This is a genomic window from Myxococcus sp. MH1 (assembly GCF_059738865.1).
Window position 1 is genome coordinate 3,878,518 of the sequence record NZ_AP026947.1, and the last position, 55,673, is coordinate 3,934,190.

The window sequence follows — 55,673 nt, forward strand, 5'->3', positions numbered from 1 at the left end:
AGCTCGCGTCCAATGCGCTGGAGTCCGCGTCCAAGCCCCTGCGCCGCGCGGCGGAGCTGTACCGTCAGATCGGCTTCGACGGCTCGCTGGGGCGCACGCTGGACGAGCAGCTCGCGTCGGCGGCGCTGGCGGCGGGGCAGGCGGCGCTGAAGAAGGGCGACCTGGCGGCGGCGGGCAGCAACTTCCGCGAGGCCCTGCGCCTCAACCCGGGAGATCGTCGGGCGCGGGATGGCCTGGACGACCTGAGCAAGAAGGTGGAGGAGCTGTACATGCGCGCGTATATCGAGCGCGACCGGGACCCTCGCTCCGCCGCGGAGAAGTTCAAGGTCGTCATCGAGACGGCGGCCGAGGGTTCGGATACGAAGCGCAAGGCCGAGATGTACCTGAGCGAGATACAGCCGTGAGGCGCTCGCCAACAACGTTCGTACGTGGGGAGATGGGATGAGCGAGTCGTCGCTGCGTGAGCTCGGGATGGACCTCATCGAGGAGCGCCAGTTCGAGCGCGCCCTCGCCGTGTTCGCGGAGGCGGTGCGCCGGGTTCCCGCCGACCACCGCTCCCGGATGATGGCGTCCCGGTGTCTGGCCGAGCTGGGTGAGCGCGAGCGCGCCGTCACGTCGTACCACGCGACGGCCGAGGGCCTCTTGCGTCGTGACTACCTGCTGTCCGCGATGGCCGCGTGCAAGCTGGGGTTGGACCTGGCGCCCAACGAGCGACGGTTGAAGGAGACGCTGATCCGCGTCCACTCGCGCGCGGTGCGCAGCGCGCCGGGTCGCGCCGTGGTGCCGCCGCCCCTGCCGCCCGAGACGCTGTATGACGGGAAGGTGGAGACGGACCTGATGGGGCTGGCTGGAGAGGAGCTCTCCAACCGCGCCATCGAGGTGCTGGCCGCTCCGGATCCGGGTGGCTCCGCGGACCCGAACAGCCGTCCTCCGCTGCCGTTGTTCGCGGACCTGGACCGGGACGCGTTCATCGACCTGGTGGGCCGCATGGCGTGGCGCCGGGTGCGTCCCGAGGAGGTGGTGAGTCGCGAGGGCGAGCCCGCCGACCACCTCTACGTGCTCGTCGCCGGCAAGGCGGAGGTGACGCGGCAGATGGAGGGTGAGGCGCGCACGCTGGGCTTCCTCGGCGGCGGCTCCATCTTCGGGGAGATTGCTCTTTTGACGGGCGCGCCACCGACGGCGACGGTGTCCGCGGTGTCCGACACGGAGGTCTTCGAGATCCGCCGCGAGCACCTCAACGCGGTGGCCAAGAGCCACCCGGCGGTGCCTCAGGTTCTGGCGGACTTCGCGCAGCAGCGCATGGCGCGGAACCTGATGGCCACCTCGCCCATGTTCCAGACGCTGCCGGAGTCGGAGCGGGGCGCGCTGCTGCAGCGCTTCACCTTCCGCGCGCTGCAGGGACACGAGAAGGTGCTGGTGGAGGGCGAGCACTCGCCGGGGCTGTTCCTGGTGCTGGCCGGTGAGCTGGTGGTGCAGAAGGAGGACCCGGCGGGCGGCACGGTGACGCTGGGCGTGCTGCGCGAGGGTGATGTGGCGGGGGAGATTTCGCTGCTGACGGGGCTGCGCGCCTCGGCGACGGTGGTGGCCACGCGCAAGACGGCGGCGGCGTTCCTGGAGCGCAACGCGTTCCATGCGCTGGTGCAGGCCTTCCCGCACATCCGGACGTACCTGGAGCAGCTCTCGGACCGGCGGCTGAAGCAGATTGGCGAGGCGCTGCGGCCCGCCGAGATCATCGACGCGGACGAGCTGGTGCTCGAGCCCGAGGCGGCGTGAGGAGCACATGGTGACGTTGTCGCGTTCGCGGGTGGTGGGCGTGGCGCTGGCGTTGGTGGCGGCCGGAGCGGTGCTCTATTTCTGGCCGCGCCACGAGCCCGGTGTCCCGGAGGCCGTCACGCGTCAGGTCATCACGATGACGCGGGCCGCGGAGGCCAAGGACATCAGCAAGGTGATGGAGGGCGTGTCCGAGCGCTTCAAGACGGACGGCGGCATGGACTCGCGGCAGGTGCGCGGCATCCTCACCGGGCAGGTGCTGCGCGGTCAGTGGGTCCGCATCTTCACCACGAACCTGGAGGTCCACGAGGTCTCGCCCACGCAGGGTGACTTCCAGGCGCGCTTCATCTTCGGCCGCTCGCAGGCGGAGAGCGTCAAGGACCTGGCGGCCGACAGCGTGCTGAACGCGTACCTCATCGAGGGGACGTTCGAGAAGGAAGCCGACGGCGAGTGGCGCGTGGTGCGCGCGAAGTACCGGCCGCTCGAGGCGACGGAGTTGCTGTAGCCGCTCGCGGCGGGCGCCTCACTGGAGCAGGGCGCCCGTCTCGTTCAACCAGGCCTTGGCCATGGCGCCCTGGCCCGCGGACTCCAGGCCCTTCTTCACCGTGTCGATGCGCGAGGCCAGCTCCTCGCGAGGCATGCCCTGCGCCCGCGCGCGCACCAGCCCGAAGTAGTAGTGCTGGCAGCCCGCCGCGTACGCGCTCTGCGCGAAGAGCAGGTCGCCCATGGCGGTGTATGCCTCCGGCAGTGAGCCCGCGCCCGTGTCCGGCGCGATCACCGCGAGCAGCGCCTTGGCGCCCTCGTAGTCCTTGCGCCGCACCAGCAGCGCGCCCTTGGCGTACTGCGCCTTTGCCAGCCCCACGCCCTTGGCGGCGATGGCCTTGTCGTAGGCGACGAGCGCGTCGTCCTGCCGCTCCGCCGCCTCCAGCAGCCCGCCGCGCGCCAGCCAGTAGCGGCCGTCCTGCTCCAGCAGCGGGACCTTCTTCCCGTCCGCGGACGCCACCTGGATGGCCCCGAACGCGCCCTCATACGCATCCAGCAGCGCCAGCGCGCCCGTGGTGTCACCCGAGGCCTGCAAGCTGCGAGCGCCGTCCAGGTAGAGCAGGGGCGCCGTCTTGCGCTTCGCCACCGCGGCCTCGAACGCCCCCCGCGCCTCGGGCACCTTGCGCGCGGCCAGCGCTCGCGCACGTGCGAAGAGGGCATGCACGTCATCCGGCACGGCCTTCAGCGCCGAGTCGGCCTCCTGGAGCGCCTGGTCCGCGGCGCCACGCGACAGCGCGAGCTCCGCCTTCAGCGCCCCAGCGCGTGACGTCAGCGCGGGCGTCAGCTCCGCCTGCTTCTCCTGCGCCGTGGCGAGCGCGCGCTCGGCCTCCTCCAGCTTCTTGCCCTGATACGCGTGCGCCAGCCCCATGCCCAGCCGCGCCATCAGGTGGTCCGGGTTCACGCTCGTCGCCTTCTCGAACGCCTCCACCGCCTGGGCGGGCTGTCCCTCGTCCAGCAGCGCCTCCCCGTACGCCGTGGTGAAGCGCGGATCCCGATACGCGTTCTCCGCCGCGCGGGCGAAGGCCTGACGCGCGCCGGGCAGGTCCCCCTTCGCCTGCAGCGTGAACGCCTGCGCCAGCGTGAGCCGGGGGCTGTTGGCCCCTTGCGCCTGCAGGTCCGCCAGGTACTTCTCCGCCTCGGCCGTCTTGCCCTCCGCGAGCAGATGCAGCGCGCGGGCGCCATGCCGTTCACCGGAGCGCGAGTCGAGCGCCTCGGCCCGGGCCAGATACTCACGGGCCCGCGCATCCGCGCCGGGCTGATGGTGCTCCAGCCACAGCACCGTCTGGATGTCGGCGGCCAGCGCCTGCGCGTCGCGGGCGTCGGAGTCCAACTGGAAGAGCTTCTCCAGCTCCGCCATGGCGCGCGTCAAGTCGGACGGATTGCCTCGCAGCGCGGCGGCGCGGGCCGCGCGCAGGTGCTCCTCCGTCTCCTTTCGCACCGTTCCCCGGTGGACGAAGTAGGCCACGGCGCCCGCGAGCACCACCGCCACCACCGCCACCTGCGCCAGCGCGCTCTTCCAACTCTCGCGTCGCTTCCAGTCGCCGTGACCTTCGGTGCTCATGGACCTGTCTCCCCGCGCTGGAGTTGGATGCTATTAGGTACGCCCCTCGCGGGTGTCAATGGACGGAGCCCGGAGCACGGGAGGAGTGAGCAATGGCGGTCCACACGGTGCTGTCCCCCGACGTCTTCACGCGCATCGCAGAGACCTTCGGGCTGGGAAACGTGCTCGGCGTGACGCCCATCCCCCAGGGCTCCATCAACACCAACCACCGGTTGGAGACCGACACCGGCCGCTACTTCGTCCGCCACACGACGGTGCGCTCCTCGGACGACCTGCGCTTCGAGTCCGCCCTGCTCGCGCACCTGGCCGCGCACCACTTCCCCTCGCCCGTGCAGCTCACCACGCGCGAGGGCGCCACCTTCGTCGAGCTCGCGGGCGGCCGCGTGAGCGTCTTCCGCTGGCTCCCCGGTGAGGAGAAGCGCCACCCGGGCCTCACCGCCGAGCACCTGGAGCGGCTGGGCACCGAGCTGGGCAAGCTGCACCGCGACACCCAGTCCTTCGGCGGCAGCCGCGAGAACCCGTACTCTCCCCAGGTGGTGCGCGGGTGGCTGGTGGAGCTGGCGCGCCACCCGGACCCGACGCTGTCATCGCTCTCAGGGGAGCTGGAGGGGATGCTCACCCACGCGGAGTCACGGCGACAGGGCCTGGAGCCGCTCGGCGTCATCCACGCGGACCTCTTCACCGACAACGTGAAGTGGCTGGGCGACAGCGTGGGCGCCTTCTTCGACTTCGAGATGGCCTGCCGCGAGGCCTATGGCCTGGACCTGGTCATCACGTTGAACGCGTGGTGCTTCGACGGCGGGCAGTACCTGCCGGAGCTGTGTCGCGCGCTGGTGCGCGGCTACCAGGATGTCCGCCCGCTGGCCCCGGTGGAGCGCGAGAGCCTCTTCGGCCACGCGCTCTTCGGGGCGGTGCGCTTCACCGCGAGCCGCATCCGGGACTACCACCTGTCCGCGCTGCCCGCGGACAAGCTGGTGCGCAAGGACTACCGCACCTACCTGACCCGGGCCCGCGCGCTCACGGCCATGGGCCCCCAGGGCTACGCGGCGCTCCTGGGGCTGTGAGGCCTCAGATGCCGGTGAGGATCTTCCACTGGTTGCCCTCGAGCCGGAACACCATCTGCTCCAGCTCCGCCTCCTTCTGCGGGCGCGAGGTGAGGCCGGGCATCCGGAAGTTCAGCTTCCAGTAGTAGATGGCCGTGGCGATGTCCTTGCCCACCTGGACCTTGCGCACCTCCATCTCCACCTTGGGCGACTGGAGCTGCGGGAAGAGCGTCTCCAGGTACGGGCCCAGGTTCGCCGCGGTGAGGTCGTCCTCGGGATCACTCGGCGTGCCGGCGTCCTCGCGGAAGTCCTTCGACACCAGCGCCTGGATGGCGTGGGCGTCGCGTGCCTCGATGGCAGACCGATAGGCCTCCATCACTGCCAAAATGGCGCGGGTCTCGTCGGTGTCGTCGATTTCAGTGCCGGGGATGCGCTTCGGAGCGCAGGCGGCCAGGAGGGTCAGGGCGCAGATGGCGAGGAAGCGGTAGAGCATGGCGGGGCCTTACGAAGACAATGCGGAGGAAGTCAACCCATTCCCCACGGCCCCGCCTGCACTTCGCGTGCCTCAGCCCTTGCGGATGACCTCGGAGATGAAGCGGTTGAGGACGGGAATCTCGTTGTCGAGGATCTTCAGGCCCTCGCCCTGGATGACCTTCTCGCCGATGAGCGCCAGGGGCTTCATCAGGAAGGGCAGCTTGAGGGAGATTTCACCGTCCAGCGAGCGCTCCGTCTGGCCCGCGCCCAAATCACGGAAGCGCAGCGTGCCCGTGTTCACCAGCATCTTGGAGATGGTGTGGGACGTGGGCACGTTGGTGAACGTGAGCTCCTTGCGGCGCTTGTCGTAGGTGGACGACTCGATGAAGGCGAACCACTCGGGGGGCACGCGCTTGGGGCCGATGCTCTCGATGACGGGCTTGGGGCGGTAGCGCACCCGGCGGCGGACCACGTCACCCTCGGCCTTCACCTCGAGCGGCTGGAGCTCCAGCAGCACGCCATGGTGCTTGAGCAGGAACTCGAAGTACCGCTCGTCGAGGAGCGCGCGCTCCACCTCGTCCACCGTCCCCTGGATTCGCTGCCTCGTCTCGAACCGCATCGCTTCCCTCCTGATGACCTGGCTCGTCGCCGCTGTGTGGGCTGCCTGCCTAGCGGAAAGCGCGGCTAGCGGAAAGCCTGTCGTGGCACGAGCACGCCCCGGAAGGTCTTCTCCTCGAAATCACACCGCTCCACCCACTCCAGGGCGGTGGCCTTGAAGGCCGTGCCGAAGTCCGGGAGGACACCCACCTCGTGGCGCACCGCGCCGCAGTCGCCCGAGAGATAGGAAGCCTCCACCTTCAGGCGCAAGGCCTCGCGGCGCAGGGGCAGGGGCAGCGAATCGTCCGACAGCGCACGTTGCAGCGACTCGCCGGCCAGGACGGGGGAGCCCACCTGCTGCAGCCTGCGGCCCAGCAGGTAGTTGAGGTACGGGTCCGAGGGCAGGGCCTGCAGGGCGCGCGACAGGAGCAGGAGCCGCAGCTCCTCCTTGGGCGCCAGGAAGTACGCGTCGATGCCGGCGCGGCGCGCCGTGGACTCCAGCGCGGCGAGCTTCACCTGGGCGGTGCGCGTCAAATCGGGCGTGGCGTCCAGGGTCAGCACCGTGTCCAGGTGGGCGCGGGCCTGCTCGGGACGCTCGCGCCGGGTCTCCACGTCGGCCAGCGCCATGGCCACCTCGGCCTCGGAGACCGTCTGGCCCTTCACCTTGCCCGCGAGCGTGGTGAGCACGGTGGTGGCCTCGTCGTAGCGCTCCAGCGCGGAGAGGGCGGCGGCCTCGCCCAGGCGGTAGGCGGGCTCATCGGGCTGGAGGGTGGCGGCGCGGGTGTAGCGCTCCAGCGCATCCGACGGGTCCGTCACGAGCGAGGCGCGGGCGGGCTCGGTGAGGCGGGCCACCTCGCGCGCACAGGCGCGGCTGAAGAGGCTGCCAGCGCGGAAGCGCGCGAAGGCGCGGGCCACGGCGGCGTCGTCCAGGGGCAGGGCGTCGACATGTCGCTCCCACTCGCCGACGAGCTCGTCGAGGGGCCGCCCATAGGCCTCCTGGAAGTCCGCGTGCGCGTAGAGCGCGCGCAGCCTGTCGGAGCCGTAGGTGTCAGCGAGGTACAGGAGGAAGGAGCCCGCGACGGTGTACGCGCGCGCGGGGGCGGATTGGTAGAAGCCCTCCGGCCCCATCAGCTTGCGCATGTCGGGCGCCAGCTTCTGACGGCGCATGCCCGCGGCCCACTGGTGCAGCGTGAGGTCCCCCTGCGCGGGGCCGTCCGCGGCGACGGCGAACCCCTCGATGACGCCCATGAGGGGCCACAGGCCCAGGCGCGTGGTGACGCGGAAGGGACCGCTGCCAGCGGGCGCGGCCATGACGTGGGCCAGCTCGTGGTGCAGCGTGGAGTGGGGGAAGGGCTTGTCCTGGATGTGCAGCTCGTGGCGCCAGGGCTTCGCGTACTGCGTGCGGCCGGCGCCCACCAGCCGCTGCTTCTCCTCCTCGTTGCGATACAGCCACACGCGGATGCGCTCGGTGGGGGCCACGCCCAGGAAGCGCTGGACCTGCGTCCAGCGGAACTCCATGTCGCGGGCCATCCGGTCCACGTCCTCGCGCGACTTGCCCCGGGGGTAGTGCAGCCGGAAGTGCTCCGTGTCGCGCACGCCGCCCAGCGTCTCGGCCAGGTACGCGTCCGTCATCCGGGTGCGCAGCTGGGGCCCCTTCACCTCCAGGAAGCCGATGGCCACGGCGGGCAGCAGCAGCCCCACCAGGACGCCCACGCGCGGGGCGGCTCTCGACAGGTGCCCCGAGTCCACCTGGAGGAACGCGGCGGCGAGGCCCGCGAGGACCCAGGCCCACAGGAGCGTCTCCAGCCGGAACCAGCCGAGCGCGGGCGTCATCACCAGCGCCTCGTCGTAGAGGGGGCCGGGGAGATGTCCCAGGTAGTGGTTGAAGGCGAAGACCTGGGGCCCGGCGACGATGGGCCACACCGTGGGCGCCAACGACAGCAGGACCAGGAGCACATGCAGGCCCACGCCCCGCGAGGGACGGCGGGCCCCCAGGCCACACAGCACCCCCGAGGCCGAGGCCAGCACGGCCGAGGGGAGGGTGAGCATGGGATAGAAACCCACCAGCTCGAATGGATCACACGCGGTGCGCAGCCATGCGAAGACGGTGGAGGTGAGGAAGGGGGGCACCAGCGCCGCCACGTTGAGGACCAGGGCCGCACCCAGGGCGCGGGTCACGGCGGTGCCGGGGGCGTCCGGGCGGAGGGCGCCGGGGGGGCGGGGCTCCTGGCCGAGGAGGATCCGACGCTCCTGGGCGGCGGCGGCCACGCCCGTCCCCCCGCCGAGCAGCCCCACGGCGATGGCCAGGGCCAGGCCCAGCTCGAAGCCGGGGACGCCGAAGAGGGGGAGGAAGACGAGCGCCGAGCCTCCGCCCGCCAGGAGGAGCAGGGGGGCCAGGACGGCCGGGCGACGCATCAAGGCGCGGGCACGGGTGAGGACTTGCTCCATGGCCTCCCCTATACTCCCGGGCCGCATGTCCGAACAGAAGACAGGTCCCGAGCACCGCCAGCACGGGCGCGCGCCCATCGAGCTGAAGGTCGACTACAAGAAGCTCAACTCGTTCTTCGCGGACTACACGAAGAACATCAGCAAGGGCGGCACGTTCATCAAGACGAAGAAGCCGCTGCCCATCGGCACGCGCTTCCTCTTCAAGTTGACGGTGCCCCACCGGGAGGCGCCGTTCGAGTTGCTGGGCGAGGTCGTCTGGTCCAAGGCGGACGGCGACGAGCCGGGCATGGGCATCCGGTTCATCTACAGCAGCGACACGCAGCGGGTGGAGTTCGAGACCGTGGTGGAGCGGCTGATGTCCGACAGCCTGGGGCCCGAGCTGACCGAGAAGCTGCTCAACAAGCCGCTGCACCCCCAGCACCCATGAAGACCTCCCGTCGGCTCGGCCTGGTCCTCCTGTCGCTCGCGCTCTGCGCCTGTCAGCAGGAGGCGCAGGGCCGGCAGCCCTCGTCCACGCCTCCCGCGCCCGTGAAGCCTCCCGTCACCGACGTCACCGCGAAGGACTACGTGGGCCCCACGCTGCCGCGCGCGCACGTGCGGCTCAAGGACGCCTTCGGTGGGGTGCATCGGGTGGAGGTGGAGGTGGCCGCCACGCGCGACTCGCGAGAGCGCGGGATGATGTGGCGCACGGAGTTCGCCGAGGGCAAGGGGATGCTGTTCCTGTTCCCCCAGGAGTCGATGCAGGGCTTCTGGATGCGCAACACGCTCATCCCGCTGGACATCATCTTCATCACCGCGGACCTGCGCATCGCGGGCATCGTGTCGCGCGCGGTGCCCAGGTCGATGGAGACGCGCTCGGTGGGCGCGCCCAGCCAGTACGTGCTGGAGGTGCCGGGCGGCTGGGCGGAGAAGGTCGGCTTGCGCAAGGGCTCGCCGGTGGAGTTCGAGGGCGTGTCCAACCTCCGCATCGACCCGTGACGCGCGCGACGTTGGTCGCGCGTGACGTCATGGGGCCGTGACGTGATGAAGAAGTGACGCACTGAACAAGCCGTCGCCACACAGCCTCCTCAGGATGCGCTCGCGTCCGTTCGCCCGCATGCGAGCGCGACGCGAACCCCTGGAGGAAGTGGCTCATGTCTTCTCGTCTGTTGCGGCTCGCGACCGGTGCGGTGCTTCTGGGCAGCTCGTTGTCCTTCGTCGCCTGTGAGGGGGACACGGGCCCCGCTGGCGCGAACGGGCAGGATGGTCAGGATGGCGCGCCCGGCGAGGATGGAGCCCCGGGGGGTGACGGTGGACCGCAACGCGTGGCCGATTCGATGGCCGCTTGGCTGTAAACCCGCTACCAACTCTCCCTCGTCGAGACAGGCGGCTGAGGCGGAGTGTTGGCGCTCCCCGGCAATGGGACTCACGGGCTGAAGATTCATCAACTTCGGGCGATGTTCTTCAACCGCTTCGCATGGTCGCTCGGCGAAATTGCATTCCGATGCAGCGGGTCCCCGTGCCACAGCGGAGTCGGCAACTCTCGCCGGGGCGACGGAGATGGTCGGTTGTCAACGGCCCCACCCATTCGGTATCCCATACGAAAGGCGCTGACAAATGTACGGGCAGAATCGTATGCGAGCCGACCGATACCGTACGCGATCAAGATGCCGGTGGTAGCGGTGAGAGCAACAACGCCGAAAGCGATGGCTTCGATGAGCCCCCATGGGTCGTTACCGCTCACCCGATACGCTGCGACAAAGCCAGCCGCAATTGATGGCAGACCAACGAGTACCCACCGCATGGCGACATGGTGAGTGCTCCATCCCACTGGAGTCAAGATGGTGGGCATGCGGCTGTCTATCGTGGACACCGATGACTTCGGTGCGCCCTTGCCCGAGGGCTTGGTGTTGGGCACGCACTCCAACGACTCGGGTGGACAGACGCCATGGGTCACCATCTTCACGGGCGAGAAGGACGTGCAGGGTGTCTACGGCGACCCCTGAGGGATTGTGGACGTCGAAGAACAACTGGGTCCCCACCGTGCCCGGCATGCAGGCCGGTGCGCCGCGTGCGCTCGACTTCGCGTCGCCCGCGCCCGGCGACATGGTCAGCTTGGACACGCGCTCCACGCACCACAAGGATGGCCACGGCTTCTTCCTCCCGGACGCGTTCCGTCGTGATGCGGGAGGACAGCCGTCGCGCGAGGTGTATCGGCTCAACCTTGCCATCCTGGAGGCGGCGATGACGGTGGACCCGGCGCTGCTGGACGCGGCGAAGTCACGACGCCGGGTGGAGCCGGTGGACGAGCGCGCGGGTGGGGTGGACCTGGATGGAGATGGAGTGCTGGCCCGGGGTGTGGAGGTGGTGCGCGGACTGCCGACCCACTACGCGGGGGCCGCTGCGAAAGTGAAGGTGCGGCGCGACTTCTACCCGCGCGGTGTCGAGTTCCTGCACACCGTGCGGTACGTGGACCCGGATGCGCCCGCGCTGTTGTCCACGCGGATGAAGGAGGTCCGCTACTCGCGCAAGGACGAGGAGTACGCCGGCGACCAGGTGATGGCGTTCTACGGCGCGGAGCAGGAGAAGAAGATGCGCAACCGGTTGCCCGCGTTCCCGGGCACGCCGGAGCTGGGGCTCATCAACGAGTTCGGCTGGAGACTGCAGGGCTTCATCGAGGATGCGAGGGGGCGGCTGCGCGTGCAGACGATGGAGGAGCACGTGTTCTGCATGGGCTGTCACACGAACCTGGGGGTGACGGTGGACCAGACCTTCGGCTTCCCGCGCAAGGTGCCGGGGAGGGAAGGCTGGCGGCACCAGGACCTGCGTGGCATCGCGGACGTGCCGCAGGCGGGGCACGCGAAGCCGGAGGTGCTCACGTACTTCGAACGGGTGAAGGGCGGCGACGAGTTCCGGGCGAACGAGGAGCTGCTCGCGCGCTTCTTCGCGGACGGGAAGGTGGATGAGACCTCCGTGCGTCGGGCCTCGGTGGGAGGGGACAAGGACCTGGCGTGGCTGCTGACGCCGTCGCGTGAGCGGGCGCTGGCGCTGGGGCGGGCGTACATGGCGCTGGTTCGCGAGCAGGGCTTCACGAAGGGGCGCGACACGTTGCTGTCGCCGCCGACGAACGTGCTGCCCTCGGTGGAGAACGGCTCCACGGGGCTCGAGGACGCGGGCCTCATCTTCGAGGACGGCCGGCTGCACCTCGCGTGGGAGTAAGTCGGGGGGCTCGTGGCCTCACGCGTGAGCGTCATCGGCGAAGGCGGGTGACGCTCACGCGGACGGAGGTCCTTCACCTCGGAGGAGCGTAGGGGCTCCATCGAGTTCGTGACCGCTGAACTCCGAAGACGCGCCGAGGCGCGAACACGCGCCGGTGCTGCCGAGGGTCGAGCATCTGGTTTCAGGTGGTGACGCCTCGCGAGCGGCGTCGCCTTGTCGCGCTGCGACGCGCGGTCGCGGCTTTGGCGCGTCGGTCTCCGTGTGTCCGCGCAGTCCCGCTGCTACTTCGCGGCGGGGCGCTCGGCGAGCTCCGTAGCGCGCAGCAGCAACTGCTTCATCGTCACGGTGCCCAGGAACTGTCCCTGCGCATCCGTGACGACCACCGGCTCGTAGACTGCCTCCGGAGGCCGCGCCATCGCGAGCCCCACGAGCGCCGTCACCGCGACCTGGTCCTCGATGATGAGCGAGGGCGCATGCACCGCACTGCCGGGAACCCATGACGCGAGGTTGCGCCGCGTCACCAGCGCGCGGGGCCGTGCACCCTCGAGCACCACCACGTGGTCCGCCTGCGGCGCGTCGCGGAACACGTCGTTCACCGTGTCCACTGTCGCGGACACATCCACCGTCGCGCGGCGGATGACCAGCCCTCCGACCGTCGTGTCATCCGCGCGCTCACGCAGGAGCAGGGCGCGCATCGCCTCGCGCCGCCGCGACTCGAACGCCTCGGCCGGACGCATGGGGCTCGGCGTCGGACGCGCGAGCAGGTAGCCCTGCGCGTGACGGATGCCCAGCCGCAGCAGCACCGTCATCTCCTCCCACGTCTCCACGCCCTCGGCGATGAGGATGGCGTCCACGCTCGACGAGAAGTCCACCAGCGACTTCACCAGGTGCTGCCGGTACGCGTGCAGATGGATGTCGCGCACCAGCGCCTGGTCCAGCTTGATGAAGCGCGGGACGCAGTGCACCAGCGTCACCAGCCCCGAGTGCCCCGCGCCGAAGTCATCCAGCGCGAGCCCGAAGCCCTGCGCCGCGCACTCCCGCGTCAGCCGCTGCAACAGCGCGCCATCCTCGATGACCGCCTTCTCGGTGATCTCCAGCACCAGATGCCGAGGCCCCAACCCATGCCGCTCCAACAGCGCCAGCGTCGAGCCATCCCCGAAGCGCGGGTCGCTCAACACATCCGGGCTCACGTTGAAGAAGAACGGCGCGCGCCGCTGGTCCTCCGGCAGCTTCGAGATGCAGCGCAGCGCCGACGTCCAGCACGCGCGCTCCAGCTCCCACGTGTAGCCGGAGACCCGCGCGTGCGTGAACAGCTCGTGCGGTGACTCGAGCGAGCCCTGTCCGCGCGACAGCACCTCGTACCCGATGACCTCTCCCGTGCGCAGATCCACGATGGGCTGGAACGCGGAGGTCACCCCAGGCTCGGTGCCGTTCCACAACCAGAGGGGAATCAGACCGGGCTGTCGGACGAGGGGGTGGGTCATGACGGGGCAAATGTTACCTGACGCTACCCACGTCTACAGTTCATGCCTGCGAACCACCACCACAACCACCACTCAGCGTGCGAGACAGCGCCCGTTCCCCCCTCTACCCGTGTCCGATATCCGGGAATTCCTCGCTCAGGACGTACGAATCCGAGCGGTTTGGGCCTCCGAAGGAGCCTCCTCCCCGACGGGTTGGACGGGTTCGGGGACATGCGCGAGGGTGGCCTGCGAGGCCACGGCGTCCAGTCCCTGCCCCTCTTCCCACTGCACGGAGGACAGCGCGCGGAAGCGTCGCGCGAGGGATGACAGCTCCGCGGCCTTGAGCTGCGCCTGTCCGCTGCGCAGCGACAACAGCGCCACGCGCGCGCGCTCCAGCAACGCCACTTCGGAGCGCAGCCTCGCGAGGATTCGCTCACGCCGCACCTTCAGCTCCCCCAGCCGCTCCACCTCCTCCGCGAGCGACGCGGCGGCCGCCTCCAGCTGCCTGCGGGCCACCGCGTCCGTGGTGGCGCGCGCGGCGCGCTCCAGCTCCTCACGCTCGGCCCGCAGCTCCGCCTGCGCGCGCTCCTCGAGCTGGGACTCCACGCCCGCCCACTCGGAGGCCAGCTCCACCGCGTCGCGGGTGATGCGCGCCAGCGTGCGGGCCAGCTCCTCTCGCGCGGGCTCTCGCGGCAACAGCGCGAGCGACTGCCCGCACTGGCGATACAGCGCGAGCGCCCGCTCGCACTGCGTCCGGAAGTCCCCCGCGAGCCGAGGAATCAGCTCCTCCGCGCGCGCCTCCACCGGGTCCGCCGTGAGCGCCAGGTGCGCGGCCACCGAGCTCAGTCCCACGAAGAGCCCCAGGATGGCGCCCGTCGCCCCCGCCGCGAGCAGCGCGGGCGTGGCCAGGTCCGCCAGCCGCGCGGAGAACACCCGGGCAATCTCCGAGCCGGCGAGCGTGAGCCCCGCGCCCAACAGCGCCCCCAGGCCCAGGTGTACGAGGGTGGGGCGCGCCTCCGCCACCTGTCCCTCCACGCCCTTCTCGCTCAGCCGCGCACGCACCAGCAGCGAGCCCGCCGCCGCCGCGCTGCAGGCCACCGTCCACGCGGGCGCCATCCCCAGCGCATACGGCACCGACGTCAGCAACACGCCCAGTCCTCCCAACAGCACGCGGTCCCACTTGTCGCCCTGCGCGCACGCCAGCACCACGGCCGCCGGCACCAGCCACGCCAACGGCAACGGCACCCCCAGCCTCGCCGTGACGAGCTGCACCAGCCCCGCGCCCGCGCCCGCGGCCAGCGCCCTCGTCACGGTCCGCTCGAAGGCTTCGCGGTGGTGCAACTGCAAAATGGTGGCGTTCATCGACACTCCGAGCGTGGGGGCAGGGCAAGGGGCTCCCCCTTTCACGCACGGCCGAATTAAAAGGTCTGCCGCAATGAGAACCCCCCCGGTCCCCGTGGCGATGCGCGCGCTGGTCCTCCACGCCTATGACGGGCGCCCCGAGTCCCTCCAGGTGCAGACGCGCGCCGTGCCGCGTCCCACCGCGGGGCAGGTGCTGGTGCGCATGGCCGCCTCGCCCATCAACCCCGCGGACCTCCAGTTCGTGCGGGGCCAGTACGGCGTGCGCAACGCGCTGCCCGTGGTGCCGGGCTTCGAGGGCAGCGGCACCGTGGTGTCCGCGGGGAGCCTCGCGGGGCAGCTGCTGGTGGGGCGCCGCGTGGCGTGCGTGGCCCCGGTGGGCGGGGATGGCCTGTGGGCCGAGTACGCCGTGGTTCCGTTGCAGCAGTGCATCCCGCTGCGCGCCCACATCTCCGTGGAGCAGGGCGCCAGCCTCTTCGTCAACCCCTTCACCGCGTGGGTGCTGATGGAGCGCGCGAAGGAGGGCGGCCACGTGGCGCTCGCGCAGACGGGCGCGGCGAGCAGCGTGGGTCGGATGCTGGGCTCGCTGGCCCGTCGTCGGAACGTGGCCATGGTGCACGTGGTGCGGCGAAAGGAGCAGGTGGAGCTCCTTCGCGGCCTGGGCGTCGAGCACGTGCTGAGCAGCGACGAGCCCGAGTTCCAGGAGCGACTGCGGCTCATGTGTCACGAGCTCAAGGTGACGCTCGCCTTCGACGCGGTGGCGGGGCGACTGACGGGGCAACTGCTGAGCGCGTTGCCCGAGGGCGGGCACGTCACGGTGTACGGCGCGCTGTCGGAGCAGGAGTGCCGGTTCGACCCGGGCGACGTCATCTTCGGACGCAAGACGGTGGACGGCTTCGCGCTGTCGGAGTGGGCGCGCCGGGGCTTCGGCCGCGAGCAGCTCAAGGCGCTGATGGGCGTGCCCGCGCTGGTGGGCCGCGAGCTGGAGACGCCCGTGCGCGCGCGGCTGCCGCTCGAGTCCGCGGGCGAGGCGGTGAAGATTGCCTCCGCGGACATGACATCCGGCAAGGTGCTCTTCATGCCCGCGCAGGGCTCGCTGACCTGACGAAGGCCCGCGCTCAGGCCTTGTCGCGCGAGATGGGGCCGACCTTGCCCTTGGTCACGCGCAGGTAGTCGGCCGGGGCCAGCACGAGCTGCGTGCCTCGCACGCCCGCGGAGACGGCCACCTCGTCGAACAGCTCCAGCGTCTCGTCGACGAAGACCGGGTAGTCCTTCTTGCCGCCGATGGCCGTACAGCCGCCGCGCACGTAGCCGGTGAGCGGCTGCAGCTCCTTGAGCGGCACCGTGTCCACCTTGCGGTCCCCGCTCAGCCGGGCCAGCGCCTTCAGGTCCAGCTCCGCGTTGCCGGGCACCACCGCCATCAACACGCCGGTGCGGTCTCCTCTCGCGACGAGCGTCTTGAAGACCTGCTCGGCGGGCATGCCCACCTTGGCGGCCACGGTCTCCGCGGAGAGGTCCTCCGGGTCGACCTCGTAGTCGCGCAGCGAGTACTTCACGCCCAGCGAGTCGAGCAGCCGGGCGGCGTTCGTCTTCATCGCGTCACACCCCGAGAACGGCGGCCGCGGCCTTCACCCGCGCGAGGGCATCCTCGGGCGTGGTGCCCACCGCGGACAGGTGCCCCATCTTGCGTCCCTTGCGCGCCTCGCGCTTGCCATACAGGTGCAGCCGCACGCCGGGCAGCGCCAGCGCGTCCTCGAAGCGCGGCCCGCCCTCGCGCAGCCACAGGTCGCCCAGCAGGTTGACGATGGCCGCCGGGCGCACCACCTCCACCGAGCCCAGGGGCAGGTTGCACGCCGCGCGCACCGCCTGCTCGAACTGCGAGGTGAGGCAGGCGACCTCCGTGGAGTGGAAGCTGTTGTGCGGACGGGGCGCCAGCTCGTTGACGAGCACCGTGCCGTCGCGCAGCAGGAACAGCTCCAGCACCAACAGGCCCTCCACCTGCAGCGCGTCGGTGATGGCGCGCGCCAGCTCCGTGGCCTTCGCGGAGACCTTCTCCGGCAGGGGGCCCGGCAGCAGCGACCACGCGAGGATGCGCTCCTCGTGGTGGTTGAAGGCCGGCGGGTACACCGCGAGCTCGCCCTTGGGGCTGCGCGCCACCAGCACGGACAGCTCCGACTCCAAATCCAACGCGGCCTCGACGACGACGGAGCGCTCACCCAGCTCACGCCACGCGGAGGCGGCCTCACCCGCGGTCTTCACCTCCACCTGCCCGCGCCCGTCGTAGCCGCCCTCGCTGGACTTCACGAAGCACCGCCCGCCCAGCGCCTGGATGGCCTGGGCCAGCTCTTCGGCGGAGTGCGCCTCGCGCCACGGCCCCACGGGGAAGCCGCCCCTGGCGAGCCAGCCCTTCTGCCGGCCGCGGTGCTGGATGATGTTCAGCACGGACGCGCCCGGCCGCATGGGCGCATGGCGCGCCACCGCCTCCAGCGTGGCGAGCGGCACCTTCTCGATTTCGAGCGTCACCGTGTCGCAGCCCTTCGCCAGCTCCTCCGCGGCGGCGATGTCCCCGAAGGACGCGGTGAGGCAGCGGTCCACCACGGAGCGCGAGGGGCACGTCGGGTCCGGGTCCAACGCCTGCACCTGGAAGCCGAGCGTGCGCGCGGCCAGCGCCATCATCCGCCCCAGCTGCCCTCCGCCGAGGATGCCAATCGTCCCACCAGGGAGCACCACTCGCGGGCTCATGACAGCTCCCGGTGCGCGAGCACCTCGTCGGTGCGCGCCTTGCGCCACGCGGCCAGCCGCTCGCGCAGCTCCGGGTACTTCAGCGCCAGGATGGACGCGGCGTGCAGCGCGGCGTTGGCGGCGCCCGGCTTGCCGATGGCCTGCGTCCCCACCGGCACGCCCTTGGGCATCTGCACGATGGAGAGCAGCGCGTCGATGCCGTTGAGCAGCGTGGTGGGCATGGGCACGCCGATGACCGGCAGGAGCGTCTTCGCGGACACCATGCCCGGCAGGTGCGCCGCGCCCCCCGCGGCGGCGATGATGAGCGACAGCCCGCGTGACTCGGCCGTGGACGCGTACTCCATCATCCAGTCCGGCGTGCGGTGCGCGGAGACCACCCGCACCTCGTGGGGGATGCCCAGCTCCTTCAACACGTCGATGCCCGGCTGCAGGTACTCCAGGTCGCTCTTGCCGCCCATGATGACCCCGACCCAGGGGGTGTTGCCGCTCGCCATTCGGTCCACGCCTCCATGCGCTCTCCGGCCGAAGGCTGGAGGAACGCGGAGATAGGGCCGGGCGATTCCGACGGTCAACCTGGAACTGACCCGGCCACGCCCGTGCGCACGGTGGGTGCGCTCGCTCGCTTCGTTCCGTCCCAAGTCTCCGACTGGCCACCTGTAATACAGGCATGTCAGATTATTCTGATGAAAAGAGCCTTGCATCGCGTGCTGGTTCATCGAGCGTTCGCTCTCGGACTTCTCTGTGTCTGGTTGGGCCCGGGGTGTCAGGCGGGGCGTGGAGAACCCGAGCCGTCGGCGCCCGCAGAGCGCTCGGTGGGCTCGCCCCTGACCTCCGGGTTCACGAGCTTCCACGGCGTGGTCTTCAGCGCGAGTGGCCCCATCGCCGGGATGCACTGCCTGCGCATCGCCGCGACCTTCGACCCGCACGGCTGGGACGACAACTACCTGTGCTCTCCGACGGACCTCGGGTTCTTCTGGTACGACGGGGACACGACGTTCCCCTGGCCGGACCTGCGTTGCATCGAGATGACCGAGCGAGGGGACCCCGCTCTTTGGTTCGACAAGCGCCTGTGCGTCCCCCACGACTCGCCGCTCACCATGACCTGGTCGAGCACGGGGCCGCTGCCGGGCAAGGAGTGCATCCGCTTCCACGAGCCCGAGGACCCCTACGGGTGGAGCGACAACTACCTCTGCCTGGAGGCGCCGCTGGTGATGGCGTTCAGCGCGTCGGGCCCCATCGCGGGGATGAGCTGCACGTCGATGAACGAGCCGGCCGACGCCGCGGGAGGATGGACGGACAACCACCTGTGCACGAACAAGGACATCGGCCTGCGCTGGAGCATCAACGGCGAGCTGCCCGGCATGCGCTGCACCCAGATCCACGAGTCCGCGGAGCCGGCGTACAACGCGTGGCACGACAACTACCTGTGCGTGCCCCCGGAGGCGGAAGCGATGTTCTCCTATTCGTCGGCGGGCCCGCTGCCGGGGCGCCTGTGCACCCAGCTGCTGGAGGCGGACGACCCCTATACCTGGGACGACAACTACCTCTGCTACCACGAGGTGCCGGTGAACCTGGAGTTCTCCTCCGCGGGGCAGATGCCGGGGAAGGTCTGCACGGCGCTCACGGAGACGTCCGACGTGGCGGGCACGTGGCTCGACAACTACCTGTGCGCCCAGCGCGACGTCGGGATTCGCTGGAGCCTGGGCGGGCCCATCTCGGGCATGCGCTGCACGCGCATCTGGATGAACGGGGAGGGCGTGGCGACGGGGTGGAACGACAACTACCTCTGCCTGCCGCCGACCTCCGCCCTGAACTTCGTCTGGTCGCCGATGGGCCGCTGCGCCAACAAGATCTCCGTGCCCTTCGACGAGAGCGCGGACCCGCACGCCCACTGGATGGACTCGTACCTCTGCTACTGAGTCCATCGCCCTGAAGCGACGCACCCCGCCTCGCCACGTGCGCGCGGCGGGACGGGGTGGGGTGCTTGCCCGGGTGGCGATGCGTGGGCCCTTCAGTACGTGGAGCCCACCTTGCCGAAGCCCTTCAGGGCCTTCACCTTGGACTTCTTCACCGCCGAGCGCAGCTCCTCCTCGCTGCCGGCGCTGCTGTACTCGTCCAGCGTGGCCTGCTGCTCGGCCAGGTCCGCGGCCACCGCGGCGGGGCTGGCCACCGCGCCGGCCTCCTGCAGCATCACCTGGTTCTGCTGGATGTAGCCCTTGGCCTCCTCGCGGCGGCCGTCACGCAGGGCCTCGGCGGCCTTCTGGAGGTTCGCCGCGCTGCGTGCCCGCACCGCGTACACCGTGGCGTCCTTGTCCTGGCGCGCGAGGACCTCCTCCTGCCGGTCCGTCACCACCGCGGACAGCGCGGCGTTGTCCTCCACCGGCGCCTGGCGGATGAGGTCCGAGTAGCTCAGGGACACGTCCGTCACGCGCACGGTGCTGCCCACGGCCTGGCCCGTCGTCACCAGCCTGACGACGACACGCTCCAGCTGGCCGGCGGAGAAGTCCGGCAGCGACACCGTCACCTGGTTGCCGGACTGCCGCGCGTTGTAGCCCATCACCTCGCCCAGCGACGTGCCGGACGGCAGCGTGAAGGTGAGCGTCACGCCGCGCGCCACCGTCGTGGAGGCCTGCTGCAAATCCTTCTGGAAGAGGGCGGCCAGCTGGCTTGCGTCCTCGAGGAAGCCGTACGCGCCCGCGCCGTACTCGGCGAAGGCCTGCATCAGGTCCTCGTTGAAGTCGGTGCCCACGCCGATGGCGCTCACCGTGATTCCGGACGCGCGCAGCTCCTGCACCTGGCGCTCGAGGCCCTCGTCGTCGGTGATTCCCTCCGTGGGCTGCCCGTCGCTCATCAGGATGAGGCGGTTGACGCGGAACGAGGACTGCGCGGTGGACAACTGGAAGCGGCCCGCGGACAGGCCCGCGGCGATGTTGGTGCCGCCGTCATCCCAGATGCCGTCCACGTACTGGAGCATCCGCTCGCGCTGCGCGGGCGTGGCGAGCGCCGCCGGCAGGCTCTTCACGTCCGAGCCGTAGTGGACGATGGCCAGCCGGTCCTCCTCCCGCATCAGCCCGATGAGGTGCCGCGCGGCCTGCTTCGCCTGCGCCAGCTTGTAGCCGCTCATGGAGCCCGACCGGTCGATGACCAGCGCCAGGTTCACCGGGCTGCGCTTCGCCCCCGGCACCTCCGCGCCCATCAGGTCCACCGTGGCGAACAGCTCCGAGCTGCCCGCGGGGACGTACGGGTGCGACAGGCGGCTGGTCATCGTCAGCGAGCCGGGCGCGCCCGTCAGGGGAGGGGGCCTGGGCGGCGGCTCCACCACCACCACGGGCTGCGTCTTCGGAGCGCCCACCTGGGGGAGGCCCAACACCAGCGCGGTGAGGGCCAGGACTCCGGCCAGGGAGAGGAAGAGGACCGTTCGATTCATGTGGCAGGGCTCCTGGGCGTGAGGACGCGGGCCCTGCCTTTACGAACCAGCGCGGGGAAAAGGTCTATCCCCCGCGCCGGAAAGTGTCACCCACCCTGCGAGGTGCCCAGGCGCCCGGCGCAGAAGAAGGGCGAGTTGTTCTCGCCGAAGGTGTTCCGATAGAAGTCCTCGTCCGCGGAGCGAAGCGCCTCCAGCGTCTCCTGGTCCAGCAGCAGCGAGCGGCACGTCATGCGCTTGGGGAGGTTGGGCTCCACGTCCGTGGTGTCCTTCACCTCACACGCGCTGGCGCTCGCCCCGTCGATGCAGGGCTTGCTGCAGTAGCCGCGCGCCGGCGCCGTCAGGTTCACTTCACCTTCCTCCGTGCGGGCTCGCGGGTACTCCTGATCCCGCACGCAGATGAGGTCCTCGCACTCCACGGAGCCGAAGGAGATGAAGTCCTGGCGATCCGCCACCTCGCTCTCCAGGACCGGCACCGCACCCGTCGGATACTCGGCCTCCTCCTGCGGCGTGGCCGCCTTGCGCACCAGGGTGCAGGGCTTGCCGATTTCGCTGCTGACCTTGCATCCCGCCAGCACGAACACGGTGGTCGCGAGGAACGCGGCTCGGACGGACATCTTCATGAGACCTCTTCAAAAGGGGGGAGGGGCGTGGAGGGGCCACGCTCAGCGCTCCCCAGGGTAGCACAGCACCTCCCCGTGCCAACGACCCTCGAGTCGCACTGTCCGCCCTGGAATTGTGCAGGAATACCGGAGAGATACAGGGCAGACAGGCATCACAAGGGCGGTTGCCGCTCGGGAATACGACCGATAGGATGGCGAAGCAGAAAGAGTCGCGCTGAACCCCCCGGTGGAGTCTTTCCCCCCCTCCCCCACGGAGCCCCCGGTTTGAATCGCCACACGTTGCTGCTCGCGCTGTGCCTGGTGCCTGGTCTGGCATCCGCGCAGAGCCAGGAGGGCATGGGACTCGACCTCACGGAAGAGACCCAGCCCAAGTCGGAAGAGTCCACCACGCCACCGCCGGCGGAGGAGGCCGCGCCCGCGAGCACGGCCACGCGCCCCGTCGAGGAGGAGGCTCCGCCTCCCGAGGCCTTGATGCCGCTGACGGACATCACCCAGGAGGACCGGGTGAAGAGCGTCCAGCGCAAGGTGTACCGGAAGAAGGGCCGGTTCGAGCTGACGCCGCTCATCAGCATCTCCGTCAACGATCCGTTCTATTCGAAGGTGGGCGCGTCGGTGCGAGGCGCGTACTACCTGGCGGACACGCTGGCCATCTCCGCGCGCGGCTCGGTGATGCAGGTGGTGCCGTCCGACGACGTGCGCACCGCCAAGCGCACCTTCAACAGCAAGATCTACAACTCGGTGCCCCAGTGGTCCGCCATGGGCGACGTGGAGTGGAGCCCGCTGTACGGCAAGGTGGCGTTCCTCAACTCCATCCTCCACTTCGACGGCTACCTGCTGGCGGGCGCGGGCGTGGTGAACACGGAGACCTCGTCCCTGCCGGGCCGCGGGCTCAACCCGGCCGCGGACCTGGGCCTGGGCATGCGCTTCGTCGCCCAGGACTGGATCGCGGTGAACGTGGCGCTCATCAACACCTCCTACGTGGATCAGCCCCTGGGTAGCGCCAAGGGCGCCGTGCAGAACGTCATGACCCTCAACGCCGGCATCTCGCTGTTCCTGCCCTTCCGTTCGACGGGGAGGGACGCGGAATGAAGCCCGTCTTCCGTTGGCTGCTCGCGCTGTGTCTGACGGCGCCGGTGCTCGCGCACGCGCAGGCCTCCGAGGAGGAGGAGGCCGGCGACGTGTCGGAAGTGGACAAGGACCGCCTGGGGCCCCTGCGTGAGCGGGTGCGTCCGGTGTCCGGTCACGTGTTCCTGAAGAAGGGGCGCTTCGAGTTCAGCCCGTCCGCGACGGTGTCGCTGCGCGACGCCTTCTTCACCAAGTACATCTTCGGCGGCACGCTCACCTACCACCCCATGGAGACGCTCGGCGTCAGCCTGCGGCTGGGCTACGCGTTGACGTCGGTGGCGGGCGCGGCGCAGATCTGCACCTTCTCCGACGGCACGGACGGCTCCACGCGGGGCTGCTCGTCTCCGACGATGAAGGACCTGGACGGTCAGGCGCCCGGGCAGCTCAAGCTCATGGGGGGCGTGGACCTCCAGTGGGCGCCCATCTACGGCAAGCTGTCGCTGCTCGCCGAGAAGTTCGTCCACTTCGACCTCTACGGCGTCGTCGGCGCGTCCGTCGTCCAGTACCGGGGCCCGGACCTGGATGACACCACGGGCCTCTTGGCGAAGGACTACCTGACGCCCGGCGGCAACGTGGGCGTGGGCCTGCGCTTCTTCTTCAACCGCTGGGTGTCGCTGCGCACCGAGGTGCGCGACCTCATCTACGTGGAGAAGAGCCGCACCTCCGACAGCTACCTGCGCAACCAGCTGATGTTCGAGCTGGGTGTGTCCTTCTTCTTCCCCTCGTCCAACCCCGAGTCATGATGCGTTCCTTCAGGCTCATCCGTCTCGCCGTCCTCGGGCTCGCGCTCGCGTGGACGGCTCCATCCTACGCCCAGAGCTTCGAGGGTCTGGACCTGGGCGGTCAGTCCAAGTCCAAGAAGAAGAAGAAGGGCGCGACCTCCGCCAAGTCCGCCAAGGGCTCCAAGTCCGCCAAGGGCAAGAAGAAGAACGGGCGCGGCAAGACCGCTCCCGCGTTGGTGGAGGCTCCCGAGGACGAGCCGATCCCCGCGCCGGTGGAGGCCGCTCCCTCGGCCGTCACGGCTCCGGCGGCGGCGACGCCCGCCGCGACGACCTCCACGCCCGCGACGCCGCCTCCGGCGCCCACCCCCGCGGCCCCTCCGGCGCAGGACAGCGCCGGTGGCTTCGGGCTGGACCTGACGCAGCAGGAGGCTCCCAAGGCTCCGGCGCCCACCATGTCGTTCGACGCGGTGGACGTGTCGGGCAAGACGGCGGACCGTCAGCGTCTGGACGTGGCGGTCAGCCTCTTCAAGAACGACGAGTACGAGAAGGCCTCCATGGCGGCCCACGAGCTGCTGGCGGACCCGAAGCTGGCGGGGCTGCACACCGAGGCGCGCTACGTGCTGGCCAAGTCGCTCTACCGCATGGGCATGTACCACTCGTCGCTCGGCGAGTTCTCGAAGATCCTCTCGCTGGGGCCCTCGACCAAGTTCTTCAAGACGAGCCTGGAGTGGCTGTTCTTCATCAGCCGCAAGACGAAGAACGAGACGGTCATCCTCGATGAGATTGCCCGGCACGCGAACCAGGAGTTCCCGGAGAAGTACCGCAACGAGTTCCGGTACCTGCTGGCGCGCTACCACTTCGTGCGCGGCCGCGCGCTGGACCAGGTGGGCCAGACGGCGGACGCGGACAAGAGCTTCGCCGAGGTGAAGCGGCTGACGCTGCTCATCCCGAAGACGGACGCGTTCTATCCCCGCGCGCGCTACCTGGACGGCATCGCCAGTTTCCGCAACGGCAGCCGTCAGAAGGACGCGGCGTCCAAGCGCGGCAACGGCGAGATGCTCGCGTCGGTGGAGGCGATGAAGGAGGTGGTGCGCCTCACCCGCCCGGTGGCCGGCAAGTCCGCGGACCAGGCCAAGGCGGACAAGTCCCTGCGCGAGCTGGCGTTCATGCAGCTGGCCCGGACGCACTACGGCATGCAGCAGAACCGCTACGCGCTGTTCTACCTGGGCAAGGTGGAGCGCGGGAACACGCAGTGGCTGGAGTCGCTCTTCGAGTCGAGCTGGGCCAACTACCGCGTGGGCCAGTACGAGCAGGCGCTGGGCAACCTGATTACGTTGTCGTCGCCCTTCTTCCGCGAGGAGTACTTCCCGGAGGCGCTCATCCTCAAGGCGGTCATCTATTACGAGAACTGCCGCTACCGCGAGTCGAACATCATCCTCCAGGACTTCGAGCGCACGTACCTGCCGGTGCATGACCAGCTCGAGGGCCTGGTGAAGAAGGACATGGAGGCCTCGGCCTACTACTCGGTGCTGGCGGACGTGCAGAAGAAGAACAAGGAGGGGCTGGAGAAGAACGACACCGACCTCATCCTGGAGCGCATCCTCCGCCTGGCCCTCACGGACCAGGACCTGCGCAAGACGAACGACTCCATCCTCGAGCTGGAGGGGGAGATGGACGCCTTCGCCAGCCGCGGCGACACCTTCAAGTACTCCGAGCTGTCCAAGCAGCTCCTGGAGGAGCTGAAGGTGCAGCGCCTGAGCCTCATCTCCAAGGCCGGCATCATGGCCAAGGGCAAGCTGGAGACGGAGCTCGTGGCGCTCAAGCAGCTGCTCGCCAACGGCCTGCGCATCAAGTTCGAGACCACCACGAAGGAGAAGGAGTTCCTGGAGGAGCAGCTCAAGGCGGGCGGCCGCACGGCCATCGTCAAGAAGTACCGCTTCTCCGTGGCGGTGGCGGACGATCAGCTCTACTGGCCGTACGAGGGTGAGTACTGGCGCGACGAGCTGGGCACGTACCAGTACACGCTGACCAAGGGCTGCATCGACCGCGACTCGGCGAACCGCAACGTCCAGTCGGCGGAGGCCCAGTAGCGGGAGGCCCCGCGTCGAATCGTCGCGGGGGGCTCGCACGGAGCGCCTTTTCGACCGCCGGAGCGCTATCTTCCGCGCTCCGGCGGTTTTTCATTTCAGGCAAAGGGAGCTACGGGTGAGCCGGACGGCGTCACTGCGCGTCGTCTTCGGAATCGTGTCGCTGGACCTCATCGGGTTCGGCATCCTGATTCCGCAGCTGGGCGTGTACGGAGTGAAGTTCGGGGCGTCGCCGTTCACGGTGGGGCTGCTCATCTCCGTCTTCTCGTTGATGCAGCTCATCGCGGCGCCGGTGCTCGGGCGGCTGTCGGACAGGTACGGCCGCAGGCCCGTGCTCCTGGCCAGCCAGGTGGGCTCGCTCCTGGGCTACCTGCTGTTCGCCGTGGCGCACTCGCTGCCGCTGTTGTTCCTGGCGCGCGTCATCGACGGCATCTCCGGCGGCAACATCGCCACGGCGCAGGCGGTGGTGGCGGACATCACCAGGCCGGAGGAGCGGGCGCGCGGGATGGGCGTCATCGGCGCGGCCTTCGGGCTGGGCTTCGTGCTGGGGCCCGCGCTCGGGGGCTTTCTGGGCGCGTGGGGCGGCAACCTGGCCATCGGCCTGTTCGCCGCGGGGCTGGTGGCCGTGAACCTGGTCTGCACGTACCTGTTCCTGCCGGAGTCGCGCGCGCCGGGCGGGCCGGAGGGCCACGCGCGCACGCTCAAGGGCGTCTCCCAGGCGCTGCGGCTGCCCGTCGTCGCGAAGTGCCTGGTGCTGATGCTGCTGTTCACCACGGCCTTCGCCCAGATGGAGGGCACCTTCTCCGTCTACCTGCTGACGCGCTTCCTCTCCTCGGGGCCGGTGGCGCTGGAGGAGGGAGGGCTGTTCCTGCACGCGGTGCGCACGGACGCGGCGGTGCTGAGGGAGGCGAGCCTTCGCGCCGGCTGGCTCTTCGCCGTGGTGGGGATCCTGAGCGCGCTGGTGCAGGGTGGGGTGGTTCGCCGGCTGGTGGGCAAGGAGGGGGGCGGCTCCGGGCGGGAGGCGCGGGTGGCCCTGGTGGGCTTCGCGGTGACGGCGATGGGGCTGGCGCTGTTGCCGGTGGCGCCCACGTACGGGTGGCTGTTCCCCGTGATGGGGCTGTTGGCGGTGGGCTCGGCCCTGACGAACCCGTGCCTGTCCGCGCTGGTGTCGCTCCACGCGCCGGCGGACCGGCTGGGCGCGGCCCTGGGGGGCTTCCAGGCGGCGGGCTCGCTGGGGAGAATCGTGGGCCCGGCGCTGGGCGGGTGGCTCTTCACCCGTTTGGGGCCCGGGGCGCCGTACGGCACGGCGGCGGGAATGCTCGTCGTGGGGGCCCTGGTGGCCGCCTCGTTGGTGGGGCAGGCAAGAATGGCAGGCGCGAGGGCCCAACAAAGGTCGTAAGATGGAGGCCATGGTGGTCAAGCAGCCGCAGCCCGTGACGATTGCCTTCGACGTGATGGGGACGGACCATGGGCCCGCGGAGGTGGTGCGCGGCGCCGCGCAGCTCTCCCTGGACTCACCGCACATCCATGCGTTGCTGGTGGGGGACCGCACCCTCATCGACAACGCGCTCGCGGAGACGAAGCACAACGGCGAGCGCATCTCCGTCCAGCACGCCTCGGACTTCGTGGGCATGGACGAGAAGCCCGGCGAGGCGCTGGCGCGCAAGCCCAACGCCTCGGTGGCGGTGGCGGCCCGGCTCGTCGCCGAGGGCGAGGCGCAGGCGCTGGTGTCCGCGGGCAACACGGGCGCGGGCGTGCTCGCGTGCGCGCGTCACTTCCAGCTCATCCCCGGGGTGCGCCGCGCGGCGCTCGCCACGGTGTACCCCACGCGCTCGGTGCGCGGCGCGAAGGAGGACCCGTTCTCCCTCATCCTCGACGTGGGCGCGACGGTGGAGGCCACCGCGGATGACCTGGTGACGTTCGCCGTCATGGGCTCGAACTACGCGCGCATCATCTCCCGCAACGAGCGGCCCAAGGTGGCGCTCCTGTCCAACGGCGTGGAGCCCCAGAAGGGCCCGCCCCGGGTGGTGGAGGCGCACGCGCGGCTGTCGGAGATGAAGGACATCCACTTCATCGGCAACGTGGAGGGCATCGACATCCCGAAGGGCACCGCGGACGTCATCGTCACGGACGGCTTCGTGGGCAACGTGTGCCTGAAGATGCTGGAGGGCGTGCACGAGACCGTGGTGGAGCTGGCCCAGTACGCCTACAAGGAGAGCCTGCGCTGGCGCGCGGGCCTGGCCATGCTGTCCAGCGGCATCCAGCGCATCAAGGACATCACCGACTGGAACCAGTACGGGGGCGCGCCCATCCTCGGGTTCGACCGCATCTTCATCAAGGCGCACGGGCGCTCCAAGGCGCACGCCATCGCCAACGCGGGCAAGGTGGCCGCCAAGGTGGTGGCCAACAACCTGGGCAACGCCATCCGGGAAGGCCTCCAGAAGTGAGTCTGCCGGACCGTATCGATCCGCGGCCTCCGCGGCGCATCTACCGCTGGGACCTGGACAAGACGTACCTCCAGACCGACTTCGACTCGCTCCGCGACCTGCTGCGCACCGCGTTCCAGAAGGCGCACGAGAAGGTCGCCGTCCCGGGGGCGAGCGCGCTCATCCGCGAGCTGTCGGAGAGCGGCGACTCGCGGCTGTGCATCGTCTCCGGCAGCCCCAAGCAGATGCGCGCGGTGCTGGAGGAGAAGCTCAAGCTGGACGGCGTGCGCTGGGACGAGTTCGTCCTCAAGGACAACGTGGGCAACCTCCTGCGCGGCCGCTTCCGGGCCCTGCGCGGGCAGGTGGGCTACAAGCTGCCGGCGATTCTCGAGAGCCGGGTGAAGGCGCCCGCGGAGGCGGAGGAGGTCCTCTTCGGGGACGACGCGGAGGCGGACGCGTTCATCTACTCGCTCTTCGCGGACCTCATCGCGGGGCGCGTGGACGAGCGGGTGCTGTCCCAGGTGCTGGAGGCGGGCGGGGTGTACCCGGACGACGCGGAGCGGGTGCGCGCGGCGTGGAAGCAGATTCCGGTGGCGGACCCGGTGCGGCGCATCTTCATCCACCTGGACAAGCTGACGCCGCCCGCGCACTTCACGCCCTACGGGCCGCGCGTGGTGCCCATCTTCAACTACTTCCAGGCGGCCCTGGTGCTGCTGGCGGACGGCCACCTGTCCGCGCCCCAGGTGCTGAAAATCGCCGTGGAGATGGTGCAGACGGCCGGGCACAACATCATCACCCTCTCCAACTCCTTCCAGGACCTCTTGCGCCGGGGCCTGCCGCTGCAGCAGGCGGCGGTGGCGCTGTCCCAGGCGCTGGAGGGGCCCAACAAGCTCCTGGCCGCCATGCGTCCGATGCCGGACATCCTGTCCGCCTTCAGCAAGCGGCTGGCCGCCCTGGGGACCCCGCCGCCCCCGCCGCCGGTGCAGGCGGTGGACTACGTGTCCCTCATCCACCACGCGCTGCCCCGCAACCACAAGGGGCGCACCCGGCCCTCACCTGGTGGGTAGGGCCGCCCGGGTTGCCCGCCCGCCCTCTGTCCAGGGGGCCGGGCGCCCGGTGCTTGGGACGTTTCCAGAACGTTTCGGTCCGTACCAGTGTTGATACCCAGGCAGAGTCCGTGGGCGGGCCTCGGGCCAGGGGCCGGTGTCCGGCTCCCAGGTCGATACTCGTGGCGGACCCTATTGACGGCCTGGAGCGAACTGGAACCGGATGTCCTTCGACGCTGCTTCGAATGCGCGGATGAGCCCCTTCTCGCCGGACGAGCGGAGGGTGGGGCACTGTCACTCCACCTGCCCGGTGGGCTCGCTGAAAGGGCGCTACTCCCTCCCGGGGCGGATGCGCTATAGACGGCTGCCCCTGAAGCGCCCCATGCGGGGTGTCCAAGGCGATGACGCGAGTTTTGACTGAACCGCCGCCTGCCGGCGGTCCACTGCCACCTGCGCCCGATTTCGACGCGCGCGAGGTTGCCTCCTTCGAGGCGGCAGTGGGCTCCAGGCGCGGCGACCAAGAGGTTTCCTACATGTCTTCCAATCTGGAGCTGACGGCGGCCCCCTCGGAACAGGCGACCGCCCCCGAGAACGAGGCCACTGCTTCAGCCCCTTCCGAGGTCGAGTCCCCATCCCCCCTGCTGGCCCAGTCGGCCCCCACCGCCCGCGCGCCGGAGCCCCCGTCGGAGGACGAGGCGGACGACGACGAGGATGACGACGACGAGGCGGACGCGCTCGACGACACGGGCCTGGGCGCCGTCGAGGAGGTGCTCGCCGCCGCCGAGGCGCAGGACGCGGCCGAGGCCGCCGCCGACGAAGAGGTGGAGCAGGTGCCCACCGTGCTCGAGCCCGAGCCCGAGCCGACCCCCTACGAGCGCGAGCTGCACGCGCCCCACGTGCGCTCCACCGGCGAGCCGGCGGAGATCGACCCGGACGAGCTGGATCCGGACGCGCTCAAGGTGGTGCTGCGGCTGCATCAGCACGGGCACCAGGCGTACCTGGTGGGCGGCTGCGTGCGCGATCTGCTCCTGGGCCGCAAGCCCAAGGACTTCGACGTGGCCACCAGCGCGCACCCGAACGAGGTGCGCGCCATCTTCCGCAACTGCCGGCTCATCGGCCGGCGCTTCCGGCTGGCGCACGTCTACTTCAAGGGTGGGAAGATCATCGAGGTCTCCACCTTCCGCGCGAACCCCACGGAGCTGGAGGCCGCCTCGCCGGCCGCGCCGGAGGACGAGGGCGACAACGGCGGGGATGACCTGCTCATCACCCACGACAACGTCTTCGGCACCGCGCAGCAGGACGCGCGCCGCCGCGACTTCACCATCAACGGCCTGTTCTACGACGTGAGCGAGGGGCGGGTCATCGACTACGTCCGCGGCCGGCGTGATTTGGACGAGCGCTTCATCCGCACCATCGGCGACCCCGAGGTGCGCATGCGCGAGGACCCGGTGCGAATCCTCCGCGCCGTGCGCTTCGCGGCGAAGCTGGACCTGGACATCGAGTCGCGCACGTACGCGGCGATGGAGGGCGCGGTGGAGGACCTGCCGCGCTGCGCGCCCGCGCGCCTGTTGGAGGAGACCTTCCGCCTCATCCGCGGCGGGGTGTCCGCGCCCGCGCTCAAGCTGCTGGACGCGCTCGACGCGCTGAAGCTGCTGTTGCCGCCCGTCAACGCGTACCTCAAGCAGCACGGCAAGGAGGGCGAGAAGACCTTCTACGCCTTCGCCCAGGCGCTGGACCGCCGGGTGGCCGCGGGCGAGCCGCTCGACGACGCCATCCTCCTGGCCGCGCTGCTGGTGCCCATCAGCCACTCCGGGCCTCCGGCCGAGCCGCAGGATGGGGGCCGTCCGTCGGTGTCGCAGGTGGTGGAGGAGCTGCTCGCGGGCTTCGTGCAGTCGGCCCGGCTGCCGCGCCGCATCGCCGAGCGCTGCCGCATGCTGCTGCTCGCCCAGCGCACGCTGTCGGGGGAGCGCCGTCGCAAGAGCGCGGCCTTCCGTCGGCACCCGCTGTTCGGCGAGGCGCTCACCGTGTTCGAGATGTCGGTGGAGGCGACCGGCGAGGGCCGTGAGCAGCTGGAGGCGTGGAAGGCCGGCGAGGTGCCGCCGCCGCGCGCCGAGTCCTCGGAGGGCGAGGGTGGCTCGGAGCCTGGTGGTCAGCGCAAGCGCCGCCGCCGTCGTCGTCGCCGTCGTTCCTCCGGTGAAGGGGCCGCCTCGGCGGGTTCTTCCGGCTCGGGCGCCGGCGAGGCGTGAGCATCCAGGCGCCGCCGCGCGCGGACGTGTCCCGTGCGCGCGTCTACGGCGGGTTGGTGCTGGGCGTCGTGGCCGTGTCCTGGGCCGCGCCGCTCATCCGCTTCGCCGAGGCCCCGTCGCTGGCCATCTCCGCGTGGCGCCTCACCTTCGCCGCGGCGCCGCTCCTGGCGCTGGCGTTGGTGCGAGGGCGCTCGGAGCTGGCGTCCTTCTCCGTGCGCACGTGGGGTTGGCTCCTGGTGTCGGGGCTCGCGCTGGCGCTGCACTTCGCGACGTGGATTGCGTCGCTCCAGTACACCACCGTGGCCAGCTCCGTGGCGCTCGTCACCACGCAGCCGGTGTGGGTGACGCTGTTCGCGTGGCTCGCGCTGTCGGAGCGCGTGGGCTCGCGGGGCGTGGCGGCGCTGGTGCTGTGCCTGTCGGGCAGCGTGCTCATCGGCGCGCGGGACTTCGCGGCCGGCGGCACGGCGCTGTGGGGGGATTTGCTCGCCGTGGCCGGGGCCATCCTGGCGGCGGTGTACTTCGTCGTGGGCCGCCGCGTGCGCGAGTCCATGTCGCTGGGCACGTACGTGGGCGTCGTCTACGCGGTGGCGGCGGCGGCGCTGATGCTGGCGCACGGCTTCGTCGACTCGCCGCTGACGGGCTTCTCGTCGCGCACGTGGTGGGTGTTGCTGGGGCTGGCGCTGGTGCCGCAGCTCATCGGCCACTCGCTGCTCAACGCCTCCGTGCGCCACCTGTCCGCGCCCTTCGTGGCGGTGGCGTCGCTGGGGGAGCCCGTGCTGTCCACGCTGTGGGCGGTGCCGCTGCTCGGCGAGACGCCGGACTGGGTGCAGCTCGTGGGGGGAGGGCTCGCGCTGGTGGGCGTGCTGGTGATGTCGCGGGACGAGGCCGCGCGGCAGCCGCCTCCTCCGGACATGGTGCCCGCGGCGGACTGAGGCGAGGCCTCAGCGCTTCGGGGGCGTCTTGTCCACGGGGCGCTCGGAGCGGTGCGCGTCGTCGCTCGGGGCGTCGCTGCCCGCGATGTCCGCCATGGTGATGGCCTTGCTGCCGAAGCGCTCCGCGATGCGGTCCATCGCCGCGTTGAGCTTGGCGGTGCGCGGCGGCGCGGCCGGGAAGAGGCCCAGCTGCGGTGGGGCCTCGTCGAGCTGCACGCTCACCCCGGTGAGGCGGATGGGCTTGCCCTCGTGCGCGCGCTCCAGCAGCTCCAGCGCCGCGCGGTAGAGCGTCTGTCCATCATCCGTGACCTCGCGCAGCGTGGTGCGGCGGGTGAGCAGGGTGAAGTCGGACAGCTTCAGCTTGAGCTGCACCACGCGCCCCTGCACGCCCGCGCGCCTCAGTCGCCGCGCCACCCGCAGGGCCTGCGCGTGGATGTGTGGCTTCAAGGCCTCCACGCCGACGAGGTCCTCCTCGAAGGTGTCCTCGGCGCCCACGCTCTTGGCGGCGCGGTCCGGCACGACGTCGCGCGCGTCGATGCCCTGGGCCAGCTCCCACAGGTGCCGGCCGCTGGTGCCCAGCCGCTGCTCCAGCCAGGCCACGTCCTTCGTGGACACGTCGCCGATGGTCTTCAGCCCCGCGCGCTGGAGCGCCTCCTCCGTCTTGGGCCCCACGCCCCACAGCCGCGACACCGGCAGCCCCGCGAGGAAGGCCACCGTCTCCTCGGCGCGCACCTCCCGCTGGCCGTTGGGCTTGGCCAGGTCGGAGGCGATCTTCGCCACGAACTTCACCGTGGCGATGCCCGCGGAGGAGGGCAGCTGGAGCTCGTCCGCGATGTCCTTGCGGATGCGCCGCGCGATGTCCGAGGGCGCGCCGAACAGGCCCACCGAGGCGGTGACGTCCAGGAAGGCCTCGTCCAGCGACAAGGGCTCGATGAGCGGCGTGTAGCGCTCGAAGATGGCGAAGACCTGCTCGCTGGCCTCCGCGTACGCGGGGAAGCGAGGCTTCACCACGATGGCGTGCGGCGCGGCCTTCACCGCGCGGGCCATGGGCATGGCGCTGCGCACGCCGAAGGGCCTGACTTCGTAGGACGCGGCGACGACGACGCCCCGCTGCGCATGCCCGCCCACGATGAGCGGTTTGCCCTTCAGGGCCGGGTTGTCCCGCTGCTCCACGGACGCATAGAAAGCGTCCATGTCCACGTGGATGATGGCTCTCATTGCAGGAGCCACTCTACCGGCTCTGTCTGACGTTTCCGGACTCGTAGGACGCTCCAGGTCAGGGGCGCTCGCTGTCGAGCATGTGCATCTGCTCGGCCCCATACCGCTCGCCGGTGAAAGCCACCAGAGACTCGAGGGCGGAGACGTCCTCACGGGACAGCGGACGTGCCAGGGCGGCGAGCGCGTCCTCGACCTGGGCGACGCGCCGGGCGCCGATGATGGGGACGAAGCCGGGCTGACGCGCGAGGACCCAGGCGATGGCGAGCTGTGCGGGCGACAGGTCCCGCTCCTGGGCGAAGCGATGCAGCGCCTGCACCGAGGCCTCGTTCGTCGCGCGGTGCTCGCCGCTGAAGCGGGGCAGGTGCGCGCGGAAGTCTCCCGCGCCGGTGGGCTTGCTGCCGGTGAGCAGGCCGCGCGAGAGGACGCCGTAGAGCGTGGCGCCCACGCCCAGCTCCCTGAGCGCGGGGAAGAGGTTCGCCTCCGGGCCTCGGCTGGCGAGCGAGTACTCGAGCTGCACGTCGACGATGGGATGCACGCGCTGGGCGCGCCGCACCGTCTCCGCGCCGACCTCCGACAGGGCGATGTGCCGCACGTAGCCGGCCTTCACCAGCTCGGCGATGGCGCCGACGGTCTCCTCGATGGGGACGTTCGGGTCCAGGCGGGCGGGCCGGTAGATGTCGATGACGTCCACGCCCAGGCGCTTGAGTGAGTAGGCGGCGAAGTTCTTCACGGCCACGGGGCGCAGGTCCATGCCGCCCCAGCTGCCGTCCGGTCCACGCATCGCGCCGAACTTGACGGAGAGCTGCACCTTCTCGCGGCGTCCGGCGATGGCGCGGCCCACGAGCAGCTCGTTGTGGCCCATGCCGTAGAAGTCCCCGGTGTCGAGCAGCGTCACGCCGCGCTCCAGGGCCGCGTGGATGGTGCGGAGGCTCTCCGCTTCATCCGCCGCTCCGTACATCCCGGACATGCCCATGCAGCCCAGTCCGAGCCGGAAGACCTCCGGTCCCGTGCTCCCCAGCTTCACCGTGTGCTTCGTGTCCATGTGCGCCTCCTGGTTCGTTGCGACACGGCAAAGGTGAGGCATCGCCATGATTCAATCCAATCAATAGGATGGATTCCTCACATGAACGCCCTCTATGAGAAGTCGCTCGACCTCAACCTTCTCCGAGTCTTCGTCGTGGTGGCGGAGGCGGGCAGTGTCACGGCGGCGGCCGCTCGGCTGTACCTCACCCAGCCGGCGGTGAGCGCGGCGCTCCGGCGGCTGACGGAGGCCGTGGGAACTCCCTTGTTCGTGCGCAGTGGACGGGGACTGGCGTTGAGCGCGCGGGGCCGGAAGCTGCTCGCCACGGCGAGGCCCCACCTGGAGGCACTGGTGGAGGCGGCCTTATCCCCGGCGGCGTTCGACCCCGGCACGAGCGAGCGCACCGTGCGCCTGGGGCTCTCCGACGCGAGCGAGGCGTGGCTGCTCCCCCGGCTGCTGGCGGTCCTCGCGCGCGAGGCGCCGAGGATGCGGCTGGTGGTGCTGCCCGCGCAGTTCCGGAACGTGGGGGCGCTGTTGAGCACGTCCGCGGTGGACGTGGCGATGACGGTGGCGGACGAGCTGCCGCCGAACATCCGCAGGCTGAAGCTCTTCCACGAGGGCTTCGTCTGTCTCTACGACCCACGCCACGCTCGGCCCGGCAAGCGCTTCACGCTGGAGCGCTACCTGGAGCACGAGCACGTCATCGTCTCGTACAACGGCGACTTGCGCGGCGTGGTGGAGGACGCGCTGGGACTCCAGCGCAAGGTGCGCGTGTCGATTCCCTCGTTCCACGGGGTGGGGGAGCTGGTGGAGGGGAGCGCGCTGCTGGCCACGGTGCCGGGGAGGGTGGCGCGCCAGGTGGTGGCGTTGCGCCCGGCGCTGCGGACGGTGAAGCTTCCCTTCTCGGTGGAGGGCTCGCCCCTGGAGCTGTTCTGGCGCGTCACGTCCGAGGACGACGAGGCCCTGCGCTTCATCCGCGAACACGTGGTCCGGATTGCCCGGAGCCAGGGGCCCTCGACCTGAGCGGTTCTGCTATGACTTCGCGTCGCTCCCCGGTGGACCCCCGCCCACCGACGGAGCGCCCCGCATGACGCCCTTTCGACTGGTCATCTTCGACTTCGACGGCACCCTGGCGGACTCGCTGCCGTGGTTCCGCTCCATCTTGAACGACGTGGCCGACCGCTTCGGGTTCAAGCGCCTGTCGCCCGAGGAGCTGGAGGCGCTCCGGGGGCTGTCCGGCCACGACATCCTGGCGAAGGCGAAGGTGCCCCTGTGGCGGCTGCCCTCCATCGTCAACCACATGCGCAAGGAGAAGCTGGCGGCCGCTTCGTCGACGCCGCTGTTCCCCGGGGTGCCGGAGCTGCTCGCGGACCTGCAGGCCGCGGGCGTCACGGTGGCCATCATCAGCTCCGACAGCGAGGCCTCCGTGCGCGCGGTGCTGGGGGAGTGCACCCGGGCCGTGGCGCACTTCGACTGTGGCGCCGCCCTCTTCGGGAAGGCCGCCAAGTTCCGCCGCATGGTGAAGCGCGTGAAGGTCAGCCCCGGGGAGGTCCTCTCCGTGGGCGACGAGATTCGCGACCTCGACGCGGCCCGGGAGGCGGGCATCCCCGCGGCGGCGGTGGCGTGGGGCTACACGCTGCCGGAGGCGCTGGCCCGGCACTCGCCGGACCGGCTGTTCCGCACCCTGGACGAGCTGCGCGCCGCGCTCCTGGGCTGAAACACACGGGCGGTGGGGCGGCCCGCGGGGCCCGCCCTCCGCTCGGGGATTGCGCCGGTCAGCTGCGCTGCGCGTAGAACTCGACGATGAACGGCTCGTTCACGTCGACGGGGATCTCCTCGCGCTCGGGCAGGCGCACGTAGCGCACGCCTTCGCCGTCGCCGAGCACCTGCACGTAGGGCGGCACGTTGCGGCCCTTCATGCGCTCGAACGACTCCCGGACGATGGCCAGCTTCAGGTGCGCGGCGTGGTACTTCACCTCGCTGCCCGGCTTGACGCGGAAGCTGGGGATGTCCGTCGCGGCGCCGTTGACCTGGAAGTAGCCGTGGCGCACGAACTGGCGCGCCTGGCGGATGCTGGTGGCCAGCCCCGCGCGCAGGATGAGCGAGTCCAGCCGGCTCTCGAGCAGCTGCAGCAGCACCGTGCCCGTGTTGCCGGGCGAGCGGCGCGCCTCCATGAACGCGCGCCGGCACTGCTTCTCCAGGAGGCCGTAGTAGAGCTTCAGCTTCTGCTTCTCACGCAGGCGGCGCGCGAAGTCGCTGTTGCCCATGCGCGCCGTGGCGCCGTGCTGGCCGGGCGGGTAGGGCCTGCGCAGCACCGGGTCCTTGTCCGGATCCTTCGCGGTGATTCGCGACAGGGGAATCCCCAGTCGCCGGCACATCTTGCCCCTTGGTCCCAAGTCACGCGCCACGTCGTGTCCTCCACGTCCGGCCCGATGCTGTCAGGCTCAGTTGATTTTGATAATCAGTATCAATATCAAGATCAGTACCGTGAAACCGGTCCGTGGGTCAAGGGGGGGGCGTGGACTCCGTGTGTGGGGCGCTTCGCGGAGGATGTGGAGGGGAGGGCGTGCGGCGTGGGGCGTGGCGGGTTGGGCGGTGGTGCCGGCGGATTCGCCGAGGTTGGCGGGTGGCGCCGTGGTTGCGGTTGACCCGGTCTTGATGCGGGCTGCCGCGAGATGTGTCTGCCTTTGTAGAGGTTTTCGAGGACAGCGGACGGGTGGTCCGTCGAGACACCGTGTCTTGCGATTTGCGTGGGGTTGGTCATTCTTGACGCGGGGGGGTCGGAACGGGTTGCAGCGGCCTGTGTTGTGAGGGGTTGCGGGAAGGGCATAGAGTCGCGGTCCTCCCTTTCCCGGAGAGACTCAAGAAATGACTGTCTTCAAGAAGCTTGTCTGGGCTTGCGCCGTCGTGTCCCTGTCCGCCTGTGGTGGTCCCGAGCAGTCCTCGCCCGAGGAGTCGTTGGGCGCGCGTGAGGACGCGCTGACGACCAGCTCCTTCGGGGGCTGCAGCTTCACCATCTCCTCGGCGGTGATTCCCGGGGAGCTGCCTCCGCGCTACGCCATCACCCTGACGCGCGCCGCGTCCGGCACGTGTCCCTACGCGGCGGGCAGCGTGGAGCTGGGTCGCTCCTACAACACGCCGCACATCGCCGTGCTGGGCACGGGCGTGGGGCTGGCGACGGCCTACTCGACGAAGGGCTCCCCGAGCGGCAGTGCCAACACGCAGTGCCGCGTCAATCACATCGACGTGGCGACGCTCGGGAAGGTGCGCGACGACACCATCGTGGTGAACTTCGGCGCGGGCAACGTCAATGTCTGCAACCTGGACAAGACGGACGCCGGCGCCACGCTGGTGGTCTACGGGACGAAGACGGGCCCGCTCCCGGGGGAGACGGGCAGCGGCAGCAACTACGTGGCCACGTACTACAACTACTTCACCAGCACGACGCCGCCCGTCTACTACGCCTACTGACGCAGGAGGTGGGCCCGCGGGGTGTCTGGCTCCGTGGGCCCGCATGGGCAGGACACACTCAGGGTGTGTTGGGGTAGAGGGGCCGTACCCCCCGAAAAACAGTCCCTGGAGGCACGAATGCAGGCTGGAAGGTTCGTCAGCGGTGCGTTGCTTGCGGTGGGGTTGATGCTGGCGGGTTGTGGTGGCCCCTTGGAGGAAGACCTCGGGGAGCAGGAGTCCACGTCACGTGAGGGCCTGGTTCCCGACTGCAGCATCACGTCGGCGGGGACCGTCTATTACACCTCCTCGACGCGCTTGCGCATCGTGGGCTACCGGGGATGCGGTTGTGGCTCCTGGACGAGCTGGGGCACGACCTCGACCTACTCCCAGTCCACGAATGCCTGCATCCCGCCGGTCAGCATCCCGGAAGACTGAGGAAGCGCGTGTGAGTCGAAGGCGGTCCGTCCGGTGATTCCTGGGCGGGCCGTTGTCGTGTTGCTCAACCCGAAGCCTGTTGGAGAGTCGAATGAAGGCGAGCGTCATCTGGGGTGGGCTGTTGCCCGATACGCTCGTGTTCGATTGTCTCTGAGCCCGTAGCGGCGTGTCAGCGGGCCGCGAGCAGGACGCCGTTGTCGTCGGGGTCCTGCTCCGCGTGGTGCAATGAATAGCGCTGGGTGTCGACGTCCGCCCATTCGTTGTAGCCGTGGAGCCAATCGCGCAAGCCGGAGATGAAGCCCTGGAGTTGTCTGCTCGCCCCTTGCTCCAGCTGGTTTGCCCGCTGTTGGAACAGAAGCATTTCCTCGCGGACCTTTCGGGCGGTGAAGTCGACGCCCTCCTGGAGCGTATGTCCTCGGGCAACGTGGAGGCTGACCATGTTCCGCACCTGGCTTGGGTGCAGCGTCTCCACGGCCATGCTGTGGATGTCATTGTTCCAGATGATGGTGTTGATGGTGTGGTGGATGAGTCGCTGGACGCCGAACTGATGGTACTCGGCGGCGGAGACCTTCCCGGCGTTCGCCGCATCGCACAAGGCGAGGCAGGGCAACACGCCGCCGACGTATCGGCGGAGCGCCTCATAAGAGCGTTGGGCCAAGGGCTCCTTCATGATGTTGCATAGAATCTGGAGTCCTGCGGCGGAGCCCCACAGCCGAATCCCGTGAGCGAAGCGCTCGAAGTGCTCTGGGTCGAGCCGTGCTCGCATCCGCTGGCAGATACCCAGGAACGCCATCTCTCCGAAGCGAGGTGTCGCGGACGCGTGGTCGAAATCGATGATGTCCAGAATCGCCGTGAGATTGGGGAGTGTCTCCTGAGCGACGGCGTCCACCCTGTCCACGAAGAGGTCGTCCACGATGAAGTACCAAAGGACGAAGTCCGTGAGGAGTTGCACCAGCTCGCGGTCCGCATGCGGATAGCAGCGGGCCATGAGCCAGCCGTACTTCCCCCGGGCGTGCCGGGCCAGCTGTTTCTCGGAGATGATGAGCCCCTGCGTCTGTGCCCAGCGCAGCGCCTCCTGATCAACGGCCTCGGCGAATGGCGCGCACGCGCCAGACCACGGAAAGGTGAAGGTGGGGTACTGGATGTGCTCCAGTTGAGCGGCGAGGTTCTCGTTCACGGTGTTCATCCTTTCGCACGTGACGTGCCGTCGCGGGGCCTCGTGAGTTCGTGCAGGACGGACGGACTGTTGGAATCCCGCTTCGCAGACCCTGCTTGCCCTCCAGGCCGCTTCAGCGACCCATTCGCAGGGACGCGGAAGGGGCGCGCGTGCGTTCCTGGAAAAGGGAGGGTTTGAGGCGGGGTGTCGTCAGTATGAGGATGGTTTGAATGATTCGCAATGTGTTGCATGCTTCTCGGGCGGAGCGAGGAGGCTGCGGGGAAGTCTGCTTCGTGCTGCGGGCCGGGGTGCTCCCCGCAGCGAAGCCTGGGGGGCTCGGCTATCGTGTGGCGCATGAAGACCCTGACCGAGTACCTGTGGTTCGAGACGAAGCAGCGCCGGGAGCTGGTGCGCCTGACGGACACCGTGGCCTCGCTGGTGCGCAAGAGCGGCATCCAGGAGGGAATGGTGCTGGTCTCCGCCATGCACATCACGGCGGGAGTCTTCGTCAACGACGACGAGTCCGGGCTGCACGAGGACATCTGGGAGTGGCTCCAGAAGCTCGCGCCCTTCGGACCGGATTATCGCCACCACGGGACGGGCGAGGACAATGGTGACGCGCACCTCAAGTCGATGCTCGTCCACCACCAGGTCATCATCCCCGTCACCGCGGGCAAGCTGGACCTGGGCCCGTGGCAGCAGGTCTTCTACGCGGAGTTCGATGGACAGCGGCGCAAGCGCGTCATCGTCAAGGTGATGGGCGAGTAGTGGGGGGGCCTGGTTGTCGCGCATCCGGTTGCGCAGCCCGGAGAAGATGCCTCTTGGCGCGCGGCTCCCGCGAGTCTCCGTTCTGAGCTGTATTCCATTGCGGGGACTGGGAGGACGCGCGCTCAACGACTACATTGCCTTCCCATGGACTCCGTGACTGCCAAGGCGTTGGGGCGCTACACCTTGGTGTCGAGATTGGGCAAGGGCGGCATGGCGGAGACGTGGCGTGCGCGTCTGGTGGGCGAGGCCGGCGTGACGAAGTCGGTGCTCATCAAGAAGGTGCTGCCCGAATACGCGCAGGATGAGGGTTTCCTCCAGATGTTCATCAGCGAGGCGCGCATCTCCGCCTCGCTCTCTCATGGCAACATCGCCCAGGTCTTCGACTTCGGTCAGGCGGACGGCGAGCACTTCCTGGCGATGGAGTTGGTGGATGGTCAGCCCCTCGACCGGATCCTCAAGCGTTCGCATCAGCCGGGACTGGCGTCCATCCCCATCGCCCAGGCGGTCTTCATCACGCTGGAGGTCTGTCGGGGGCTGCATTACGCGCACACCCGTGTGGACAATCGCGGCGTCAGCCTGGACCTGGTGCACCGCGACATCTCTCCCGAGAACATCCTGGTCAGCTACGAAGGGCAGGTGAAGATCGTCGACTTCGGTATCGCCAAGGCGCGGGAGCTGAGAGGCTTCAACACGGAGCCCGGCGTCGTGAAGGGCAAGTACCTCTTCTTCTCCCCGGAACAGGCGCGCGGAGAGGAGGTCGACGCTCGCACGGATGTCTGGGCGACCGGAGTCGTGCTCTATCAATTGCTGTGCGGTCGGCTTCCGCTCGAAGGGCCCTCGTACGTCGTCATGCACCAGCTCCAGGAGGGCCGGTTCCCGTCGCCGCGCTCTCTGCGGCCGGAGCTGCCAGTCGAGTTGGAGGAGATCCTCCAGAAGGCCCTCGCGGTGCATCGTGAGGAGCGCTTCGAGTCAGCGCATGCCTTCGCGGAAGCGCTCTCCGGCTTTCTCTATGCCACCACACCTCGCTTCTCCCCGATGTCCGTGGCGTGGCTCGTCCAGACGCTGTTCGCACGGGAGTTGCGTGAGGAGGGGCGCCCGCCCCAGGTTCCCGCCGCATTCAGCGAAGCGCTGGCCCGCCCCACATCTCCGCGAGCCATCAACACCGCGCCGGAGGCCTTGATGGAGACGGGGGCATCCACCCAGGCTCCTCGGGGTGTCCGACGTCTGTCGGGCATCGGGCTCGGCGCGGCCTGTCTGCTCCTGGGAGGGCTCGGGTTCGCGGTCTGGCGTCTGTCCGAACGAGCGCCAGCGTCCATGCCGGTGACGCCGACGGCGCCCATTCGCGTCGTGGAGGCTCGTCCTGTGAAGCCCCGGGCCACGGAGGCCCCCGTCGCGGAGGCGCCCGCGGTGCCGCTCCCCGCGGTCGCCCAGGCTTCCGTGGACTCGGAGGGCGAATACGCCAACCTCATCAAGCAGGCGAAGAGCGCCACGGTGGGCAATCGCTTCAAGTCCGCGGCCGCGAGCTACCGCAAGGCGCTGGGCCTCAAGCCCGACTCCACGGAGGCCAAGGCCGGACTGGGAATCGCCCTGACGAACGGCTTCGAGTCCGAGTCCGCCTTCCGCGAGGCCACGAAGCTGCTGGCGGACGTGGTCCGGGACGACGAGAAGAACGCCCGGGCCTGGCTGTCGCTCGGCATGGCGTACCAGTCCATCGGCAAGAACTCCGAGGCGGCACGGGCCTACAACCAGTACTTGAAGCTGGAGCCCTCCGGGGCCTCCGCCAATGAAGTCAGGGCGATGCTCAAGTCGCTGGGGAACTGACGCTCGCGTCGCCGTGCTCGCCACGCGGCAGCGGCAATCCCAGCCGCTCCAGCTCCGCGCGCAGCTCCGGGGGCAGGGGACTGGTCACATGCAGGGGCTTCTTCGTCACCGGATGCGACAGCCCCAGCGCCCGCGCGTGCAGGAAGAAGCGCCCCAGCTCCGGCGCCTCGCGCCCGCCATACAGCGTGTCCCCGACGATGGGCGCGCCGATGCCCGCCAGATGCGCGCGCACCTGGTGCAGCACGCCCGTGAGGATGCGCACCTCCACCACGCTGTGCTCTCCGGCGCGCGACAGCACCCGGAAGCGAGACACCGCCTCGCGCGCGTCCTCGGCACCGTACGGCGCGGGCTCCACCCGGTCCGGATGGCGCGGGTGGTGACGCAGCGGCAGCTCGATGTCGCCCTCGTCCACCAGCGGCCCCGTCACCAGCGCCAGATAGCGCTTGTCCACCGCGCGCTCACCAAACGCCTCGCGCACCGTGTTCCAGGCCGCTCTCGTGCGCGCCGCCACCACAACGCCCGACGTCTCCACGTCCAGCCGGTGGCACAGCCCGCCCTCGCGCGGGTCCACCGACGCCTGCGCGCACTCGGGGTAGCGCGCCACGAGCGCGTTGGCCACCGTGCCCGTCTCCCCCGACTGCAGCGGGTGCGAGGGCCGGCCCGCGGGCTTGTCCACGAACACCAGCTCCGCGTCCTCGTGCAGCACCGTGAGCGGGAAGTCCTGGTCCGGCACCGCCTCGCGCGTCTCCTCCTCGAGGACGACGGCCACGGCCTGGCCCTCCACCAACGTCAGGCCCTTCTTCGCCGCGCGGCCGTTCACCTTCACCGCGCCGGACTCGAAGAGTCGCTTGAGGCGGGCACGCGACAGGCTCAGCGCCTCGCCCACGAAGAGGTCCACGCGCTGGCCCGCCTTGTCGGCGGCCACCGTGAAGGTGTGAAGCTGGGAGGTGCTCACTCGGAAAGTGCCTCGTAGACTTCCTCGGCCGTCTGGAACCGGTCGTCCGGCTCCTTGCGGATGAGGCGGTGGGCCACCCGCGCGAACTGCGGGTCCCCATGAAGGTTCAACGCCAATACGGGCGGAGGCTCCGTCTCCAACACCTGCCGCCACAACTCGTGCGGCGTCTTCGCGTCGAAGGGGGGCCGCCCGCTCAGCAGCTCATAGAGGATGACGCCCAGGCTGTACAGGTCCGAGCGTCCATCCAGCGGCTCTCCGAGAATCTGCTCCGGCGCCATGTAGCGGTACGTGCCCACCATCTTGCCGGCCTCTGTAATCGCCACGTCGTCCGCGAGGAACTTCGCCAGGCCGAAGTCCATCAGCCGCACCTGCCGGTCCTCGTCCACCATGACGTTGGAGGGCTTGAGGTCGCGGTGCACCAGGCCGTGCCCGTGGATGTACGCCAGCGCCTCGCACAGCTGGAGCATGGTGTCCTTCAGCCGCCCCATGCGCTCGGGCCGGTTGAGGTCCTCCACGCGCGGCGCCCGGGCGTCGTCCGCGGGCTTGCGGGGCGCGGGGGCGGGCACGTCAAACCCCTCCAGCGAGTCGTCCGAGTCCAGCGCGTCCTGGTTGTCCTCCGCGCCGTAGCTGCGCAGATCCTCGCTCGGGGGCTCCTCGTTGAAGGCGTCCATGCTGAACAGGCCCTCGTGCCCCGAGCGCGAGTCCCCCGGCAGGTCCAGGTCCGAGTCGCTGCCCACCCCGAAGTCGTCGTCCGCCGTGCGCCGCACGGACAACAGGCTCCGGGGCGCGCTGGAGCTGCTGGGCGACAAGAGGTCGTCCCCGCGAATCTCCAGGTAGTGGCGCAGCGTGAGCCCCTCGATGAGCTCCATGGCCAGGTAGGGCCAGCCCTGGTGGACCCCCGCCTCGAAGACCTTCACCACGTTGGGGTGGGACAGGTCCGCCAGCGTCTCGAATTCGCGCGCGAGCCGCCGCGCCGCGCGCTCGTCCAGCGTCGGGCCGGCCGAGAGCAGCTTCAGGGCGACTTCGTCGTTGCTGCGGCGGTCCAGGGCCCGGTACACGGTGCCAGCCCCGCCGCTGCCGAGCGTCTCCAGGACGCGGTAGGGACCGATGAGCTTCGGGGGCATGCGTGGCGCGGATCCTACGGAGCCGGTCGCGCCAGGGCAAACTCGTTGACGCTCGGCTGCATGGTCCTGGGCAGAACACTCGGGGAGGGATTTCACTTTTCCAGGAAAACCTGGGAGAACCTTCAGCCCAATGCAAGTCGGGAAGTATCAACTCGTCCGGAAGCTTGCCTCGGGGGGCATGGCGGAGGTCTTCCTCGCGAAGGCCGCTGGCCCCATGGGGTTCGAGAAGACGCTCGTCTTGAAGCGCATCCTCCCGCATCTGGCGGAGGACCCCGCGTTCGTGGAGATGTTCCTGGGCGAGGCGCGGCTGGCCGCGCAGCTCGAGCACCCGAACATCGTTCAAATCTTCGACTTCGGCGAGGCGGACGGCAGCTACTTCCTGGCGATGGAGTTCATCGACGGGCCCACGTTGCGGCGGCTGGTGAAGCGCGCGTCGGAGCAGCCGTTGCCGCCGGTGGTGTGCGCGAAGCTGGTGGCGCAGGCGGCGGAGGGGCTGGCGTTCGCGCACGAGTTCAGTGACGCGGCGACGGGGGAGCCGTTGGGGCTCATCCACCGCGACGTGAGCCCGGACAACATCCTGGTGTCTCGGCAGGGCGCGGTGAAGGTGGTGGACTTCGGCGTGGCGAAGGTGGCGGGGCAGGGGCATCGCACGCAGACGGGCGTGGTGAAGGGGAAGGTGGCGTACATGCCGCCGGAGCAGCTGCGCGCCAGTCCCCTGGACCGCCGCGTGGATGTGTATGCGCTGGGGGTGGTGCTGTACGAGCTGCTCACGGGCAAGCGCCCGTTCGAGGCCACCACCGAGGCGAGCACGATGCAGGCCATCCTGTTCGAGCCCTTCGTGCCGGTGGAGGCGCGCCGGGCCGATGTGCCCGAGCCGCTTCGCAGGATTCTCGAGCTGGCGTTGATGAAGGAGCGCGACGCGCGCTATCCGGACTGCCGCGCGCTCCAGTCGGACCTGGAGCGCTATCTGCTGTCGTCGGGCGAGCCGGTGGGGGCGTACCAGCTCTCGCAGTTCGTGGCGAAGGTGATGGCGGAGGTCGGGGGCACGCCCGCCGCGGGGGTGGTGGCGCCCGTGGGCATGACGCCGCCGAAGCCCGCGAGCGCGCCCCGGTCGATGTCCGCGCCCGTGGAGGAGCGGCCGATGAAGACCACGCCGCTGCCGGCGGTGGTGGATTCGACGTCGCCGACCACGCCCATGCCGCTGTCGGTGCGCGGGGTGATGGGCGGCGAGGTGGCGCAGGCCCGGCCTGTTCCGGTGGAGGCGCGGGAGAAGGGGAAGCGGGGGAGCTCGCGGCATGCCTTGCCGGCGCAGGCGGGGATGGCGGGGCAGGTTCGTGGGGCGGATGACGGGTGGAAGGCCGCTTCGCTCGCGGGAGCCACGGACGTGGCCCAGGGCGCCGAGGCCGAGCGGGATGCGAATGACCGCGTGCGGACGGACGCGGGGGCGTCGGATGAGGACCACATCTCCACGGGGGTGCAGGTCTCCGCGCCCATGGGCCCGGGGCGTGGGTGGTTGCTCGGAGTCATGGCGGCGGGAGTGGTGCTCGTGGTGGGCGGCGGTCTGGTGCTGGCCACGCGCGAGGAGTCTCCGAAGTTCGTGAACCCGCCGCCGCTGCCGGTCGCGACGAAGCGCGAGTCGGTGACGGCGCCTGAGCGCGAGGGCGTGGCCCAGGTCGCGAAGTCACCCGAGGTGGCGGCCCCGGTGGTTCAGGCCCCCAATGGGCAGGAGGTTCTGCCCGAGCGTGCACACGTCGCTCCGCCCTCCGGCGCGCCTGCTGGGAATCCGGTGGAGGTCGTGAAGGGAACGGAGCCGGCGCAGGCAAAGCCTCCCAGGGTGGCTCAGGCGGGAGGAGCCAACGTGGAATTGCCGGCCGCCGTCGCTCCTCGGCCGGCGCAAGGGGCCGCGAGCCCCGTGGGGCAGAAGCCCTCGCAGATTCCCGTGTTCGAAGCGAAGCCCGCGGCCCGTGTGAAGCCTCCGGTGCGCGTGGGCAAGGGGACACTGGAGTTCCGCATCCGGCCCTATGCCGTCGTCACGCTGAATGACCAGGAATTGGGGCCGACGCCGTTCGCCCCCAAGGAAGTCCCGGCGGGAAAGCACCGCATCAAGCTGCACAACCCCGACCTCCAGAAGACACAACATGTCACCGTGGAGGTGGGGGCAGGGGAGACCAAGGTCATCAAGCACAACTTCGAAGCGGAGTAGGCTCACGCCGCTTCGAGGTCCTGGGGCCGCTCCGTCAGCACGAACCCGAAGGGACGCAGACGGTCGAGTCCTGCTCCGGGGAGCATTGGTATGTGCCCGCGCATTGGGTGTTGGCATCCAGGCACGCGGAGCCGAGGTTGGGGTAACCCTCGTCCTGGACGCTGTCGCAATTGTCGTCCTGGCCGTTGCACAGCTCGGGGGCGCCGGGGAAGACGGTGGCCAGGTCGTCCCGGCAGTCGGAGCCTCCGAAGTTCCTGGCGACGAACCCGTCATTGTCGGCATCCCGGCCATCGAGGGTCATGGACGCTGGGACCACCTGCCCGGGTCGCACGGTGACTCCCTGGTGGAAGACGCCGATCTGGACTCCGTCGCAGCGCTGTTCGAACGAGCGGACCGTGACGCCGATGTCGGAGGACCACGAGTCAGGAGGGAGGAACGCCACGCGGAGGTCCCTCGCCTGGCGCGCACGGAGGTCGGTCACATCCGCGATGAACTCCTTGTCACTCGCGGCGTCCCTCGCATGCAATCTCAGACAGCCTGGCGTGAAGCCGAGGAGCGCGGTGGAGACGGCCACCACTCGACAACCCGAGCCGTCGCCCAGCACCGCCTCGGTGGTGCCTACCTCGAACACTCGGGTCACATCGGGCTTCCTGTCGCAGTCCGAGTTGGGTTCGGAAAGGCTCGGCGCGGAGCAGGAAGAGGCGAGCAACAGGGACAGGATGGATGCACATCTCATGGCCGCGAGACCTCGTGACGTTCAGAAGGACGGGTGAGACTCCCCACGCGAGGGCACATGCGAGGCCCGCGCAACCGATGCCAGGAAGGTGCCCCTGGACCCGAATGACTGCTCATGTCCCTGCGAGGCTAACATACCTCCCAGCCCTCATCCCTCGCCGTGATGGTTTTCCAGGACCGCCTTGGCCAAGGCAATGAACCGCACCCGGAGCGCCCGGGGCTCGATGACCTCGAATCCCTGGCCCACCGCGCACAGCTGGTCCATCGCGATGGCCTCACGCTCGAAGTCGAGGGTGACTGTCTTTCGTCCGTGGGTAGCATCCCCCGCGTCGAACCGGACGCCATCCACCGGAGGGCGCATCCGCCGCAGCAGGCCTTCCGCCTCCGGCGTCAATCGCAGCGTCACCTCGTACTGTGCCCGCTTCTGCGCGAAGCGCGCGCACCACTCCTTCCAGAACGCGGGCAGGTCGAACCGCGCGGGGCGCTCGAAGGTCTCCGCACGCACCTTCACCCCGTCGATGCGCGAGCCCCGGTACACCCGAGTACCGGCCTCCGTCCCCGCGACCAGGTACCAACGGTCCGCCTTCAACACGAGCGCGTACGGCTCCACCTGTCGCCGGCCACGCTTCCCATCGAAGTCCCGGTACCTCAGCGACACCCGCCGGTTCTCCCACGCCGCCTCGCGCAGCTCCTCCAGATGGGGCACCGACTCCCGCTCCGCGAACCAACCCGATGCGTCCACGTGCAGCCGCTGCCGCGCGTACTCCAGCGCCGGCTGCTGCAACGCGGGCAGCGCCGCCGCCAGCTTCACCAACCCGCTGCGCAGCGGCGCGCTCAACCCGATATCCCCCAAGCCCCCCGGTGTCGCGCTCATCGCCGCCAGCGCGTGCAGCTCCGCGCGCGTCAGGCCCGTCAGCTGCGTCTTCCATCCCTCGAGCAGCGCCACGCCGCCCTCCGAGCCGCGCGTCGCGTAGACCGGCACGCCCGAGGCAGACAGGGCGTCGAGGTCTCGATGGATGGTCCGCGCGGAGACCTGGAGCTCACGCGCCAGCTCGCCCGCGGTCAGCTTCGGGCGGCTCTGCAACAGCATCATCAGGCTGACGAGTCGGTCGGCGCGCATCGGAAAGACCTCCGCCGTGAACGTTACGGAACCAACATGACAGAGGTTGTCATATTACCCCCCGTACGGTGCGCCCCATCGCCGGCCACCCCGGTCGGTCCGTAAGGAGACACCCCATGAAGAAGCCACTCGTAGGCCGCATCGCCCTGGTCGCCGGCGCCACCCGAGGCGCGGGCCGCGGAATCGCCACCCGACTGGGCGAGGCCGGCGCCACCGTCTACTGCACCGGCCGCAGCGTCCGGGGCCGTCCCGCCTCGGGCGACTCCCGCCCGGAGACCCTCGAGGAGACCGCCGAGCAGGTCACGGCGCTCGGTGGCCACGGCATCTCCGTGCGCTGCGACCACACCGTGGAGGAGGAGGTCATCTCCCTGTGCGAGCGCATCCAGCAGGAGCAGGGCCGCCTGGACATCCTGGTCAACGACATCTGGGGCTGCGACCGGCTCACCCACTTCGGCCAGCCCTTCTGGAAGCAGTCCATCCCGGACGCACGCACCATGCTGGAGCGCGCCGTGCTCACGCACGTCATCACCAGCCGCCACGCCGTCCCCCTCATGCTCCCGCGCAACCAGGGGCTCATCGTCGAAATCACCGACGGAGACCACTTCGCCTACCGGGGCCACGTCCTCTATGACGTGCTGAAGATGGCCGTCATCCGGCTCGCCTTCGCCATGTCCCGGGACTTGCGCCGCACGGGCCTCACCGCGCTCGCCGTGACGCCGGGCTTCCTGCGCTCCGAGGAGATGCTCGAGCACTTCGGCGTCACCGAGGCCAACTGGCGCGACGGCACGAAGGTGGACCCGGACTTCATCGCCTCCGAGACGCCCGCCTACGTGGGGCGCGCCGTCGCCGCGCTCGCCGCCGACCCCAACGTCGCCTCCAAGGCCGGCCGCGTCCACAGCTCCTGGGCCCTGGCCCGCGAGTACGGCTTCACCGATGTGGACGGCTCCCAGCCGCACTGGGTGGATCACTTCACTCGCACCCACGGGCTGCCTTACCCCGTCGCCGACGAGGCCCGGTACGCCACCTGGGGACAGAGTCCCATCGAGGCCCTCCGCCCGAACTGGCCCGAATCCTGAGCCCCCATCCCCGGGCTCGCGCACCTGTGCCCACATGCGCGCGAGCCCCGAGGCCGCTCACCGGGGCAGGGCGACCGACCAGGGGCCGGGGGTGACGGTTGGACCACGCTGGCGTGGACGCGGCGCGGTGTCGCCGGTAGGGTGCGCGGCTCGAATGGAACGCCCCCTAGTGGTTTCCGCCCTCGAAAATCAGGTCAAGGCCCGGCCCATGCCGCGCCACGTGGGCATCATCATGGATGGCAACGGTCGGTGGGCGGAGTCGCGGGGTCTGGACCGACTGGAGGGGCACCGCGAGGGCAGCGCCAGTGTGCGTGAGGTGACCCGCACCGCCCGCCGCCTGGGCATCCAGGCCCTGACCCTCTACGCCTTCTCCTCGCAGAACTGGGCCCGCCCCGCCGAGGAGGTCGCGGGCCTGATGGACCTGCTGCGCGACTACCTGGAGCGCGAGCGCGCCGAGATCCTCGACAACGGCATCCGACTCAACGCGGTGGGTGACGTGGACCGGCTGCCCCGGTTCGTGAAGGACCCGCTGGAGCGGCTCATCGCCGACTCCCGCCACAACACGGGGATGGTGCTGTCGCTGGCGCTGTCCTACGGCGGCCGGGAGGAGATCCTCCGCGCCGCCCAGCGGATGGCCCAGGCCATCACCCGGGGGGAGCTGGCGGCGGACCGCGTCGAGGAGGCCGACTTCGAGTCCTTCCTCTGGACCAACGGCCTGCCGCCCCTGGACCTGATGGTGCGGACCAGCGGCGAGCTGCGCGTGTCCAACTTCCTGCTCTGGCAGATGGCGTACGCGGAGCTGTGCTTCACCGACGCGCTCTGGCCGGACTTCCGCACCGACGAGTTCCTGCGCTGCGTGTCTCAGTACCAGCAGCGTGAGCGGCGCTTCGGGTTGACGACGGCGCAGGTGAAGCGGGAAGACCCCCCTCAGCGGGCCAAGGCGTGAACGACAAGAACAAGAACCTCGTCATCCGCATCGTGACGGCGCTGACGCTCCTGCCGTTGGTGCTGGTGCTGCTCTTCCTGGGCGGTGTGTGGAGCGCGGGCCTGCTCGGCCTCGCCGCCGCCGCGTGCGTGGGCGAGTACTACCTCATCGTGCAGAAGCGGCTGAACGCGGCCGCGTGGGTGGGCATGGCCTTCGCGGCGGTGCTGCCCTTCCTGCCCCTGCGGGACGCGGCGCGCACGGGTGAGACGGCCTTCTGGCTCACCATCGTCTTCGCCTTCTTCGCGTGGATCTTCCACCTGTTCAAGGGCCCGCTCGCCGAGGCCCCCACGCGCACGGCCCACCTGGTCAACGGCTTCCTGTATGGCGCCGTGGGCCTCACCGCGCTGTCCGCGCTGCGCCTGCTGCCCGACCATGGCCTCGCGTGGGTCATCTGCGCGCTGACCATCACCTGGGCCAACGACACCGCCGCCTACTTCTTCGGCCGCTTCATGGGGCGCCACAAGCTCTACCCCGAGGTAAGCCCGAACAAGACGTGGGAGGGCTTCTTCGGCGGCATGCTCGGCTCGGTGGGCGGCATGTTCATTGCCCGGGGCTTCTTCTTCCCCGTCTTCACCGTGTGGGACTGCGTCATCCTGGGCATCGCCGGTGGCCTGCTGGGCCCCGTCGGTGACTTGTGCGAATCCATGCTCAAGCGGGCGTACGGCGTGAAGGACTCGGGGTTCCTCATCCCGGGGCACGGCGGGGTGCTGGACCGCATCGACGCCTTGCTCTTCAACGCACCCCTGGTGTTCGTCTACGTGCAGTTCGTGCGAGGGCTCCTGCCGTAGAAGCGTGAGATTTCGCTCGGCTGGCTGGCTGGCGGCCCCGGATGTGCGTTGTCCGTCCGGGGGTACACGATTACTCTTGCCGCCATGCCCTCACTTCAGAACCTGGGGTTCTTCATCCTGCTGCTCGGCGTGCTCGTGACAGTGCACGAGCTCGGCCATTTCCTCGTGGCGAAGGCCTGCGGGGTGAAGGTCCTCAAGTTCTCCATCGGCTTCGGGCCCAAGCTCATCGGCTTCATCAAGGGTGAGACGGAGTATCAGATCGCCATCCTGCCGCTGGGCGGGTACGTGAAGATGGCGGGGGACCTGCCCCACGAGGAGCTCAGCCCGGACGAGGCGAAGCGGGGCTTCCTGGCACAGCCGCCCTGGAAGCGGGGGCTCATCGTCCTGGCGGGGCCGGCCTTCAACCTCATCTTCCCGGTGCTGGTCTATTTCTTCGTCTTCCTGGGCCCGCACCAGGCCACGTCCACCCTGGTGGGCTTCGTGGAGCCCGGCAGCCCGGCGGAGCTGTCCGGCATGCGCCCCGGCGACCGCGTCCTGTCGGTGGAGGGCGAGTCGGTTCGCACCTTCGACGACATGCGGGAGACCTTCGTGGGGCGCTTCGAGCGGCCCATCCCCATCGTCGTGGACCGGGGCGGCCAGCCGGTGACGCTGACGGTGACGCCGAAGAAGAGCACGGAGACGTCGCCCATCGACACGGTGGAGCGGGGCCTCATCGGCGTGGCGCCGGTGTCCAAGCCGCCCTTGGTGGGCGTGCGAGCGGGCTCGCCGGCGGAGGCCGCGGGCCTGCGCACCTTCGACCGGGTGCTGAGCGTCAACGGCGTGCACGTGCCGGACGAGGCGCGGCTGTACCAGGAGCTGGGCCGGCATCCGGAGGGTGAGCCGCTGAAGCTGGTGGTGCGGCGCATGTCCACGGTGGAGGCCGGCGTGGTGATGGGCCAGGTGCCCGCCCTCGTCGAGGTGACGGTGCCCCGGCAGCCGGGCGTGGGCCTGGCGGCGGTGGGCGCGGAGGCCGCGGACACGTACGTCGCGACGGTGGCCCCTGGCAGCGTGGCGCAGAAGGCGGGCCTTGCGCCCGGAGACCTCATCGTCGCGTTCAACGGCAAGCCCGTGCAGTCGCTGCGGATGATGGAGAACGAGCTCACCGAGCTGAAGGACCAGCCCTTCACGCTGACGTGGCGCGACGCGAAGGGCGGCGAGCACACCGAGAAGCTGGCGCAGGCGCCGCTCAAGAGCGAGGACGCGATGGGGCAGGAGACCTCGCGGCTGGCGCTGGGGGCGCGCGGCTGGGCGCTGATGGACGCGGACGCGCCGAAGGTGGACGAGGTGACGGTGCACCTGGGGCCCGCCGCCGCGTTCAAGCAGGCGGCCGTCGTGGTGCCGAAGATTGTCGGGCAGATGGTGAAGGTGCTCGCGGGGCTGTTCACGCGCGACGTGCCGCTGTCCTCGGTGGGCGGTCCCATCATGATGTACCAGCTGGCGGCGAAGAGCGCCGAGCAGGGGCTCGACTCGTTCCTGCACCTGATGGCCATCATCTCCATCAACCTGGGCGTGATGAACCTGCTGCCCATCCCCGTGCTGGATGGCTTCGCGCTGCTGTCCGCGGCGTGGGAGGGCATCCGCCGCCGCCCCATCCCCACGCGGGTCCGCGAGGCCGCGAACATGGTGGGCCTGGCGCTGCTCTTCCTGCTCATGCTGCTGGTCTTCACCAACGACATCACCCGATAGAGGCCCCATGCGCGCGAGCACCGTCGTCCTCCTGCTGGCGCTGGGCTGCTCCACCGCGTGCGCCTCGCGCGCGGCGAAGCCGGACTCTCGCGACGAGGAGACCCGGACGCGCTCCGGTTCGACTCCGGGCGTGACTCGGCGCGAGCAGATGCCGCGCTCCTACCTGGGCGAGGGGCTGGCGTCGTTCTACGGCCCCGGGCTGCACGGCCGGCCCACCGCGAGCGGGGAGCGCTTCAACCAGAACGCGCTCACGGCCGCGCACAAGAAGGCGCGCTTCGGCTCCTGCATGAAGGTGGTCAACATGGAGAACGGCCGCTCCGTGCAGGTGCGCATCAACGACCGGGGGCCCTACGTCGAGGGCCGCATCATCGACGTGTCCAAGGCCGCCGCGTCCAAGCTGGGGATGCTGGACAAGGGCGTGGTGCGCGTGCGGCTGTATCGCTGCCCCGATGACACCGTGTCGGAGATTCCCCAAGCAATGTGGGCCGCGCCGGTGTAGGGAGCGCCCATGTTCCTCGCGCTGGACACCTCCACGCTGACGATGTCGCTCGCCCTGGTGGAGCGGGGGCCGGACGGCGTGCGCGTCGTGGAGCACCAGGTGGTGCGTCCGCCCATCAAGCAGAGCGAGGCCCTGCCCGGCGTGGTGGGGGAGCTGCTCGCGCGGCACGACGTGAAGCTCGCGGCGCTGGAGGGGCTGGTGGTGGGCCTGGGGCCCGGCTCGTTCACGGGTCTGCGCATCGGCCTGGCCACGGTGAAGTCGCTGGCGTACGCGGCGGGCCTCAAGGTGGCGGGCGCGTCGTCGCTGGCGGCGGTGGCGATGGAGGGGCCGGAGGATGTGCCGCTCCACGTGCTGGCCGTGGCGCGCAAGGATGACCTGTACCTGGGCGTCTACGTGCGGCGCGGCGGGACGGTGGAGGCGCTGGAGCCGGAGACCGCCATGTCGCCCCAGGAGGTGGCCCAGCGCATGGCCGCCGAGCCCCGCGCGGTGGCGCTGGGGCCCGCGCTGGTGGACTACCGCGCGGCGCTCGAGTCCCACGGCGTGGCGCCCGAGCGGCTCCTGTCCGGGCGCGACTTCCCGTCGGCGGTGGAGCTGGTGCGGCTTGCCCGCATGCCGGAGACCTTCTCGCTGGAGGCGCTCTTCTCCATGGAGCCGCACTACGTGCGCGCCTCCGAGCCGGAGCGCAATCCGAAGTTCCCTCCGCTGCCGGGGCCGGTGCCCACGGCGCGGCTGAAGGACGACTGAGGCCCTCCTTCCGGGACGCTGCTTGCGCCTGGGGGAGTCACGCACGCACGAGGACGCGTCATGAAGAACGACTTGCAGATTGCCGTGGTGGGTGCCACCGGCGTGGTGGGCCGCGAGGTGCTGGCCGCGTTGTACGCGCGGGACGTGCCCGCCGAGCAGGTGCGCGCCTTCGGCTCCGAGCGCTCGAAGGGCCTGGAGGTGGAGTACGGCGAGGACTCCATCGAGGTGGAGCGCGCCGCGCCGGACGTCTTCCGCGGCGTGGGGCTGGTGCTGCTGGCCACGCCCGCGGAGGTGTCTCGCACGCTGGCGCCCGCGGCGCAGGCCTCCGGCGCGTGGGTGGTGGACATCAGCTCCGCGTTCCGGAGCGACGGCAACGTGCCCCTGGTGCTGCCGGGCTTCAACACGGAGGCGCTGGCGCAGGTGACGAAGGGGCGGGTGGTATGCCTGCCGGGCGCCGTCACCACCGCGGCGGTGCACGTGGTGGAGCCCTTGCGCAGGGCCTTCGGCGTGGTGCGCACGCAGGTGACGGCGATGATGGGGGTGTCCAGCGCGGGCGTGCGCGGCGTGGCGGAGCTGGAGAAGCAGACCGCGGACCTGTTGTCCGGGCGCGAGCCGGAGCCGCACGCGTTCCCCCACCGCGTGGGCTTCAACCTGGTGCCGCAGGTGGGCGGCTTCATGGTGAACTCGCCCTGGACGGAGGAGGAGGCGGGCTGGACGCTGGAGGCCGCGCGCCTGTTCGCGTCCCGGGGCGAGGCGCCGGTGCTGGCCGGCACCGCGGTGCAGGTGCCCAGCTTCTACGGCCACGGCCTGTCGCTCCACGTGCAGCTCAAGAAGGCGGGCCCGGTGGAGCAGGTGCGCGCCGCGCTCAAGACGTCCCCGGCCCTCAAGGTGCTGGACGCCCCCGGCGAGCGCATCTACCCCATGCCCATGCTCGTCACGTCGGACCCCACGGTCCACGTGGGCCGGGTGCGCGCCTTCCCCCAGGCCCCCGAGTGGGTGACGCTCTTCGCCGCGGTGGACAACGCCACCCGGGGCGCCGCCCTCAACCTGGTGGAGGCCGGCCTGAAGCTGGTCGAGCGTCCCGTCTGACAAATTGGCACGGCCGTGGGGGCCGCCCTGCCTGTTTGGCGCGCCAGGTTGGCTCGAAACGTCCGAAAAAGGGCCTGTCGGAAGGCGTTGTGTGTGGCCCCCCGCTTGCTAGCGTCCGGCTACCCATGCGCCTCACACTCGCCTTGCTTTTGCTCTCCGCGTCGACCGCCCTGGGGCAGACCGTGACCTTCTCGGTCTCGGGAAGCCAGGGCAACGAAATCGTCGTCTCCAAGGCCGACTGCGCCAAGGTCACCCAGGTCACCTGGCAACGTCAGGCGACCAACCAGTGCGACACGCTCTACATCTGGCTGTCCCCGGACACGTGCTCGGACACGCCGAGCTCGAGCGAGGTGACGCTGGAGGAGATCGAGCGCTCCTCGTCGGTGACGACGGGCACGGTGAGCCTGAACGTCAGCGAGGCGCTCACCAAGGCCGGCCAGACGTGCGAGGCCCAGACAGAGAACAAGAGCTTCAAGCTGTGCGCGTCCGTGCGGCCCTTCAACAGCACGGGGACGACGTGCGAGGCGACCGCGACGAGCGTGGGCACGCCCGCCATCACCCTGACGCTGGACCCCAAGCCTCCCGCGGCGCCCATCCTGCCGACGGTGACGGGCCTGGACACGGCGCTGAGCGTGGACGTGACGGCGCCGAGCGACTCGTCGCAGATGAAGGTGGAGGTGGTGAAGCTGGTGGCCGGTGAGGACGGTGGCAGCGCCACGCCGGGCGACGTGGTGCGCTCCAAGGAGCAGACGTCGTCGAACACGCTGTTCCGCATGGACAACCTGGAGAACGGCGTGGAGTACGGCGTGCGGGTGTTCGCGCTGGACAAGGCGGGCAACCAGAGCGAGCCGTCGCCGCTGGCGACGGGGACCCCCATCGCGAGCAATGGCTTCTGGGCGGCGTACCGGGGCGCGCAGGGCGCGGAGACGGGC

The 55,673-nt window shown here is 70.1% G+C and carries 52 protein-coding genes (2 of these 52 only partly in view); 33 read left to right on the forward strand and 19 right to left on the reverse strand.

Annotation, left to right across the window (positions count from 1 at the left end; all coding sequences use genetic code 11):
- The 3 genes in view from AC6JA9_RS15505 to AC6JA9_RS15515 are tightly spaced (at most 37 nt apart) and all read left to right on the forward strand, a layout consistent with a single transcriptional unit that may run on beyond the window.
- A protein-coding gene (locus tag AC6JA9_RS15505) for an FHA domain-containing protein (RefSeq protein WP_223746650.1) crosses the window boundary here: on the forward strand, positions 1-404 show its final stretch. 1,615 nt of this gene lie to the left of the window's left edge; 404 of the gene's 2,019 nt are visible here — the last part of the coding sequence; the start codon falls outside the window, past its left edge; its stop codon occupies positions 402-404.
- 37 nt (positions 405-441) lie between these two features.
- Positions 442-1,773 carry a cyclic nucleotide-binding domain-containing protein gene (locus tag AC6JA9_RS15510; RefSeq protein ID WP_223746651.1) on the forward strand — a complete coding sequence of 444 codons (1,332 nt, stop codon included), beginning with the start codon at positions 442-444 and terminating at the stop codon, positions 1,771-1,773.
- A gap of 7 nt (positions 1,774-1,780) precedes the next feature.
- A complete protein-coding gene (locus AC6JA9_RS15515; RefSeq protein ID WP_046712773.1) occupies positions 1,781-2,275 on the forward strand; it encodes a hypothetical protein in 495 nt (164 codons plus the stop codon).
- 18 nt (positions 2,276-2,293) lie between these two features.
- On the opposite strand, the gene AC6JA9_RS15520 is transcribed toward AC6JA9_RS15515, so the two are convergent.
- A complete protein-coding gene (locus AC6JA9_RS15520; protein ID WP_426746922.1) occupies positions 2,294-3,874 on the reverse strand; it encodes a tetratricopeptide repeat protein in 1,581 nt (526 codons plus the stop codon).
- Positions 3,875-3,966: 92 nt separating this feature from the next.
- On the opposite strand from AC6JA9_RS15520, the gene AC6JA9_RS15525 reads away from it, so the two are divergent.
- Entirely contained in the window at positions 3,967-4,938 is a 972-nt protein-coding gene (locus AC6JA9_RS15525; RefSeq protein WP_426746921.1) for a homoserine kinase, read from the forward strand.
- A 4-nt stretch (positions 4,939-4,942) separates the two neighbouring features.
- Here the strand turns inward: AC6JA9_RS15525 and AC6JA9_RS15530 are convergent, their stop codons facing one another.
- From AC6JA9_RS15530 to AC6JA9_RS15540, 3 genes are all read right to left on the reverse strand, one after another.
- On the reverse strand, positions 4,943-5,410 hold the full coding sequence (locus tag AC6JA9_RS15530) for a nuclear transport factor 2 family protein (RefSeq protein WP_223783075.1): 468 nt from the start codon (positions 5,408-5,410) through the stop codon (positions 4,943-4,945).
- 72 nt (positions 5,411-5,482) lie between these two features.
- Positions 5,483-6,010, reverse strand: a complete 528-nt coding sequence (locus AC6JA9_RS15535; RefSeq protein WP_223746654.1) for a hypothetical protein — start codon at positions 6,008-6,010, stop codon at positions 5,483-5,485.
- 65 nt (positions 6,011-6,075) lie between these two features.
- Complete coding sequence (locus AC6JA9_RS15540; RefSeq protein ID WP_497960022.1) at positions 6,076-8,436, reverse strand: hypothetical protein; 2,361 nt, start codon at positions 8,434-8,436, stop codon at positions 6,076-6,078.
- Between the two features lie 25 nt (positions 8,437-8,461).
- Here AC6JA9_RS15540 and plpQ point away from each other — a divergent pair, with 25 nt between their 5' ends.
- The 4 genes from plpQ to AC6JA9_RS15560 all read left to right on the forward strand — a co-directional run bounded on the left by plpQ (position 8,462) and on the right by AC6JA9_RS15560 (position 11,634).
- Positions 8,462-8,863: a motility regulator PlpA gene (gene plpQ / locus AC6JA9_RS15545; protein WP_046712779.1), complete on the forward strand. Its 402-nt coding sequence runs from the start codon at positions 8,462-8,464 to the stop codon at positions 8,861-8,863.
- On the forward strand, positions 8,860-9,414 hold the full coding sequence (locus tag AC6JA9_RS15550) for a DUF192 domain-containing protein (protein ID WP_223783073.1): 555 nt from the start codon (positions 8,860-8,862) through the stop codon (positions 9,412-9,414). Before plpQ ends, AC6JA9_RS15550 begins: the two co-directional genes overlap by 4 nt.
- Before the next feature lie 851 nt (positions 9,415-10,265).
- Entirely contained in the window at positions 10,266-10,421 is a 156-nt protein-coding gene (locus tag AC6JA9_RS15555; protein WP_223746657.1) for a DUF839 domain-containing protein, read from the forward strand.
- Complete coding sequence (locus AC6JA9_RS15560) at positions 10,402-11,634, forward strand: Aq_1262 family (lipo)protein (RefSeq protein ID WP_497960024.1); 1,233 nt, start codon at positions 10,402-10,404, stop codon at positions 11,632-11,634. The genes AC6JA9_RS15555 and AC6JA9_RS15560 overlap by 20 nt, the downstream gene beginning before the upstream one ends.
- A gap of 281 nt (positions 11,635-11,915) precedes the next feature.
- Here the strand turns inward: AC6JA9_RS15560 and AC6JA9_RS15565 are convergent, their stop codons facing one another.
- The gene (locus AC6JA9_RS15565) at positions 11,916-13,118 is read right to left on the reverse strand and encodes an EAL domain-containing protein (protein ID WP_223783071.1); all 1,203 of its coding nucleotides are present in this window, start codon (positions 13,116-13,118) and stop codon (positions 11,916-11,918) included.
- A gap of 135 nt (positions 13,119-13,253) precedes the next feature.
- A complete protein-coding gene (locus tag AC6JA9_RS15570) occupies positions 13,254-14,459 on the reverse strand; it encodes a hypothetical protein (RefSeq protein ID WP_141332133.1) in 1,206 nt (401 codons plus the stop codon).
- Between the two features lie 73 nt (positions 14,460-14,532).
- Here AC6JA9_RS15570 and AC6JA9_RS15575 point away from each other — a divergent pair, with 73 nt between their 5' ends.
- Positions 14,533-15,561, forward strand: a complete 1,029-nt coding sequence (locus tag AC6JA9_RS15575; protein ID WP_174816724.1) for a zinc-binding dehydrogenase — start codon at positions 14,533-14,535, stop codon at positions 15,559-15,561.
- 13 nt (positions 15,562-15,574) lie between these two features.
- Here AC6JA9_RS15575 and ybaK read toward each other — a convergent pair whose 3' ends face one another.
- Genes ybaK through purE form a run of 3 tightly spaced genes read right to left on the reverse strand, consistent with a single transcriptional unit; the run spans position 15,575 to position 17,692 of the window.
- A complete protein-coding gene (gene ybaK / locus AC6JA9_RS15580) occupies positions 15,575-16,051 on the reverse strand; it encodes a Cys-tRNA(Pro) deacylase (RefSeq protein ID WP_223746661.1) in 477 nt (158 codons plus the stop codon).
- A gap of 4 nt (positions 16,052-16,055) precedes the next feature.
- A complete protein-coding gene (gene purK, locus AC6JA9_RS15585; protein WP_497960026.1) occupies positions 16,056-17,198 on the reverse strand; it encodes a 5-(carboxyamino)imidazole ribonucleotide synthase in 1,143 nt (380 codons plus the stop codon).
- Positions 17,195-17,692: a 5-(carboxyamino)imidazole ribonucleotide mutase gene (gene purE / locus AC6JA9_RS15590; protein WP_046712787.1), complete on the reverse strand. Its 498-nt coding sequence runs from the start codon at positions 17,690-17,692 to the stop codon at positions 17,195-17,197. Before purE ends, purK begins: the two co-directional genes overlap by 4 nt.
- A gap of 318 nt (positions 17,693-18,010) precedes the next feature.
- On the opposite strand from purE, the gene AC6JA9_RS15595 reads away from it, so the two are divergent.
- Positions 18,011-19,117 (forward strand): hypothetical protein, encoded by a 1,107-nt coding sequence (locus tag AC6JA9_RS15595; RefSeq protein WP_223783069.1) that lies wholly within the window; start codon positions 18,011-18,013, stop codon positions 19,115-19,117.
- Between the two features lie 92 nt (positions 19,118-19,209).
- On the opposite strand, the gene AC6JA9_RS15600 is transcribed toward AC6JA9_RS15595, so the two are convergent.
- Together AC6JA9_RS15600 and cglC are read right to left on the reverse strand one after the other, a co-directional pair.
- On the reverse strand, positions 19,210-20,625 hold the full coding sequence (locus AC6JA9_RS15600; protein ID WP_223746664.1) for a vWA domain-containing protein: 1,416 nt from the start codon (positions 20,623-20,625) through the stop codon (positions 19,210-19,212).
- An 86-nt stretch (positions 20,626-20,711) separates the two neighbouring features.
- Positions 20,712-21,245, reverse strand: a complete 534-nt coding sequence (cglC, locus tag AC6JA9_RS15605) for an adventurous gliding motility lipoprotein CglC (RefSeq protein WP_141332137.1) — start codon at positions 21,243-21,245, stop codon at positions 20,712-20,714.
- 264 nt (positions 21,246-21,509) lie between these two features.
- Here cglC and AC6JA9_RS15610 point away from each other — a divergent pair, with 264 nt between their 5' ends.
- The 8 genes from AC6JA9_RS15610 to AC6JA9_RS15645 all read left to right on the forward strand — a co-directional run bounded on the left by AC6JA9_RS15610 (position 21,510) and on the right by AC6JA9_RS15645 (position 31,829).
- Positions 21,510-22,334, forward strand: a complete 825-nt coding sequence (locus AC6JA9_RS15610; protein ID WP_141333108.1) for an outer membrane beta-barrel domain-containing protein — start codon at positions 21,510-21,512, stop codon at positions 22,332-22,334.
- Positions 22,331-23,113 carry an outer membrane beta-barrel domain-containing protein gene (locus AC6JA9_RS15615; protein ID WP_223746665.1) on the forward strand — a complete coding sequence of 261 codons (783 nt, stop codon included), beginning with the start codon at positions 22,331-22,333 and terminating at the stop codon, positions 23,111-23,113. The genes AC6JA9_RS15610 and AC6JA9_RS15615 overlap by 4 nt, the downstream gene beginning before the upstream one ends.
- The gene (gene gltC, locus AC6JA9_RS15620; RefSeq protein ID WP_497960029.1) at positions 23,110-25,182 is read left to right on the forward strand and encodes an adventurous gliding motility protein GltC; all 2,073 of its coding nucleotides are present in this window, start codon (positions 23,110-23,112) and stop codon (positions 25,180-25,182) included. Before AC6JA9_RS15615 ends, gltC begins: the two co-directional genes overlap by 4 nt.
- Before the next feature lie 115 nt (positions 25,183-25,297).
- On the forward strand, positions 25,298-26,578 hold the full coding sequence (locus tag AC6JA9_RS15625) for an MFS transporter (RefSeq protein ID WP_426746914.1): 1,281 nt from the start codon (positions 25,298-25,300) through the stop codon (positions 26,576-26,578).
- Between the two features lies 1 nt (position 26,579).
- Positions 26,580-27,626 (forward strand): phosphate acyltransferase PlsX, encoded by a 1,047-nt coding sequence (gene plsX, locus AC6JA9_RS15630; protein ID WP_194869621.1) that lies wholly within the window; start codon positions 26,580-26,582, stop codon positions 27,624-27,626.
- Positions 27,623-28,672 (forward strand): phosphatase domain-containing protein, encoded by a 1,050-nt coding sequence (locus AC6JA9_RS15635; protein WP_046712794.1) that lies wholly within the window; start codon positions 27,623-27,625, stop codon positions 28,670-28,672. The genes plsX and AC6JA9_RS15635 overlap by 4 nt, the downstream gene beginning before the upstream one ends.
- Positions 28,673-29,184: 512 nt before the next feature.
- Positions 29,185-30,897, forward strand: coding sequence for a polynucleotide adenylyltransferase PcnB (gene pcnB, locus AC6JA9_RS15640; RefSeq protein ID WP_223746667.1), 1,713 nt, complete (start codon positions 29,185-29,187; stop codon positions 30,895-30,897).
- Positions 30,894-31,829 (forward strand): DMT family transporter, encoded by a 936-nt coding sequence (locus tag AC6JA9_RS15645; protein ID WP_497960030.1) that lies wholly within the window; start codon positions 30,894-30,896, stop codon positions 31,827-31,829. Before pcnB ends, AC6JA9_RS15645 begins: the two co-directional genes overlap by 4 nt.
- 9 nt (positions 31,830-31,838) lie before the next feature.
- On the opposite strand, the gene dinB is transcribed toward AC6JA9_RS15645, so the two are convergent.
- Both dinB and AC6JA9_RS15655 read right to left on the reverse strand, forming a co-directional pair.
- Entirely contained in the window at positions 31,839-33,047 is a 1,209-nt protein-coding gene (gene dinB / locus AC6JA9_RS15650; protein WP_223783067.1) for a DNA polymerase IV, read from the reverse strand.
- Between the two features lie 58 nt (positions 33,048-33,105).
- Complete coding sequence (locus tag AC6JA9_RS15655; protein ID WP_223746670.1) at positions 33,106-34,089, reverse strand: aldo/keto reductase; 984 nt, start codon at positions 34,087-34,089, stop codon at positions 33,106-33,108.
- Positions 34,090-34,170: 81 nt separating this feature from the next.
- Here AC6JA9_RS15655 and AC6JA9_RS15660 point away from each other — a divergent pair, with 81 nt between their 5' ends.
- The gene (locus AC6JA9_RS15660; RefSeq protein WP_497960032.1) at positions 34,171-35,091 is read left to right on the forward strand and encodes a LysR family transcriptional regulator; all 921 of its coding nucleotides are present in this window, start codon (positions 34,171-34,173) and stop codon (positions 35,089-35,091) included.
- A 64-nt stretch (positions 35,092-35,155) separates the two neighbouring features.
- Positions 35,156-35,785 (forward strand): HAD hydrolase-like protein, encoded by a 630-nt coding sequence (locus AC6JA9_RS15665; RefSeq protein WP_223783065.1) that lies wholly within the window; start codon positions 35,156-35,158, stop codon positions 35,783-35,785.
- Between the two features lie 58 nt (positions 35,786-35,843).
- On the opposite strand, the gene rpsD is transcribed toward AC6JA9_RS15665, so the two are convergent.
- Positions 35,844-36,476, reverse strand: a complete 633-nt coding sequence (gene rpsD, locus AC6JA9_RS15670; RefSeq protein WP_223746673.1) for a 30S ribosomal protein S4 — start codon at positions 36,474-36,476, stop codon at positions 35,844-35,846.
- 460 nt (positions 36,477-36,936) lie between these two features.
- On the opposite strand from rpsD, the gene AC6JA9_RS15675 reads away from it, so the two are divergent.
- Complete coding sequence (locus AC6JA9_RS15675; RefSeq protein WP_223746674.1) at positions 36,937-37,539, forward strand: hypothetical protein; 603 nt, start codon at positions 36,937-36,939, stop codon at positions 37,537-37,539.
- A 117-nt stretch (positions 37,540-37,656) separates the two neighbouring features.
- The gene (locus tag AC6JA9_RS15680; RefSeq protein WP_223746675.1) at positions 37,657-37,953 is read left to right on the forward strand and encodes a hypothetical protein; all 297 of its coding nucleotides are present in this window, start codon (positions 37,657-37,659) and stop codon (positions 37,951-37,953) included.
- Positions 37,954-38,122: 169 nt separating this feature from the next.
- Here the strand turns inward: AC6JA9_RS15680 and AC6JA9_RS15685 are convergent, their stop codons facing one another.
- A complete protein-coding gene (locus tag AC6JA9_RS15685) occupies positions 38,123-39,130 on the reverse strand; it encodes a terpene synthase family protein (protein WP_223783064.1) in 1,008 nt (335 codons plus the stop codon).
- Between the two features lie 333 nt (positions 39,131-39,463).
- Here AC6JA9_RS15685 and AC6JA9_RS15690 point away from each other — a divergent pair, with 333 nt between their 5' ends.
- Both AC6JA9_RS15690 and AC6JA9_RS15695 read left to right on the forward strand, forming a co-directional pair.
- Positions 39,464-39,877 carry a secondary thiamine-phosphate synthase enzyme YjbQ gene (locus tag AC6JA9_RS15690; RefSeq protein ID WP_223746677.1) on the forward strand — a complete coding sequence of 138 codons (414 nt, stop codon included), beginning with the start codon at positions 39,464-39,466 and terminating at the stop codon, positions 39,875-39,877.
- Positions 39,878-40,021: 144 nt separating this feature from the next.
- Positions 40,022-41,698 (forward strand): serine/threonine-protein kinase, encoded by a 1,677-nt coding sequence (locus tag AC6JA9_RS15695; protein WP_408890889.1) that lies wholly within the window; start codon positions 40,022-40,024, stop codon positions 41,696-41,698.
- Here the strand turns inward: AC6JA9_RS15695 and AC6JA9_RS15700 are convergent.
- Both AC6JA9_RS15700 and AC6JA9_RS15705 read right to left on the reverse strand, forming a co-directional pair.
- Positions 41,679-42,653: an RluA family pseudouridine synthase gene (locus tag AC6JA9_RS15700; protein ID WP_141332995.1), complete on the reverse strand. Its 975-nt coding sequence runs from the start codon at positions 42,651-42,653 to the stop codon at positions 41,679-41,681. The two genes, AC6JA9_RS15695 and AC6JA9_RS15700, sit on opposite strands and share 20 nt — an antisense overlap.
- Positions 42,650-43,777: a serine/threonine-protein kinase gene (locus tag AC6JA9_RS15705; protein WP_223746679.1), complete on the reverse strand. Its 1,128-nt coding sequence runs from the start codon at positions 43,775-43,777 to the stop codon at positions 42,650-42,652. The genes AC6JA9_RS15700 and AC6JA9_RS15705 overlap by 4 nt, the downstream gene beginning before the upstream one ends.
- Before the next feature lie 130 nt (positions 43,778-43,907).
- On the opposite strand from AC6JA9_RS15705, the gene AC6JA9_RS15710 reads away from it, so the two are divergent.
- A complete protein-coding gene (locus AC6JA9_RS15710) occupies positions 43,908-45,980 on the forward strand; it encodes a serine/threonine protein kinase (RefSeq protein WP_223783063.1) in 2,073 nt (690 codons plus the stop codon).
- A 34-nt stretch (positions 45,981-46,014) separates the two neighbouring features.
- On the opposite strand, the gene AC6JA9_RS15715 is transcribed toward AC6JA9_RS15710, so the two are convergent.
- Positions 46,015-46,620: a putative metal-binding motif-containing protein gene (locus AC6JA9_RS15715; RefSeq protein WP_223746681.1), complete on the reverse strand. Its 606-nt coding sequence runs from the start codon at positions 46,618-46,620 to the stop codon at positions 46,015-46,017.
- 243 nt (positions 46,621-46,863) lie between these two features.
- A complete protein-coding gene (locus AC6JA9_RS15720) occupies positions 46,864-47,835 on the reverse strand; it encodes a helix-turn-helix transcriptional regulator (protein ID WP_497960033.1) in 972 nt (323 codons plus the stop codon).
- Between the two features lie 116 nt (positions 47,836-47,951).
- On the opposite strand from AC6JA9_RS15720, the gene AC6JA9_RS15725 reads away from it, so the two are divergent.
- The 8 genes from AC6JA9_RS15725 to AC6JA9_RS15760 all read left to right on the forward strand — a co-directional run.
- Positions 47,952-48,911, forward strand: coding sequence for an SDR family oxidoreductase (locus AC6JA9_RS15725; protein ID WP_223783061.1), 960 nt, complete (start codon positions 47,952-47,954; stop codon positions 48,909-48,911).
- Positions 48,912-49,065: 154 nt separating this feature from the next.
- On the forward strand, positions 49,066-49,857 hold the full coding sequence (gene uppS, locus AC6JA9_RS15730) for an undecaprenyl pyrophosphate synthase (RefSeq protein WP_223746684.1): 792 nt from the start codon (positions 49,066-49,068) through the stop codon (positions 49,855-49,857).
- The gene (locus AC6JA9_RS15735) at positions 49,854-50,684 is read left to right on the forward strand and encodes a phosphatidate cytidylyltransferase (RefSeq protein WP_223746685.1); all 831 of its coding nucleotides are present in this window, start codon (positions 49,854-49,856) and stop codon (positions 50,682-50,684) included. The genes uppS and AC6JA9_RS15735 overlap by 4 nt, the downstream gene beginning before the upstream one ends.
- Before the next feature lie 84 nt (positions 50,685-50,768).
- On the forward strand, positions 50,769-52,409 hold the full coding sequence (gene rseP, locus AC6JA9_RS15740; protein WP_223783060.1) for an RIP metalloprotease RseP: 1,641 nt from the start codon (positions 50,769-50,771) through the stop codon (positions 52,407-52,409).
- Positions 52,410-52,416: 7 nt separating this feature from the next.
- Positions 52,417-52,908, forward strand: a complete 492-nt coding sequence (locus AC6JA9_RS15745; protein ID WP_223746687.1) for a septal ring lytic transglycosylase RlpA family protein — start codon at positions 52,417-52,419, stop codon at positions 52,906-52,908.
- Between the two features lie 9 nt (positions 52,909-52,917).
- Positions 52,918-53,652 carry a tRNA (adenosine(37)-N6)-threonylcarbamoyltransferase complex dimerization subunit type 1 TsaB gene (tsaB, locus tag AC6JA9_RS15750; protein ID WP_497960034.1) on the forward strand — a complete coding sequence of 245 codons (735 nt, stop codon included), beginning with the start codon at positions 52,918-52,920 and terminating at the stop codon, positions 53,650-53,652.
- 60 nt (positions 53,653-53,712) lie between these two features.
- Complete coding sequence (locus AC6JA9_RS15755) at positions 53,713-54,741, forward strand: aspartate-semialdehyde dehydrogenase (RefSeq protein WP_223746688.1); 1,029 nt, start codon at positions 53,713-53,715, stop codon at positions 54,739-54,741.
- Positions 54,742-54,866: 125 nt separating this feature from the next.
- On the forward strand, positions 54,867-55,673 hold the 5' portion of the coding sequence (locus AC6JA9_RS15760; protein ID WP_497960036.1) for an MXAN_2561 family MXYO-CTERM-anchored protein. It continues 90 nt past the right edge of the window; only the first 807 of its 897 coding nucleotides appear in the window; its start codon is at positions 54,867-54,869; its stop codon lies off the right edge, out of view.

Excerpts from the sequence above, each read along its gene's own strand:
- AC6JA9_RS15510 (WP_223746651.1), top strand. The coding sequence starts at position 442 with ATGAGCGAGTCGTCGCTGCGTGAGCTCGGGATGGACCTCATCGAGGAG.
- AC6JA9_RS15515 (WP_046712773.1), top strand. The coding sequence starts at position 1,781 with ATGGTGACGTTGTCGCGTTCGCGGGTGGTGGGCGTGGCGCTGGCGTTG.
- AC6JA9_RS15520 (WP_426746922.1), bottom strand. The coding sequence starts at position 3,874 with ATGAGCACCGAAGGTCACGGCGACTGGAAGCGACGCGAGAGTTGGAAG.
- AC6JA9_RS15525 (WP_426746921.1), top strand. The coding sequence starts at position 3,967 with ATGGCGGTCCACACGGTGCTGTCCCCCGACGTCTTCACGCGCATCGCA.
- AC6JA9_RS15530 (WP_223783075.1), bottom strand. The coding sequence starts at position 5,410 with ATGCTCTACCGCTTCCTCGCCATCTGCGCCCTGACCCTCCTGGCCGCC.
- AC6JA9_RS15535 (WP_223746654.1), bottom strand. The coding sequence starts at position 6,010 with ATGCGGTTCGAGACGAGGCAGCGAATCCAGGGGACGGTGGACGAGGTG.
- AC6JA9_RS15540 (WP_497960022.1), bottom strand. The coding sequence starts at position 8,436 with ATGGAGCAAGTCCTCACCCGTGCCCGCGCCTTGATGCGTCGCCCGGCC.
- plpQ (WP_046712779.1), top strand. The coding sequence starts at position 8,462 with ATGTCCGAACAGAAGACAGGTCCCGAGCACCGCCAGCACGGGCGCGCG.
- AC6JA9_RS15550 (WP_223783073.1), top strand. The coding sequence starts at position 8,860 with ATGAAGACCTCCCGTCGGCTCGGCCTGGTCCTCCTGTCGCTCGCGCTC.
- AC6JA9_RS15555 (WP_223746657.1), top strand. The coding sequence starts at position 10,266 with ATGCGGCTGTCTATCGTGGACACCGATGACTTCGGTGCGCCCTTGCCC.
- AC6JA9_RS15565 (WP_223783071.1), bottom strand. The coding sequence starts at position 13,118 with ATGACCCACCCCCTCGTCCGACAGCCCGGTCTGATTCCCCTCTGGTTG.
- AC6JA9_RS15570 (WP_141332133.1), bottom strand. The coding sequence starts at position 14,459 with ATGAACGCCACCATTTTGCAGTTGCACCACCGCGAAGCCTTCGAGCGG.
- AC6JA9_RS15575 (WP_174816724.1), top strand. The coding sequence starts at position 14,533 with ATGAGAACCCCCCCGGTCCCCGTGGCGATGCGCGCGCTGGTCCTCCAC.
- ybaK (WP_223746661.1), bottom strand. The coding sequence starts at position 16,051 with ATGAAGACGAACGCCGCCCGGCTGCTCGACTCGCTGGGCGTGAAGTAC.
- purK (WP_497960026.1), bottom strand. The coding sequence starts at position 17,198 with ATGAGCCCGCGAGTGGTGCTCCCTGGTGGGACGATTGGCATCCTCGGC.
- purE (WP_046712787.1), bottom strand. The coding sequence starts at position 17,692 with ATGGCGAGCGGCAACACCCCCTGGGTCGGGGTCATCATGGGCGGCAAG.
- AC6JA9_RS15600 (WP_223746664.1), bottom strand. The coding sequence starts at position 20,625 with ATGAATCGAACGGTCCTCTTCCTCTCCCTGGCCGGAGTCCTGGCCCTC.
- cglC (WP_141332137.1), bottom strand. The coding sequence starts at position 21,245 with ATGAAGATGTCCGTCCGAGCCGCGTTCCTCGCGACCACCGTGTTCGTG.
- AC6JA9_RS15615 (WP_223746665.1), top strand. The coding sequence starts at position 22,331 with ATGAAGCCCGTCTTCCGTTGGCTGCTCGCGCTGTGTCTGACGGCGCCG.
- gltC (WP_497960029.1), top strand. The coding sequence starts at position 23,110 with ATGATGCGTTCCTTCAGGCTCATCCGTCTCGCCGTCCTCGGGCTCGCG.
- plsX (WP_194869621.1), top strand. The coding sequence starts at position 26,580 with ATGGAGGCCATGGTGGTCAAGCAGCCGCAGCCCGTGACGATTGCCTTC.
- pcnB (WP_223746667.1), top strand. The coding sequence starts at position 29,185 with ATGTCTTCCAATCTGGAGCTGACGGCGGCCCCCTCGGAACAGGCGACC.
- dinB (WP_223783067.1), bottom strand. The coding sequence starts at position 33,047 with ATGAGAGCCATCATCCACGTGGACATGGACGCTTTCTATGCGTCCGTG.
- AC6JA9_RS15655 (WP_223746670.1), bottom strand. The coding sequence starts at position 34,089 with ATGGACACGAAGCACACGGTGAAGCTGGGGAGCACGGGACCGGAGGTC.
- AC6JA9_RS15660 (WP_497960032.1), top strand. The coding sequence starts at position 34,171 with ATGAACGCCCTCTATGAGAAGTCGCTCGACCTCAACCTTCTCCGAGTC.
- AC6JA9_RS15665 (WP_223783065.1), top strand. The coding sequence starts at position 35,156 with ATGACGCCCTTTCGACTGGTCATCTTCGACTTCGACGGCACCCTGGCG.
- AC6JA9_RS15675 (WP_223746674.1), top strand. The coding sequence starts at position 36,937 with ATGACTGTCTTCAAGAAGCTTGTCTGGGCTTGCGCCGTCGTGTCCCTG.
- AC6JA9_RS15680 (WP_223746675.1), top strand. The coding sequence starts at position 37,657 with ATGCAGGCTGGAAGGTTCGTCAGCGGTGCGTTGCTTGCGGTGGGGTTG.
- AC6JA9_RS15690 (WP_223746677.1), top strand. The coding sequence starts at position 39,464 with ATGAAGACCCTGACCGAGTACCTGTGGTTCGAGACGAAGCAGCGCCGG.
- AC6JA9_RS15695 (WP_408890889.1), top strand. The coding sequence starts at position 40,022 with ATGGACTCCGTGACTGCCAAGGCGTTGGGGCGCTACACCTTGGTGTCG.
- AC6JA9_RS15705 (WP_223746679.1), bottom strand. The coding sequence starts at position 43,777 with ATGCCCCCGAAGCTCATCGGTCCCTACCGCGTCCTGGAGACGCTCGGC.
- AC6JA9_RS15710 (WP_223783063.1), top strand. The coding sequence starts at position 43,908 with ATGCAAGTCGGGAAGTATCAACTCGTCCGGAAGCTTGCCTCGGGGGGC.
- AC6JA9_RS15720 (WP_497960033.1), bottom strand. The coding sequence starts at position 47,835 with ATGCGCGCCGACCGACTCGTCAGCCTGATGATGCTGTTGCAGAGCCGC.
- AC6JA9_RS15725 (WP_223783061.1), top strand. The coding sequence starts at position 47,952 with ATGAAGAAGCCACTCGTAGGCCGCATCGCCCTGGTCGCCGGCGCCACC.
- uppS (WP_223746684.1), top strand. The coding sequence starts at position 49,066 with ATGGAACGCCCCCTAGTGGTTTCCGCCCTCGAAAATCAGGTCAAGGCC.
- rseP (WP_223783060.1), top strand. The coding sequence starts at position 50,769 with ATGCCCTCACTTCAGAACCTGGGGTTCTTCATCCTGCTGCTCGGCGTG.
- AC6JA9_RS15745 (WP_223746687.1), top strand. The coding sequence starts at position 52,417 with ATGCGCGCGAGCACCGTCGTCCTCCTGCTGGCGCTGGGCTGCTCCACC.
- tsaB (WP_497960034.1), top strand. The coding sequence starts at position 52,918 with ATGTTCCTCGCGCTGGACACCTCCACGCTGACGATGTCGCTCGCCCTG.
- AC6JA9_RS15755 (WP_223746688.1), top strand. The coding sequence starts at position 53,713 with ATGAAGAACGACTTGCAGATTGCCGTGGTGGGTGCCACCGGCGTGGTG.